At 73.5% G+C, this 47023-nt stretch carries 35 protein-coding genes; 20 read left to right on the top strand and 15 right to left on the bottom strand.

The window, feature by feature from the left end; all coding sequences use genetic code 11:
• Positions 1-65: 65 nt before the first annotated feature.
• Complete coding sequence (locus AB0E83_RS20145; protein ID WP_362113261.1) at positions 66-260, bottom strand: hypothetical protein; 195 nt, start codon at positions 258-260, stop codon at positions 66-68.
• A 269-nt stretch (positions 261-529) separates the two neighbouring features.
• Here AB0E83_RS20145 and AB0E83_RS20150 point away from each other — a divergent pair, with 269 nt between their 5' ends.
• The 3 genes from AB0E83_RS20150 to AB0E83_RS20160 all read left to right on the top strand — a co-directional run bounded on the left by AB0E83_RS20150 (position 530) and on the right by AB0E83_RS20160 (position 4869).
• On the top strand, positions 530-1447 hold the full coding sequence (locus AB0E83_RS20150) for a pirin family protein (RefSeq protein WP_362113264.1): 918 nt from the start codon (positions 530-532) through the stop codon (positions 1445-1447).
• A 201-nt stretch (positions 1448-1648) separates the two neighbouring features.
• Positions 1649-3889 carry a glycoside hydrolase family 9 protein gene (locus tag AB0E83_RS20155; protein WP_362113267.1) on the top strand — a complete coding sequence of 747 codons (2241 nt, stop codon included), beginning with the start codon at positions 1649-1651 and terminating at the stop codon, positions 3887-3889.
• Between the two features lie 77 nt (positions 3890-3966).
• Complete coding sequence (locus AB0E83_RS20160; protein ID WP_362113270.1) at positions 3967-4869, top strand: Rieske (2Fe-2S) protein; 903 nt, start codon at positions 3967-3969, stop codon at positions 4867-4869.
• Positions 4870-4881: 12 nt separating this feature from the next.
• On the opposite strand, the gene AB0E83_RS20165 is transcribed toward AB0E83_RS20160, so the two are convergent.
• From AB0E83_RS20165 to AB0E83_RS20175, 3 genes are all read right to left on the bottom strand, one after another.
• Positions 4882-5259, bottom strand: coding sequence for a BlaI/MecI/CopY family transcriptional regulator (locus AB0E83_RS20165; protein ID WP_362113273.1), 378 nt, complete (start codon positions 5257-5259; stop codon positions 4882-4884).
• A gap of 89 nt (positions 5260-5348) precedes the next feature.
• Positions 5349-5567, bottom strand: coding sequence for a heavy-metal-associated domain-containing protein (locus AB0E83_RS20170; protein ID WP_362113276.1), 219 nt, complete (start codon positions 5565-5567; stop codon positions 5349-5351).
• 234 nt (positions 5568-5801) lie between these two features.
• Complete coding sequence (locus AB0E83_RS20175; protein WP_362113279.1) at positions 5802-6740, bottom strand: cytosine permease; 939 nt, start codon at positions 6738-6740, stop codon at positions 5802-5804.
• Positions 6741-7315: 575 nt separating this feature from the next.
• On the opposite strand from AB0E83_RS20175, the gene AB0E83_RS20180 reads away from it, so the two are divergent.
• Genes AB0E83_RS20180 through AB0E83_RS20190 form a run of 3 tightly spaced genes read left to right on the top strand, consistent with a single transcriptional unit; the run spans position 7316 to position 10919 of the window.
• Entirely contained in the window at positions 7316-8725 is a 1410-nt protein-coding gene (locus AB0E83_RS20180; protein ID WP_362113282.1) for a family 2B encapsulin nanocompartment shell protein, read from the top strand.
• A 56-nt stretch (positions 8726-8781) separates the two neighbouring features.
• Positions 8782-10014, top strand: a complete 1233-nt coding sequence (locus AB0E83_RS20185) for a family 2 encapsulin nanocompartment cargo protein terpene cyclase (protein WP_362113285.1) — start codon at positions 8782-8784, stop codon at positions 10012-10014.
• 26 nt (positions 10015-10040) lie between these two features.
• Positions 10041-10919 (top strand): geranyl diphosphate 2-C-methyltransferase, encoded by an 879-nt coding sequence (locus AB0E83_RS20190; RefSeq protein WP_362113288.1) that lies wholly within the window; start codon positions 10041-10043, stop codon positions 10917-10919.
• Positions 10920-10974: 55 nt separating this feature from the next.
• On the opposite strand, the gene AB0E83_RS20195 is transcribed toward AB0E83_RS20190, so the two are convergent.
• Positions 10975-11880: a glycerophosphodiester phosphodiesterase family protein gene (locus AB0E83_RS20195; RefSeq protein ID WP_362113291.1), complete on the bottom strand. Its 906-nt coding sequence runs from the start codon at positions 11878-11880 to the stop codon at positions 10975-10977.
• 237 nt (positions 11881-12117) lie between these two features.
• Between AB0E83_RS20195 and AB0E83_RS20200 the strand changes: the two genes are divergently transcribed.
• Both AB0E83_RS20200 and AB0E83_RS20205 read left to right on the top strand, forming a co-directional pair.
• The gene (locus tag AB0E83_RS20200) at positions 12118-12768 is read left to right on the top strand and encodes a helix-turn-helix domain-containing protein (RefSeq protein WP_362113294.1); all 651 of its coding nucleotides are present in this window, start codon (positions 12118-12120) and stop codon (positions 12766-12768) included.
• 118 nt (positions 12769-12886) lie between these two features.
• Positions 12887-13357 (top strand): hypothetical protein, encoded by a 471-nt coding sequence (locus AB0E83_RS20205; RefSeq protein ID WP_362113297.1) that lies wholly within the window; start codon positions 12887-12889, stop codon positions 13355-13357.
• A gap of 63 nt (positions 13358-13420) precedes the next feature.
• On the opposite strand, the gene AB0E83_RS20210 is transcribed toward AB0E83_RS20205, so the two are convergent.
• From AB0E83_RS20210 to AB0E83_RS20225, 4 genes are all read right to left on the bottom strand, one after another.
• A complete protein-coding gene (locus AB0E83_RS20210; protein WP_362113300.1) occupies positions 13421-14863 on the bottom strand; it encodes a GH1 family beta-glucosidase in 1443 nt (480 codons plus the stop codon).
• A gap of 130 nt (positions 14864-14993) precedes the next feature.
• Positions 14994-15908 carry a carbohydrate ABC transporter permease gene (locus AB0E83_RS20215; protein ID WP_362113303.1) on the bottom strand — a complete coding sequence of 305 codons (915 nt, stop codon included), beginning with the start codon at positions 15906-15908 and terminating at the stop codon, positions 14994-14996.
• Between the two features lie 3 nt (positions 15909-15911).
• The gene (locus AB0E83_RS20220) at positions 15912-16922 is read right to left on the bottom strand and encodes a sugar ABC transporter permease (protein WP_362113306.1); all 1011 of its coding nucleotides are present in this window, start codon (positions 16920-16922) and stop codon (positions 15912-15914) included.
• A gap of 91 nt (positions 16923-17013) precedes the next feature.
• Positions 17014-18351, bottom strand: coding sequence for an extracellular solute-binding protein (locus AB0E83_RS20225; protein WP_362113309.1), 1338 nt, complete (start codon positions 18349-18351; stop codon positions 17014-17016).
• A 394-nt stretch (positions 18352-18745) separates the two neighbouring features.
• On the opposite strand from AB0E83_RS20225, the gene AB0E83_RS20230 reads away from it, so the two are divergent.
• Complete coding sequence (locus AB0E83_RS20230; RefSeq protein ID WP_362113312.1) at positions 18746-19792, top strand: LacI family DNA-binding transcriptional regulator; 1047 nt, start codon at positions 18746-18748, stop codon at positions 19790-19792.
• Between the two features lie 174 nt (positions 19793-19966).
• Here the strand turns inward: AB0E83_RS20230 and AB0E83_RS20235 are convergent, their stop codons facing one another.
• From AB0E83_RS20235 to AB0E83_RS20245, 3 genes are all read right to left on the bottom strand, one after another.
• On the bottom strand, positions 19967-21703 hold the full coding sequence (locus tag AB0E83_RS20235) for a glycoside hydrolase family 6 protein (protein WP_362113315.1): 1737 nt from the start codon (positions 21701-21703) through the stop codon (positions 19967-19969).
• Between the two features lie 17 nt (positions 21704-21720).
• The gene (locus AB0E83_RS20240) at positions 21721-23259 is read right to left on the bottom strand and encodes a cellulase family glycosylhydrolase (protein ID WP_362113318.1); all 1539 of its coding nucleotides are present in this window, start codon (positions 23257-23259) and stop codon (positions 21721-21723) included.
• Between the two features lie 200 nt (positions 23260-23459).
• Positions 23460-23597 carry a hypothetical protein gene (locus tag AB0E83_RS20245; protein ID WP_362113321.1) on the bottom strand — a complete coding sequence of 46 codons (138 nt, stop codon included), beginning with the start codon at positions 23595-23597 and terminating at the stop codon, positions 23460-23462.
• Between the two features lie 61 nt (positions 23598-23658).
• Here AB0E83_RS20245 and AB0E83_RS20250 point away from each other — a divergent pair, with 61 nt between their 5' ends.
• From AB0E83_RS20250 to AB0E83_RS20280, 7 genes are all read left to right on the top strand, one after another.
• Positions 23659-26574, top strand: coding sequence for a glycoside hydrolase family 48 protein (locus tag AB0E83_RS20250; protein WP_362113324.1), 2916 nt, complete (start codon positions 23659-23661; stop codon positions 26572-26574).
• Between the two features lie 496 nt (positions 26575-27070).
• Positions 27071-28360 carry an extracellular solute-binding protein gene (locus AB0E83_RS20255; RefSeq protein ID WP_362113327.1) on the top strand — a complete coding sequence of 430 codons (1290 nt, stop codon included), beginning with the start codon at positions 27071-27073 and terminating at the stop codon, positions 28358-28360.
• 11 nt (positions 28361-28371) lie between these two features.
• On the top strand, positions 28372-29364 hold the full coding sequence (locus tag AB0E83_RS20260; protein ID WP_362113330.1) for a sugar ABC transporter permease: 993 nt from the start codon (positions 28372-28374) through the stop codon (positions 29362-29364).
• Positions 29361-30218 carry a carbohydrate ABC transporter permease gene (locus AB0E83_RS20265; protein ID WP_362113333.1) on the top strand — a complete coding sequence of 286 codons (858 nt, stop codon included), beginning with the start codon at positions 29361-29363 and terminating at the stop codon, positions 30216-30218. Before AB0E83_RS20260 ends, AB0E83_RS20265 begins: the two co-directional genes overlap by 4 nt.
• Positions 30215-30823, top strand: coding sequence for a hypothetical protein (locus AB0E83_RS20270; RefSeq protein ID WP_362113336.1), 609 nt, complete (start codon positions 30215-30217; stop codon positions 30821-30823). The genes AB0E83_RS20265 and AB0E83_RS20270 overlap by 4 nt, the downstream gene beginning before the upstream one ends.
• 246 nt (positions 30824-31069) lie before the next feature.
• Complete coding sequence (locus AB0E83_RS20275) at positions 31070-33802, top strand: Tat pathway signal sequence domain protein (RefSeq protein ID WP_362113339.1); 2733 nt, start codon at positions 31070-31072, stop codon at positions 33800-33802.
• A 17-nt stretch (positions 33803-33819) separates the two neighbouring features.
• Positions 33820-34863 carry a rhamnogalacturonan acetylesterase gene (locus AB0E83_RS20280; RefSeq protein WP_362113342.1) on the top strand — a complete coding sequence of 348 codons (1044 nt, stop codon included), beginning with the start codon at positions 33820-33822 and terminating at the stop codon, positions 34861-34863.
• Between the two features lie 254 nt (positions 34864-35117).
• Here the strand turns inward: AB0E83_RS20280 and AB0E83_RS20285 are convergent, their stop codons facing one another.
• Positions 35118-37991 carry a glycoside hydrolase family 2 TIM barrel-domain containing protein gene (locus AB0E83_RS20285; protein ID WP_362113345.1) on the bottom strand — a complete coding sequence of 958 codons (2874 nt, stop codon included), beginning with the start codon at positions 37989-37991 and terminating at the stop codon, positions 35118-35120.
• Between the two features lie 313 nt (positions 37992-38304).
• On the opposite strand from AB0E83_RS20285, the gene AB0E83_RS20290 reads away from it, so the two are divergent.
• The 3 genes from AB0E83_RS20290 to AB0E83_RS20300 are packed head-to-tail and all read left to right on the top strand — an operon-like array spanning position 38305 to position 40614.
• On the top strand, positions 38305-39339 hold the full coding sequence (locus tag AB0E83_RS20290; protein ID WP_362113348.1) for a LacI family DNA-binding transcriptional regulator: 1035 nt from the start codon (positions 38305-38307) through the stop codon (positions 39337-39339).
• Positions 39326-39955, top strand: coding sequence for a SigE family RNA polymerase sigma factor (locus AB0E83_RS20295; protein WP_362113351.1), 630 nt, complete (start codon positions 39326-39328; stop codon positions 39953-39955). The genes AB0E83_RS20290 and AB0E83_RS20295 overlap by 14 nt, the downstream gene beginning before the upstream one ends.
• Positions 39955-40614 (top strand): hypothetical protein, encoded by a 660-nt coding sequence (locus tag AB0E83_RS20300; protein WP_362113354.1) that lies wholly within the window; start codon positions 39955-39957, stop codon positions 40612-40614. The genes AB0E83_RS20295 and AB0E83_RS20300 overlap by 1 nt, the downstream gene beginning before the upstream one ends.
• Before the next feature lie 62 nt (positions 40615-40676).
• On the opposite strand, the gene AB0E83_RS20305 is transcribed toward AB0E83_RS20300, so the two are convergent.
• The gene (locus AB0E83_RS20305; RefSeq protein ID WP_362113357.1) at positions 40677-43694 is read right to left on the bottom strand and encodes a pectinesterase family protein; all 3018 of its coding nucleotides are present in this window, start codon (positions 43692-43694) and stop codon (positions 40677-40679) included.
• A 30-nt stretch (positions 43695-43724) separates the two neighbouring features.
• Positions 43725-45062 carry a polysaccharide lyase family 1 protein gene (locus AB0E83_RS20310; protein ID WP_362113360.1) on the bottom strand — a complete coding sequence of 446 codons (1338 nt, stop codon included), beginning with the start codon at positions 45060-45062 and terminating at the stop codon, positions 43725-43727.
• 226 nt (positions 45063-45288) lie between these two features.
• On the opposite strand from AB0E83_RS20310, the gene AB0E83_RS20315 reads away from it, so the two are divergent.
• Positions 45289-46950, top strand: coding sequence for a rhamnogalacturonan lyase B N-terminal domain-containing protein (locus tag AB0E83_RS20315; protein WP_362113363.1), 1662 nt, complete (start codon positions 45289-45291; stop codon positions 46948-46950).
• Positions 46951-47023: the final 73 nt, after the last annotated feature.

The following is a 47023-nucleotide window of genomic DNA, read 5'->3' on the forward strand; positions in this document are numbered from 1 at the left end:
GCCCCGAGACGCGGGGCCGCGCGGCGTACCGGCTTCACCCGATCGCGCTCCGCCCGCCCGGCCGCTCAGTGGGCCGCCGCGCCGAACTCGGCGTGCTGCGTGCGGAGCGCGAAATCGTTCTCGTCCGGCGGTCTGCCGAGGAAGAGGCGGCGCGCCTCGGACCTGGCCTCCCGCATCAGCGTCCTGAACTCCTCGTCCGTGAGCCCGCGTCGGCGGCCGGCACCCGGGTCGTCCGTCCCGCGCTGGAGGTGTCCGCGCATCGTCCTCACCGTCCTTCCGTCCCGGTGACGGGTGTTCCTCTCTTCCGCGCCTACCCGCCGTCCGCCGGAACAGCCGTCGTCCGGCGGCGGAACGCCCGCGCCGCCCGCCCGGACCGGCGTCGGGCGCCCCGGCCGCCGCGAGGGCGGGGAGGCCGCTTCCTCCCGGCCTCCCGTCGGGGATCATGGACTTGCGGCGCGGCTCCCCGTCCCCCACAATGGTTGAATCTGAAACTAAAAGTTTCGCCGCCGAACCAGGGGAGGGGTCGCAGATGGACGACACGAAGGTCGAGGTCCTCACGCCGCGGGACGTCCCGCTGGGCGGCCCGCGCGCCATGACCGTGCGCCGCACGCTGCCGCAGCGGTCCCGCACCCTCATCGGCGCCTGGTGCTTCGCCGACCACTACGGCCCCGACCCGGTCGCCGAGTCCGGCGGCATGGACGTCGCGCCCCACCCCCACATCGGGCTCCAGACCGTGAGCTGGCTCTTCAGCGGGGAGATCGAGCACCGCGACAGCCTCGGCAGCCACGCCCTCGTGCGCCCCGGCGAGATCAACCTCATGACCGGCGGCCACGGCATCGCCCACTCCGAGGTCTCCACCCCCGGCACCACCGTCCTGCACGGCGTCCAGCTCTGGGTCGCGCTCCCCGGGGCCCACCGCGACACCCCGCGCGACTTCACCCACCACGCCCCCCGCCCCGTCCGCGTCGACGGCGCCGAACTCCGCGTCTTCCTCGGCACCCTGGCCGGCGACACCTCCCCGGTCCCCACCTTCACCCCCCTCCTCGGCGCCGAGGTCCTCCTCGACCCCGGCGCCGCCGTCACCCTCGCCGTGGACCCGGAGTTCGAGCACGGCCTCCTCGTCGACGAGGGCGACGTGACCCTCGACGGCATCCTCCTCCGCCCCGCCGAACTCGGCTACGCCGCCCCCGGCCGCGCCGCGCTCACCCTCGCCAACACCTCGGACCGGCGGGCCCGCGCGGTCCTCCTCGGCGGCCCGCCCTTCGAGGAGGAGATCATCATGTGGTGGAACTTCATCGCCCGCACCGACGACGAGATCCGGCGGGCGCGCGAGGAGTGGGCCGCGGCCTCCGACCGCTTCGGCGAGGTGGCGGGGTACCCCGGCGACCGCCTCCCGGCCCCCGAACTCCCCACCACCCCCCTCAAGCCCCGCCGCAACCCCCGTTGAACCGCCCCGACCCGCGCTGAACCGTCCCGGCCTGCGCCGAACCGCCCCGACCCGCGCCGCACCGGCCCCGGCCCCCCGCCGGGCCGGCGGAACCCGGCGCGGTCCGGGGCGTTGACGTCACCGCGCTCCGGCCACAAGGATGTGCACCGCCCCTTTGGGAGCGCTCCCACTCATGGCCCGTCCCTCACCGAGGAGCCAGACGTGAACAGACGCAGAACCGCCCTGTTGTCCCTGACGGCCCTGCTGGCGGCGGGGCTGACCGCGGTGCCCGCCGGTCCGGCGGGGGCGGACGAGGTCGAACGGATCAGGAACGGCGGCTTCGACGCCGGCACCGCGTCCTGGTGGACGAGCGGCGTCACCGCCGGCCCGGCCGACGGCGGGCTCTGCGCCGACGTGCCCGGCGGCACCGAGAACCGCTGGGACGCCGCGGTCGGCCAGAACGACCTGACGCTCGTGAAGGGCGAGTCGTACCGCATCGCCTTCCGCGCCACCGGCACCCCCGCCGGCCACTCCGTCCGCGCCGTCGTCGGCCTCCAGGTCGCCCCCTACGACGCCTACCACGAGGTCGTCCCGCAGCTGAGCGTCTCCGGCGACACCTACACGTACACCTTCGCCTCCCCGGTCGACACCGCCCAGGGCCAGGTCGCCTTCCAGCTCGGCGGGTCCGCCGAGCCCTGGCGGTTCTGCCTCGACGACGTCTCCCTCCTCGGCGGGGTGCCGCCGGAGAAGTACGAGCCCGACACCGGGCCCCGCGTCCGCGTCAACCAGGTCGCCTACCTGCCCCGGGGCCCCAAGAACGCCACCCTCGTCACCGACGCCACCGAGCCCCTGCCCTGGCAGCTGAAGGACGCGAAGGGCACCGTCGTCGCCCGGGGGCGGAGCCTCCCGAGGGGGCTGGACGCCTCCTCCGGCCAGAACGTCCACTCGATCGACTTCGGCGCCCACCGCGGGACCGGCACCGGCCTCACCCTCACCGCCGACGGCGAGACCAGCCGCCCCTTCGACATCGGCACCGCGGCCTACGAGCGGCTCGGCCTGGACGCGGTGAAGTTCTACTACACCCAGCGCAGCGGCACGCCGATCCGCGACGACCTGCGCCCCGGCTACGGCCGCCCGGCCGGGCACGCCGGCGCCGCCCCCAACCAGGGCGACGGCGACGTCCCCTGCCAGCCCGGCGTCTGCGACTACGCCCTCGACGTCACCGGCGGCTGGTACGACGCCGGCGACCACGGCAAGTACGTCGTCAACGGCGGCATCTCCGTCTGGCAGCTCCTCGCCACCCACGAGCGCGCGCGGAACGCCCGCACCGGGCACCCCGGGCGGCTGGGCGACGGCACGCTGGACCTCCCCGAGAGCGGCAACGGCGTCCCCGACGTCCTCGACGAGGCCCGCTGGGAGCTGGAGTTCCTGCTCAAGATGCAGGTCCCGGACGGGAAGCCGCTCGCCGGCATGGCCCACCACAAGATCCACGACGAGCAGTGGACCGGCCTTCCGCTGCTGCCCTCCGACGACCCGCAGAAGCGCGAACTGCACCCGCCGACCACCGCCGCGACCCTCAACCTCGCCGCGACCGCGGCCCAGGCCGCCCGTCTCTACCGGCCCCACGACCGGGAGTTCGCCGCCACCGCGCTCGCCGCGGCCCGCAGGGCCTGGGCCGCCGCCCTCGCCCATCCCGACGTCCTCGCCTCCGAGAGCGACGGCGTCGGCGGCGGCGCATACGCCGACCGGGACCTCAGTGACGAGTTCTACTGGGCGGCCGCCGAGCTCTACCTCACCACGGGCGAACGGCGGTTCCGCGACCACGTCCTGAACTCCCCGGTGCACACCGCCGACATCTTCGGCCCCGTCGCCTTCGACTGGGCCCGCACGGCCGTCCCCGCCCGCCTCGACCTCGCCACCGTCCCCAGCCGGCTCCCCGGCCGCGACGGGGTCCGCGCCTCCGTCCGCGCCGGCGCCGACCGCTACCTGGCCACCCTGAAGGCCCACCCCTACGGCATGCCGTACGCCCCCGAGGGCCAGCGGTACGACTGGGGCTCCACCCACCAGATCCTGAACAACGCCGTCGTCCTGGCCACCGCCCACGACCTCACCGGCGCCGCGAAGTACCGCGACGGCGCCGTCCAGGCCATGGACTACGTCCTGGGCCGCAACGCCCTGAACATCTCCTACGTCACCGGCTACGGCGAGGTCAGCGCGCAGAACCAGCACAGCCGCTGGTACGCCCGCCAGCTCGACCCGAACCTTCCGCACCCGCCCGCCGGCTCGCTCTCCGGCGGCCCGAACTCCTCCCTTCAGGACCCCCTCGCCCAGGCCAAGCTCCAGGGCTGCACCGGCCAGTTCTGCTACATCGACGACATCCAGTCCTGGTCCACCAACGAGCTCACCATCAACTGGAACTCCGCCCTGGCCTGGATGGCCTCCTTCGTGGCCGACCAGGAGTGAGGGGGCGGCCCCGGGGCACCGGGAGGCCGGACCGGCTCCGTCCGTTTCGGCCGCCGCCGACCGGTTAGACGCGCGGCATGAAGACCTTCCCGCGTGTCCTGGGGCCGGCCCTCCCCTCCGCCGAGGGCCCCGGCCTCGTCCTGAGGGCGATGGACCGGCTGGAGAACTCCCCGCGGGCCGACGGCCTCGCCGACGCCCTGCGGGGGACCGTGCGGAGCCTGCCGCTCGGCGCCGCGCGCGACGTGCTGCACGGACGGTGGCTGGGGCACCCCCTGCACCCCGTGCTCGTGCAGTTCCCGATCGGCGCGTGGCTGTCGGCGGCCGTGCTCGACCTCGTCCCCGGCGGGCAGCGCGCGGCCCGGCTGCTCGTCGGCGCCGGGCTCGCGGGGGCGGGGCCGGCGGCCGTCGCCGGCTGGGTCGACTGGGCCGAGACCCGGCGGCCGCAGCAGCGGGTGGGGCTGGTGCACGCCGCCGCCAACATCACGGGCGTGGTCTGTTACGCCGCCTCCCTCACGGCCCGGTGCCGCGGCCGCCACGCGCGCGGCCGGCTCTGGGGCTTCGGCGGCCTCACCGCCGTCGCGGCGGGCGGCGCCCTCGGCGGGCACCTCGCCTACCGGCAGGCCGCCGGGGCCAACCACGCCGAGCAGGTCCCCGCCCTCGTCCCGCCCGGCTGGTACCCGGTGGCGACCCTGGCCGAGCTCCCGCCCGGCCGGCCGCGCCGCGGACACGTCGGCGAGGTGCCCGTGGTGATCGTCCGCACGGACGGGGACGCGGTCCGGGTCCTCGCGGAGCGGTGCAGCCACCTGGCCGGCCCGCTGGCCGACGGCGAGGTCGTCGACGGCTGCCTCGTCTGCCCCTGGCACGGCAGCACCTTCCGCCTCGACGACGGCTGGAACGTCACCGGCCCGGCCACCGCCCCGCAGCCCGCCTTCGACACCCGCACCGTCGACGGCCGCGTGGAGGCCCGCCTCCGCGCCTAGAGGGCCCGGTCGTCAGGTGGTCGGCCGGCCGGCCCGCCGTTCCGCCTCGTGCAGCGCGGTGCGCAGCGCGGCGAGCCCGGCGGCGTCGAGCCGCTCCACGAAGCGGGCCAGGGTGGCCGCGCGGTCCTCGCCGGCGCCGAGGGCGTCCTCCATGAGGGCGGCGGCGTACGCCTCGCGGGTGGCGGCGGCCCGGTAGAGCCAGATCCGCCCCTCGCGGGTGCGGGTGAGGTGGCCCTTGTGGAAGAGGATGCCGGTCACCGTGGTGACGGTGGTGTAGGCGAGGGCGCGGTGGCGGTTGAGGTCGTCGACGACCTCGCGGACGGTGGCGGGGCGCCGCCACCGCCAGAAGCGGTCCATGATCTCCGCTTCCAGCTCCCCGAGCCGACGCATGCGTCCCCGCCCTCTTCGTCCCGTCCCGGTCCCGGCCCCGCCGCCGGCCTCATGCTAGTCGGGCCGGTCGCGGCGGCGGGGCGGGCGGTTCAGGCGCGGCCGAGGTAGTCGTAGCCGGCGTCCTCGACGGTCTCGGCGACCACCGCGTCGTCGAGCGGCGCGGAGCTGTTGACCGTGACGAGGCCGGTGGAGATCTCGACGTGGACGGTGTCGACCGCGTCGAGCTCCCGCAGGGCGCCGCTCACGATCGCCTTGCAGTGGCCGCTCGCGACGCCGGCGACCCGGTAGGTGGTGGAGTGCGCGGACATGGGAACCTCCGTGGGCGACCGTGAACCCGAACCGAAGACCTGTGATACCCCAGGGGGGTATCTGGTCCGGCTTCTTGTATACCCCGGCCCGCAGGATGTCCGCAAGGGATCACCCGCCCGGATCTCCTACCCCATGGGGGTATGCCCACCTGGGGTGACGGCCCGGTTCCTGCCGGGCCGCGGGACCGCCGGGCCCGCCCGGCGCGCCGCCGGCCGGGCCGCGGCCCGCCGTCTTCAGTCGTCCGCCGCCGCGGCCCCCGCCCGCAGGGTCAGCACCGCGTGCAGCCCGCCGGCGACCACCAGCCCCACGAGCCATCCGAAGTCGTCGAGCGGCGCGAGGAAGGGGGGCGGCGGATCGTCCGGGCCCGCCGACAGGGCGTCCCCCGACGAGCCGCCCACGGCCGGCACCCCGCCCACCAGGAAGGCGGTGACGGCCCGCCAGTTCCAGCCGCCCGCGTACCAGTACGGCCCGCCGGCCCGGTACAGCGCGGCCGGACGCAGCCGGCCCCGGCGCACCACCCGGTACTCCACGACGAGGATGCCGGCCACGGTGCCGAAGAAGCCCTCGGCCATGTCCGCCCAGACCAGCACCTCGTAGTCGCCGTTGCTCCGCGCCCACCACACCACCGCCGACCCCGTCAGCGCCGCGAGCACCGCCGCGCCCCGGAACCGGAGCAGGGACGGGAGGGTGCTCGACAGGTCGTACGCGGCCGACACCAGGTTCAGGCCGAGGTTGCCGCAGAGCGTGGCGACGATCAGCATCGCCGCGGCGAGGACGGTGCCGCCCGGCAGGCCGTCCGGGGCGTGCCGGGTGAGCGTGCCGGAGGTGCCGTCCGTCCCGTACGAGGACCGCGACATCAGCGACATCGTGTACAGCAGGGTCCCGGTCGGCAGGAACGGGAGCAGCAGCCCGACGCCCCGGTGCGGCCCGGAGCGCCCTCCGGCGGCGGTCCGGCGGGAGCCGCCCAGGTGCACCAGGTCGGGCACGCTCAGCCCGACCGCGGCGAACAGGGCCGTCGCGGAGGCCAGGGCCGGTCCGGCCCCCCCGCCCGCGTACGGGCCCGGCCCTCCCTCCGCGCGCGGGCCCGGTGATCCGCCCGCGCGCGGATCGGGTGCCCCGCCCGCGTGCGGATCCGGCGTCCCGGCCGCGTGCGGGTTCGGCGGCGCGCTCACCGCGCGCCCCGCCCAGCGCCCCCGGCGCCCTCGTGCCCGCGGGCATGCCGTCCCACCACGCGTCCCCCCGTATCCCTGTGACCGCCCCGATCGAGCGCCCTCCATCGTTCCGCAACTCCCTTGATGTAAAAGGAAGTTGTGGAAGCGGGCGGGGATCCGGCCGAGGTCCTCCGGAGGCCCCCGGTCCTCGGACGGGCCCCCGTTGACGCCGCCGGTTGACTTGTGTGACGGCAGGGGCGTGCTGTCAAGAAGGGGTGACCGGGCACAACGTGGCCGGAATGCGTGCCGTCCGATCGGGGCGCCGTCCCGTCCCGGAGCCCCCACCGGCCCGTATGCCGCCGCACCCCCGGAGGCCGTGGCGGAAAGCCGCTGGGGGGGACGGCAAACCAGGGCCGAAACAAGATCACTGAATCGAGGTAATGGCCCTCGTCTCCCAGGGCACGCCGTGCTGACGGACCGTTACTGTTCCCCGGGTCTGGACGGATGGCCAGACCGCCTCCCTCCATTCCCCTCCTCGACGGGTCCGGCGTGCCGCCGTGCCCGGTCACCACCCTCGCTAAGGAGAGCCCGGTCCGATGACCGTCGACACCAGCCCGGAAGCCCAGGCGGCGCCCCCGCAGCAGTCCCTCAGCACCGACGCCGCGCGGAACCTCGCCTCGACCACCAAGTCCGCCCCGCAGATGCAGGAGATCACCTCCCGCTGGCTGCTGCGGATGCTCCCCTGGGTGGAGACCAAGGGCGGCGCCTACCGGGTCAACCGCCGGCTCAGCTACACCGTCGGCGACGGGCGCGTGGAGTTCGTCCAGGACGGCGCCACCGTCCGCGTCATCCCCCGCGAGCTCGGCGAACTCGCCCTGCTGCGCGGCTTCGAGGACGAGGACGTGCTCACCGCGCTCGCCGGCCGCTGCGTCCAGCGCGACTTCTCCGCCGGCGACGTCATCGTCAGCCGCGGCAACGCCGCCGGAGAGATCCACCTCCTCGCCCACGGCCGCATCGCCCAGACCTCCGAGGGCCCCTACGGCGACGACATCACCATCGCCGTCCTCGGCGACGGCGACCGCTTCGGCGAGAACGCCCTCCTCGACGCCGACGCCACCTGGGACTACACGGCCACCGCCGAGACCTCCGGCACCCTGCTCACCCTCTCCCGCGCCGACTTCGCCGCGGTGATGGCCGGCTCCCCGGCCCTCCAGGCCCACATCGACACGTTCAGCAGCCTCCCCGAGCAGGCGCAGAACAAGCACGGCGAGGCCGAGATCGCCATGTCCGCCGGCCACGTCGGCGAGGCCGTCCTCCCCGGCGCCTTCGTGGACTACGAGCTCAAGCCGCGCGAGTACGAGCTCTCCGTCGCGCAGACCGTCCTCAAGATCCACACCCGCGTCGCCGACCTCTACAACGGCCCGCACAACCAGACGGAGGAGCAGCTCCGCCTGACCATCGAGGCCCTGCGCGAGCGCCAGGAGCACGAGCTCGTCAACAACCGCGAGTTCGGCCTCCTGCACAACGCCGACTTCAAGCAGCGCATCCAGACCCACTCCGGCCCGCCCACCCCGGACGACATGGACGAGCTGCTCTCCCGCCGCCGGGGCACCAAGCTCTTCCTCGCCCACCCGCGCACCATCGCCGCCATCGGACGCGAGTTCAACGCCCGCGGCCTCTACCCGGACCACGTCGACCTCGGCGGCCAGTCCGTCCCCGCCTGGCGCGGCGTCCCGATCCTGCCCTGCAACAAGATCCCGATCACCAAGGAGCAGACCAGCTCCATCATCGCCATGCGCACCGGCGAGGAGAACCAGGGCGTCATCGGCCTGCGCCAGACCGGCATCCCGGAGGAGTACGAGCCCGGCCTGTCCGTCCGCTTCATGGGCATCAGCGAGCAGGCGATCATGTCGTACCTCGTCACCACCTACTACTCCGCCGCCGTCCTCGTCCCCGACGCCCTCGGCGTGATGGAGAACGTGCAGATCGCCCGCCGCCGCGACTGACCTCCCCGCCCGTCCCGGACCCGGGACACCCCACCCCACGCAGCAAGGAGCCACGGATGCCCGACCCCGGGTCCTCCCCCCTGCCGGCGAGCCTCCCCGCCGCGGCGGCCCGCCTCGGGGCCGACGTCCTCGACCGGGCCCGCACCGGCCCGGCCGCCGAGGCCCCGGCCCCCGAGGCCGCACCGCGCTGGATCCCCGGCGGACCCAGCGGGCTCGGCACGGCCAGCGTCTCGTTCGCCCGTCCGGCACCGGTCCCGGTGCCGGACGCGGCACCCGCCCCGGAGCCGCCCGCCGCCGCCCCGGCGGCGGAGGGCCGGCCCATCCCGGGCCTCTACTTCCACCCCGTCCCCGACCCCGACCCCGCCCGGGTGGACGAGGTCAGCCGCCGGATCAAGGACTGGGCCGTCGACGAGGTCCAGCTCTACCCGGAGGAATGGGAAGGCCAGTTCGACGGCTTCTCCGTCGGGCGCTACATGGTGGCCTGTCACCCCGACGCCCCGACCGTCGACCACGTCATGCTCGCCACCCGGCTCATGGTCGCGGAGAACGCCGTCGACGACTGCTACTGCGAGGACCACGGCGGCTCGCCGATCGGCCTCGGCGGCCGCCTCCTCATGGCGCACACCGCCCTCGACCACCTCCACACCACCCCGGAGTACGCCCCGGCGTGGGCGGAATCGCTCGGCTCGGACGCCCCGCGCCGCGCCTACCGCTCCGCCATGGACTACTTCGTCCGCGCCGCCTCCCCCTCCCAGGCCGACCGCTACCGGCACGACATGGCCCGGCTCCACATGGGCTACCTCGCCGAGGCCGCCTGGGCCGAGACCGGCCACATGCCCGAGGTGTGGGAGTACCTGGCCATGCGCCAGTTCAACAACTTCCGCCCCTGCCCCACCATCACCGACACCGTCGGCGGCTACGAACTCCCGGCGGACCTCCACGCCCGGCCGGAGACGCAGCGGGTCATCGCCCTCGCGGGCAACGCGACCACCATCGTCAACGACCTGTACTCCTACACCAAGGAGCTCTCCAGCCCCGGCGTCCACCTCAACCTGCCGGTGGTGCTCGCGGAGCGCGAGAAGCTCTCCGAACGCGACGCCTACCTCAAGGCGATCGAGGTCCACAACGACCTCATGCACGCCTTCGAGGCCGCCGCCGCCGAACTGGCCGCCGCCTTCCCCGTCCCCACCGTGCTGCGCTTCCTCAAGGGCGTCGCCACCTGGGTCGACGGCAACCACTACTGGCACCAGACCAACACGTTCCGCTACAGCCTGCCCGACTTCTGGTAGGCCCGACTTCCGAAATGGATTCCTCTGTGACCACCGAGCTGACCCCCACCGACGCCGCCACGATCATCCCCGGCCCCGCCACCCCGTACCAGGGCGACATCGCCCGCTACTGGAACGCCGAGGCCCGGCCCGTGAACCTGCGCCTCGGTGATGTGGACGGCCTCTACCACCACCACTACGGCATCGGCGCCGTCGACCACGCCTCCCTCGGCACCCCCGAGGACAGCGAGTACGAGAAGAAGCTGATCGCCGAGCTGCACCGGCTGGAGTCCGCCCAGACCGAGGTCCTCCTCGACCACCTCGGCCCGATCACCGCCGCCGACACCCTCGTCGACGCCGGCTGCGGCCGCGGCGGATCGAGCGTCATGGCCCACCAGCGCTTCGGCTGCAAGGTCGAGGGCGTCACCCTCTCCTCCACCCAGGCCGACTTCGGCAACAAGCGCGCCCGCGAGCTGGGCATCGACAGCCACGTCCGCGCCCAGGTCTGCAACATGCTCGACACCCCGTTCGAGAAGGGGTCCATCGCGGCCTCCTGGAACAACGAGTCCAGCATGTACGTCGACCTCGACGACCTGATGGCCGAGCACTCCCGCTTCCTCAAGGTCGGCGGCCGCTACGTCACCATCACCGGCTGCTGGAACCCCAAGTACGGCCAGCCCTCCAAGTGGGTCTCCCAGATCAACGCCCACTTCGAGTGCAACATCCACTCCCGCCGCGAGTACCTCAAGGCGATGGCCGACAACCGCCTGGTGCCCCAGGCCGTGATCGACCTGACCCCCGACACGCTGCCCTACTGGGAGCTGCGCGCCACCTCGTCGCTGGTCACCGGCATCGAGGAGGCGTTCATCGAGTCGTACAAGGACGGCTCGTTCCAGTACGTGCTGATCGCCGCCGACCGCGTCTGATCCCCTGCGCGGCCGGTCCACGGGCCGGGTCCGTCCTCCGGGACGGGCCCGGCCCTCAGCGCGCCCCGGCCCGGGCCGCGTTCCACCCCACCAGCTCCGCCGGACGGTCGGTGATCACCCCGTCCACGCCGAGCCCGGCCAGCGCCCGCCAGCGCGCCGGATCGTCCACGATCCACACGTTCACCGCCACGCCCGCCGCGCGCAGCTCCGCCACCGCCCCCGGCCGGGCCGACAGCGCCGCGTCCGAGACGTTGTACGCGGCCAGCCCCAGCTCCCGGGCCACCGCCACCGGATCCGCGTCGAGCCGGTCCCGCAGCAGCGCCCGCGGCAGCTCCGGCGCCAGCTCCCGCACGTACCGCAGCGACGCCGGGTCGAAGCTCTGCACCACCACCCGGTCCGTCATCCGCTGCTCCCGCACGTCCCGGACGATCCGCGCCACCTCCGCCCGGGAGTGCGGCCCCTTGACCTCCAGGAGCAGCCGCCCGCCCCGCGTCCGCAGGTCCGCCAGCTGCGCCGCCAGCGTCGGCACCCGGGCGCCCGCGAAGGCCGGGGCGAACCAGGAACCGGCGTCCAGCGCGTCCAGCCGCGCCGAGGTCAGCGACCGCACCGCGCCCGAACCGTCGGTCGTCCGGTCCACCGTCGCGTCGTGCACCACGTACGGCACCCCGTCCCGGCTCGGCCGGACGTCGTTCTCGATCCACTCCACTCCGGCCCGGCGCGCCACCTCGCCCGCGACCAGCGTGTTCTCCGGCGCCGCCGCCGACGCGCCGCGATGGGCGATCACCGTCAGGGTCCTCGCGGCGGGGGCCGGGGCGGGGGCCGCGGACGGGGCGGCGGGCGCGGCGGTCGCGGCCGGGGCGGTGGCGGGCGGAGCGGCGGGAGCGGGGGCCGCGACGAGCAGGGCCGCGGCCAGCGCCGCGCCGGAGACCGCGGCGCGCCGGCGGAGTCGTACGGAAGTCACGGCGGGACAGCCTACCTCCGCCCCCGGAGGCCCGGCCGCGACGCACCGGCGCCGAACCATTCGGCGATGTGTCCGGGTCTGCGGCATCGTGGGAGGGCGCCCGGGAGCCGCGCCATCGGGGGACGACGGCCGGGCGGAGAGGACAGGGGGACTCGACCCATGGACCACGGGACAAGCCCGAGAACCGGCGCCCTTCCGGAAGCGGCGGGAGCGGACCGGCCGGGACGCGGCCGGGGCGTGCTCGAAGGGGCCTTCGCCCTGCTCGACGCGCTGCGCCGGTGCGGCGACGAGGCGGGCGTCACCGAACTCGCCCTCGCCTGCGGGGTGCCCAAGGGCAGCGCCCACCGGCTGCTCGACCAGCTCGTCACCGTCGGCGCGGTGGAGCGGCGCGGCTCGCGCTACCGCGTCGGCCCGCAGCTCTACCGGCTCGGCCAGGCATGGGAGCCGCACCCCGGACTGCGGCTCGCCGCCCGGCTGCCGGTGCAGCGGCTGCGGGCCGCGACCGGCGCCAGCGTCGTCCTCGCCGTCCTGCGCGAGGACCAGGCCCTCGTCGTCGCCTCCGCCCCGGGCGAGCTGGAGCCGCTGGTGCCGGTGCGCGACGGCACCGCCTTCCGGCTCGACACCGCCGCCGGGTACGCGCTGCGCGGGCCCCTGAGGGGCGGGCCCGTCCTCGACCGCGAGGACGTGATGGACGGCGTCTGCTGCGCCGCCTTCCCGGTACGCGGCCGGGACGGGCGCGCGGTGGCCGCGCTCGCCGCCATGGTGCCGGCCGGGCGGCGGCTCGACGCGCTCGCCGGGGCCGTCGCCGAGGCCGGGGCCGCGCTCGGCCGCGCCCTGGCCCGGGGCGTCCCGCCCCGCGCCGTCCCGCCCGCCGCGCTCGCCCCCTGAGGGCGTTCCGTTCAGCGGAACGCGCGTAGAACGGGACGGGGGAGCGGCGGCACAGTAGGGGACGTGCCGGGGGAACGGCACGGAAGAGAACGAGACACACCTTCGGGGGAGACACACCATGCGCAAGAACCGGGTCGCACGCATCGCCGCCACCGCCCTCCTCGGCCTCGGCAGCCTCGGCGCCTTCGCCGGCACCGCCCACGCCGAGCCGATCGACTACGTGAAGATCGAGCTGTTCGAGCTGCACTGCCAGAAGCACAGCGAGGGCGACCACGACGAGGCCTACCTCAAGATCACCGACGCCAACGGCAACGCCGTCAAGGTCTGGCCGGGCAACGGCATCAGCTACCAGACGATGGGCGCCGGCTACGTCCGCTCCATGGCGGACGGCAACAGCAACGCCGCGCTCATCCTCGGCCGGGAGCAGGCCCGCACCCTGACCCTCTGGGACAAGGACACCTTCGGCGGCGACGACAAGCTCGGCTCCACCCTCGTCACCGGCAGCGAGGTCGGCGCCGAGACCCAGTGGCGCACCGTCGAGGGCTCCGGCGGCATCTACGTCATCGGCTACCGCGTCGTCGACATCTGACAGGTGCTCAAGAACCGCTGAGGGCCGTGCCGGTGATCCGGCACGGCCCTCGGCCGCGTCCGCTCAGACCGCGTCGGGCGCGTGCAGCTCGCCCGAGCGCGCCACCCGCGCGTACCAGCGGGCGCTGGTCTTCGGGGTGCGCCGCAGGGTGTCGTAGTCGACGTGGACCATGCCGAAGCGCTTCGCGTAGCCGTACGCCCACTCGAAGTTGTCCAGCAGGGACCACAGGAAGTAGCCGCGGACGTCGATGCCGTCGGCGATCGCCCGGTGCACCTCCGCCAGGTGGGCGTGCACGTAGGCGGTGCGCTCCGGGTCGTGCACCCCGCCGTCCTCGCCGACCACGTCCTCGTACGCGGCGCCGTTCTCGCTGATCACCAGCGGCAGGCCCGGGTACGCCTCCGAGGTCCGGCGCAGCAGGTCGTACAGGCCGGTCGGGTCGACCGGCCAGCCCATCGCCGTCCGCTCGCCGGGCGCGCGGTGGAAGGCGACCGAGTCGGCGCCCGGCCACGGCGAGTGGGCGCTGTCGCCGTGCCCGTCGTCCTGCGGCTTCTCCTCGCCCTCCGCGACGTGCGCCACCAGGGTGGGCGCGTAGTAGTTGATGGCGAGGAAGTCCAGCGGCTGGTGCGCCGCCGCCGTGTCGCCGTCGTGGACGAAGGACCAGTCGGTGAGGTGCCGGGTGTCGGCGATCAGGTCCTCGGGGTAGGCGCCCTCCAGCATCGGGCCGAGCCAGACCCGGTTGCCGACGGCGTCGATCCGGCGGGCCGCCTCCAGGTCCTCGGCGGAGGTGCTGCGCGCCCGCACCTCGTGCAGGTTGAGCGAGACCGCGATCTGACGGTCCGCCGGCAGGGCGGCGCGCAGCGCCTGGACGGCGAGGCCGTGGCCGAGGTTGAGGTGGTGGGCGGCGCGCAGCGAGGCGACCGGATCGGTCCGGCCGGGGGCGTGGACGCCGGAGCCGTAGCCGAGGAAGGCGCTGCACCAGGGCTCGTTGAGGGTCGTCCACCGCTTGACGCGGTCGCCGACGGCGTCGGCGACGATCCCCGCGTACTCGGCGAACCGCTCGGCCGTGGCGCGCTCGGGCCAGCCGCCCGCGTCCTCCAGCTCCTGCGGCAGGTCCCAGTGGTAGAGGGTGAGGGCCGGCTCGATGCCGGCGGCGAGCAGCTCGTCCACGAGGGCCCGGTAGAAGTCCAGGCCCTTCTGGACGGCCGGGCCCCGGCCGGTGGGCTGGACCCGGGACCAGGAGACGGAGAACCGGTAGGCGTTCAGGCCGAGTTCGGCCATCAGCGCGACGTCCTCGCGGAACCGGTGGTAGTGGTCGACGGCCACGTCCCCGGTGTGGCCCTCGAAGACCTTGCCGGGGGTGTGCGAGAAGGTGTCCCAGATGGAGGGGGTGCGGCCGTCCTCGCGGGCCGCCCCCTCGATCTGGTAGGCGGCGGTGGCCGCGCCCCAGAGGAAGTCGGAGGGGAACTGGCGGGCGGCGGTGAGCGGCCGGGTTTCGGACGCGGTCATAGGAGAGCGCTCCCAACGCGGGGTACGGGCCGGTCCGTTCGGGTCCGGCGACTGCGGCGGACCCGAACGGCCGGCGGGAAGGCGGTACGGAGAGAGGGGGAGGGGGCGGGCGGGCGGCCCGCCCGGCGGGTCAGCTCTTGACCGCGCCGGCGGTGATGCCGCCCACGATGTGCTTGCCCAGGAAGGCGAAGACCAGCAGCAGCGGCACGGTCGATATCAGCGCGCCGGTCAGCACGATCGCGTGGTCCACGGTGTGGTTGCCCGCGCCGAGTCCGGCGAGCGCGACCTGGAGGGTGGGGTTGCCGTCCGGGGTGAGCGCGATGAACGGCCAGAAGAAGTCGTTCCACGCCTGGACGAAGACGAGCATGCCGAGCACGGCCATCGCCGGGCGGGCGACCGGGAAGACGACGTGCCAGATGATCCGCAGGCTGTGCGCCCCGTCCATGCGGGCCGCCTCGACCAGCTCGACGGGGAGCGCCTCCAGCAGGAACTGGCGCATGAAGAAGACGCCGAAGGCCGCGACGAGCGAGGGGAGGACCACCGACTGGAGCTGGTCGAACCAGCCGAGGTCGGTGATGATCTGGTAGAGCGGGATGACGCTGAGCTGCGGCGGGATCGTCATGGTGGCGACCACCAGCGAGAGCAGCATGCCGCGTCCCTTGAAGGGCAGCTTGGCGAAGGCGAAGCCGGCGAGGGTGGAGAAGAGGACGGTGGAGGCGGCCACCAGGCCCGCCACGACCGTCGTGTTGATCAGGGCCTCGCCCATGTCGACCTGGTCCCAGGCGAAGCTGAGGTTGTCCAGGAGCCGGGAGCCCGGCAGCAGCGGGGCGGGGGCCTGGACCACGCGCTCGCCGGTGTGCGAGGCGGCGACCACGTTCCAGTACAGCGGGAAGAGCGAGACCACCGTGGCGATGACCAGCAGGACGTAGGTGAGCGGCCCGGCGTGGTGCTGCCGGCCGGCGGTCTGGCGGAAGCGGCGGCCCGCCGGGCGGGCGCCGGCCGTCTTCGGCTCGACGGGGGCGGTGGTGTCGAGGGTGCGGGCCATGGGTCAGTCCCCCAGCTTCTTGCGGTTGCGGCGGGAGAGCAGCGCCTGGATGCCGCCGATGAGCAGCAGGAGCGCCAGCATGACCCAGGCGATCGCCGAGGCGGAGCCCAGCGCGCCGGTGATCCATCCCTTTTCGTACATCAGGAGGCTCAGCGTCTGGAACTGGTGGCCGCTGCCGCCGCTGATGCCGACGCTGCCGCCGAAGAGCATGGGCTCGCCGAAGAGCTGGGTGGCGCCGATGGTGGAGACGATGATCGTGAAGAAGATCGTCGGCCGGATGGACGGGATGGTGACGCTGAGGAACTGGCGCCAGCGGGAGGCCCCGTCGAGGGAGGCGGCCTCGTAGAGGTCCTGCGGCACGGCCTGCATGGCGGCCAGGTAGATCAGCGCGTTGTAGCCGGTCCAGCGCCAGGTGACGATGACGGAGATGGCGATCTGCGCCGGCCACTTGTCGGTGTTCCAGTCGACCGGGTCGATGCCGACCCACCCCAGGATGCTGTTGATCATCCCGTAGTCGGTGTTGAACAGCTGGGCGAAGACCAGGGTCGCCGCCGCGATCGAGGTGGCGTACGGGGCGAGGACGGCGACCCGGAAGAAGCCGCGGCCGCGGAGCTTGTAGTTCAGCAGGTGGGCCAGGCCGAGGGCCATCAGCAGCTGCGGGACGGTGGAGATGACGCCGATGGTGAAGGTGTTGAGGAGCGCGTTCCAGAAGAACTCGCTGGTGGCGAGGTCGGTGTAGTTCTCCAGGCCCTTCCACTCGGGGGTGCCGCCGAGCTCGACCCGGTTGAGCGAGAGCCAGCCCGTGTAGAGCAGCGGGAAGAGGCCGAAGGCGGCGAAGGTGAGGAAGAAGGGGGCGATGAAGACGTACGGGATCGCCTTGACGTCCCAGCGGTAGAGGGTGCTGCGCCAGCCGCCCGGGCCGGAGCGGCGGCGCCGGCCGCGGGGGGCGGGCGGGGAGGGCGGTGCGGGGGGCGGCGGGGTGCCGTCCTGCGTCGCCCATACGGAGGTGGCCACGAGGGGCGTCCTTCCAGGTCGATGCGTGCGGTGGTGCGGACGGTGCCGGCCCGCCGCCGGCAGGGGGCGGCGGGCCGGCGCGCGGTCCCCGCTACTGGTCGATCTTGTCGGCGACCAGCTTCTTGACGTTCTCCCAGGCCTTGGCCGGGTCGGTGCCCCGCTGTTCGATGTCGAGGATGCCGTTGTCGGTGAGGAAGGTCTTCACCTGGCCGTCCCAGCGGCTGATCACGGCGGGCTTGATGCCGGCCGCCGCCGAGGAGAAGATCTTGCCGACCGGGGTGTCGCCGAAGTACGGCAGCTTGGCGTTCTGCACGGCGGGGGAGAGCAGGGTGTCCTTGGTGGACGGGATGTTGCCGTTCACCGCGAAGACCTTGGCGTGCTGCTCGGGGGCGGTCAGCCAGGCGGCGAGCTCGGCGGCCTCCTTGGCGTGCTTGCTCGCCTTGGGCACGGCGAGGAAGGAGCCGCCCCAGTTGCCGGCGACGGGCGGCGCGGCGATGTCCCACTTGCCCTGGTTGGCGGGGCCGGCCTGGTCCTTGATGATGCCGGTCATCCAGGACGGGCAGGCGACGGTGGCGAACTTGGAGTTCTTGAAGGCCGCGTTCCAGGTGCCCTTCTCGTCGAACTGGCGGAGCTTGGCGGTGAGTCCGCCCTGGGCCGCCTTGACGCCGAGCTCCCACGCCTTCCTCACGCCGGGGCTGTTCTCCCAGTCGAGCTTGCCGGAGGAGTCGGCGTACTGGACGGGGTCGCTGGAGAGCACCGCGTTGAAGAGGCCGCTCGCGGAGTCGTGGAAGGCGGTGCCGGCGGGGGCGTTCTTCTTGTACGTCTCGCCGACGGTGAGGAACTTGCCCCAGTCGCCGCTCCACAGCTTGGCGACCTCCTCGCGGGCGGTGGGCAGCTTGGCCTTGGCGAAGAGGTCCTTGTTGTAGCAGACGGCCATGGGGCCGATGTCGGTGCCGAGGGCGATGACCTTGCCGTCGCCGGTGGTGGCCTGCTTGACCTTCCAGTCCAGGTACTTGGAGGTGTCGGCGCCGCCCTCCTTGCTCAGGTCGACCCACTTGGAGGCCATGCTCTCGCCGGTGGCCTCGGCGATGTAGCCGACCTCGATCGCCTGGATGTCGGCGACGCCGCTGTTCTGGGCGAGGCGCAGCTTCAGGGTGTCCCAGTACTTCTGACCGTCGGAGACGTTCGACTCCTCGATCTTGATGTTCGGGTGGAGCCGCTCGTACTCGGCGTAGAGCTTCGCGCCGGTCTTGTTGTCGTAGCCGAAGGACCCGAAGGTGCCGACGCGCAGGGTGATCTTGCCGCCGTCCTTCCCCGCCTCGTCGTCCTTGTCGCTTCCGCAACCGGTGAGCAGGACCGTGCCGGTGACCACTGCGGCGACCGCCGCGGCGGCCGTACGGCGTCCGCGTCTGCTGCTGGAAGTGCGCATTCCACTCTCCTCGTCCAAGGTGGTGCTCGTTGTGCGCCAAGAGGTCCGGCCGGCTGCTCGCGGCTCGGCGGGTCCTGCCGTGACCTGATGCAGGCTGTTCCGCGTCCCCTGATGGGAGCGCTCCCACGTCGTTGCCGGAAGGTTGCCGCCGGGCGGGTGGGGGTGTCAAGACATGAACGCGGATTCGTTACCGGAAGGTGTTCGACGGGTTTCCGACCGCCGGGGGCCGGGTCTTCACGTCATCTCCTGAACGCGCGCGTGGCGCCGGGGGAGGGCGGTGCTCTAATGTGGGAGCGCTCCCATCCCGGTGTGGCCCCCCGAGGGCCCCTTCCTCCGGCGCGGCCGTTCCGCCTGCCGGAGGGCCCGTCCCGCCGCGGCCCTGGTGAGCGGCACGATGTCCGACGAGGGGAGCACGGCGAGCGTGAACGGACGGCAGAACAGCAGACCCACCCTGGAGCAGGTCGCGGCCCGCGCCGGGGTCGGCCGGGGCACGGTCTCCCGGGTCATCAACGGCTCCCCGCGGGTGAGCGAGCAGACCCGCGCCGCCGTGGCCCGGGCCGTCGCCGAACTCGGCTACGTGCCGAACCAGGCCGCCCGCGCGCTGGCCGGCAGCCGCACCGACGCCGTCGCCCTCGTCATCCCCGAGGCCGAGGGCCGGCTCTTCGCCGAGCCCTACTTCCTCGACCTCATCCGCGGCGTCAGCGCCGAACTCGCCGAGGCTGACAAGCAGTTGCTGCTCACCCTGGTCCGCACCGAACAGGAGCGCCAGCGCTTCGAGCAGTACCTCGCCGCGCAGCGCGTCGACGGCGTGCTGCTCTCCTCCGTCCACGGCGACGACCCGCTCCCCGACCGCATCCGCGAGCTCGGCATCCCGCTCGTCATGAACGGCCGCCGTTCCGAGGCCGAACCCGTCCCGTACGTCGACTCCGACAACGTCGGCGCCGGCCGCGCCGCCGTCGCCCACCTCGTGGGCCGCGGCAGGCGGCGCATCGCCACCGTCACCGGCCCGCTCGACATGTACGTGGCCAGGGCCCGGCTCGGCGGCTACCGCGCCGGCCTCGCGGAGGCGGGCCACGACCCCGACGAGGGCCTGGTCGCGGCCGGCGACTTCACCGAGGCCGGCGGCCGCGCGGCCATGCGCGAACTGCTGGAACGGCGGCCCGGACTGGACGCGGTCTTCGTCGCCTCGGACGTCATGGCCGCCGGCGCCCGGGCGGCACTGCGCGAGGCCGGCCGCCGGATCCCCGAGGACGTCGCGCTCGTGGGCGTCGACGACTCGCCGGTGGCCCGGCTGATGGACCCCCCGCTCACCAGCGTGCGCCAGCCCACGGAGGAGATGGGCCGCACGATGGCCCGCATGCTCCTCCGGGACATCGCGGGCTCCCCCGAGGACCCGCGCCGCGTCTTCCCGACCGAGCTGGTGGTCCGGGGCTCCTGCTGACCTCCGGGCCCCCTCACCGGCGCCCGTGCGCCGAGAAGGGCCCCTCCCCGCCGGCGGGGAGGGGAAAGGCGGAGGCCGGACGGGGTCTCCGGGCCCGTCCGGCCTCGTGCGCGTCCTCGTCGGGGGTGCCGTTCCGGTCCCGCCGAACCGGCGACGGCACCCCCTCGCGGGGTCCTACAGCGCGGGGTGCGCGTTCTTCATGAGCTCCTGGAACTGGGCCGAGAACCACTGGCCCGAGATCGGGGCGTCCGGGAGGGCGCCCGACATGCTGTTGCCGTTACGGGCGTTGCCCGTGTAGGTCGGGTCGCACATGCGGTCGAAGCCCTTGCCCTCGGTGTTCGGGATCTCCTTCGACGCGCCGTCGGACTCGCCCGGGGGCTTCATCCAGACGTACGCGTCGATGCCGGCGGCCGGGGCCGCCTGGGGACGCTCGCCGAGGCCCGCGCCGGCCTGGTTGCACCAGTTGCCGAGGTGGATGCGGCGGTCGTAGCGGCCGCCGTCGACGTAGGTGTTCACGTCGGTCGGCGCGCCCGGGCCGGTGGGCCGCTGGGTGCCGCCCCAGCCGTTGCGGGAGGTGTCGATCAGCATGCCGAGGTTGCTGTCGAAGCCGAGCGAGACCAGCTTGGCGCGCATGGCCTGCGCGTAGGACAGCTCGTCGGCGTACTGGTTCCAGTCGATCCACTTCGAGGTGCGCACGGAGGTGCCGTTCACACTGTCGGTGATCTTGAAGTTGTCCTCCTTCAGGGCGCTGTAGTTCGCCGTGTTCACGATGAAGCCGTGGACGTTGGCGACCGTGGAGCCCTCGGCGGTCGCGGCCGTCTTGAACAGCTCCGCGGACGGGCCGAAGTTGGAGTCCCAGCCGAGCCAGCCGTGGTGGCCGGCGTCGACGTAGTTGTAGACGTTGGGGATCGCGCCGAGCTTGTTGAGCGCGTAGCCGACGCCCTTGATGTAGTTGCCGTTCTCCTTCATGACGTTGCAGTTGGCGGTCTCGGTCGGACGGCCGGCCACGTTCGTCACGAGGTTGGGGAGGGAGTCGATCTCGACCGTGGTGACGATCCGCAGGCTCGCGTACTTCGGGTCGGCGAGGATCGCGGCGATCGGGTCGATGTACTGCGTCTTGTACTTGTCGATCTCCGTCGGGCCCAGCTCGCCGTTGGAGGCGAGCGCGGCACAGTCGCGGCCGGGCAGGTTGTAGATGACCAGCTGGACGACCAGCTCGCCGGAGCCCTTCTGCGTCAGGGCCTCGTCGAGGTGGGCGCGCAGGCCCCGGGCGCCGGGCGTGCCGTTGATGGCGGCGATGCGGTCCAGCCAGACGCCGGTGGGCTGCTGGGAGATCCGGCTGCCGCCCGGCTCGGCGGCGGCCTTGGCGCTCCAGTCGGGGTTGACGTACACCTTGGCCCCGGCGTACGGGTTGTCCGCCTTCGTGCCCGGGGTCGTCGGCGGGGTCGTCGGCGGCGTCGTGGGCGGCGTGGTCGGCGGGTCCGTCGGCTGCGTGGCGGTGTTGCAGGTGACGCCGTTCAGCTTGAACGTGGCCGGCACGGCGTTGGTGCCGCTGTAGGAGCCGTTGAAGCCGAAGGAGGTCGAACCTCCGGTCGCGAGCGCGCCGTTGTAGGACAGGCTCTTGGCGGTGACGGCGGCGCCGGACTGGGTGAGGGTGGCGTTCCAGCCCTGGGTGACCTGCTGGTTGCCCGCGTAGGTCCACTCCAGGGTCCACGAGGACACCGGGTCGCCGGTGTTGGTGACGACGACGTTGGCGCCGAAGCCGGTGTTCCACTGGTTGGTGATGCTGTAGTCGACCTTGCAGCCCGGGGTGGCTGCGCCGGCGGTGGCGCCGAAGACCGTGGCGGTGGCTCCGGTCGCGGTGATGAGGCCGAGGGCCGCCAGGAGGGCGGTACGGCTGGTGCGGCTCATGGGGGTGGGGGTTCCTTTCACGGGGTGAGGGCGCGCAGGTGGTCGCGCAGCCCGATGCCGAATGCGGTGGGCGTGCCGTCGTACGAACTGATCAGCGCGGGACCGGAGTCGCAGTTCCAGGTGTTCCAGGTCCAGCCCAGGTACGACAGGCCGCGGTCGTCGAACCACTTCATGACGCGGTCGATGAACGCGTGTCCGCAGGTGTTCTCGCCGATCTCGCCGGCCAGCAGGGGTACCTGGGCGGCTACCGGGGCGAGGGTGTCGTTCCAGCACGTCTCGGTGGAGCAGGTGTTGAAGTTGTAGACGTGCCAGGCGGCGGCCAGATTCGCCGCCGGGTCCGTGGGGCGGTACGTGAGCCACTGGCTCAGGTCGTTGGAGTACGCGAGGCCCGGGACGAGGACCAGGTTCTTCGCCCCCGTGGCGCGGACCGCGTCCACCAGGTCCTGCATGCCGGCGACCTCGTACCCGATGCCGGGACAGGTGCCGCCGTCGCGCCAGCAGGTCCACGCCTGGGTCGCGGTGGCGGTCGCCCGGTCCGGATAGGGCTCGTTGAAGAGGTCGAAGACGACCCGCTTGTCGTGCTTGAAGGTGTCGGCGACCGAGGTCCAGAACGCCGGGGTGTACCGGGCGTTCGGCATCGGCTTCTGACAGGAGGCGTGCACGTCGGCGCAGCCCGAGGAGTTCCCGGTGTACTGGCCGTGGCTCCAGTGCAGTTCGAGGACCGGCGTCATGCCGTGGGCGAGGACCTTGGTCACCAGGTCCTCGACGGCGCCGACGTAGTTCGCGCCCCGGTACTCGGGCTTGATGTTGTCCAGGCCGAGCCAGCACTCCTCGTTGAGGGGGATGCGGACCGTGTTGGCCTTCCAGCCGGCGATCGCCTCGACGGAGGCGTCGTCGACCGGACCGTCCCAGATGCCGTGGCCCTGGACGCACATGAACTCGCCGCCGGAACGGTTGACGCCGAGGAGCCGGCGGACCGCGCCGTTCTGGTCGGTGAACGCGTTCCCGGTGACGGAGAGTTCGGGCGCGCCGGAGACGGGGGCCGGCGGCGGAGAGGTGGGCGGGGTGGTGGGCGGTGTGGTCGGGGGAGTCGTGGGCGGGGTGGTCGGGGGAGTGGTGGGCGGAGTGGTCGGTCCGTCCGCGGCGCAGGGCACGCCGCCGAGCGTGAACGCGGTCGGGGCCGTGTTGGTCCCCGTCCACGAGGCGATGAAGCCCGTCGTCACCTTCGCGCCGGCGTCGAGCCGGGCGTTCCAGCTCTCGGCGGTCACGGTGACGGCGGCGCCGGACTGGGACCACGTGCCGCCCCAGCCCTGGCTGACCCGCTGGCCGTCGGGGAAGGAGAAGCCGAGGCTCCAGCCGTTCAGCGCGGTGCTGTTGTTCGTGACGGTGACGGCACCCTGGAAGCCTCCGGTCCACTGGTTGGTGACCGAGTACTCCACGGTGCAGACGGGTGCGGCCGCGGCTCCTGAGGCCGTACCCACGACGGCGAGCGCGGTGCTCGCCGCCATGACCGCCGCTCCTGCGAGCAGCGCGATGGGACGTGGGGGATGTCGCATGAGCGAGTCCTCACAGCGAGGGCACGCCTCCCGCGGCGCGCCGACTGGATGGAATCGCTCCCACTGGTCGGGCAGACCGTAGCGGCAACGGAGGCCAAGCAAAAGAGGAGTTGGGTAAATTCCTCGTCGCTTGCCTTCGACTCTTCACGCATCTTGACGTGGTTGCGTCACGCTTGCACAGTGGGAGCGCTCCCACTGGTTCAGGGCTTGTTCCCCATGCCCGCCCCCGCACCATCGAGCACCGCCTCCGCACCGCCGAGCACCGCCTCCGCACCGCCGAGCACCGCCTCCGCGCCGCCGAGCACCGCCTCCCGCGCCATCGAGCTCCGCCCCCGCACCGCCCGAACGGTCCGCTCTTCGCACCACCCGACCTCCCGAGCCGCGAGGAGATCCACCCGTATGCCACCGCTGAGAAGACGACGCCCCCACAGGCGCCTGACCGCCCTGACCGCCGTGCTCTCCCTCCCCCTCGGCCTGCTGGCCGCCGGGGCCGGCGCCGGCCCCGCGCAGGCCGCCGCCCTCCAGTGCAGCGTCGACTACAAGACGAACGACTGGGGTTCGGGCTTCACCGCCGAACTCACCCTGACCAACCGGGGCACCGCCGCCCTGAACGGCTGGACGCTCACCTACTCCTACGCCGGTGACCAGAAGCTCACCAACGGCTGGAGCGGCGTCTGGTCGCAGTCCGGCAAGAACGTGACCGTCACCAACGCCGGCTGGAACGGCACCGTCGCCGCCGGCGCCGCCGTCACGACCGGTGGCCAGTTCACGTACACCGGCACCAACGCCGCGCCCACGGACTTCGCCGTCAACGGCACCTCGTGCACCGGCGCCCACCAGCCGCCGGTCGCCGTCCTCACCAGCCCCGCCGCCGGCGCGGTCTACGCCCAGGGCGACGCCGTCCCGCTGGCCGCCACCGCCGCCGCGGCCGACGGCGCCACCGTCGACAAGGTCGAGTTCTACAGCGACACGACCCTCCTGGGCACCGACACCACCGCGCCGTTCACGTACAGCGCCGCCGGCCTCGCCACCGGCGCCCACTCGCTCTACGCCAAGGCGTACGACAGCCAGGGCGCCTCCGGCGAGTCCGCCCCGGTCGGCATCACGGTGGCCGCCGGGCCCGCGCTCGTCGCCACCCCCGGCCAGCTGGCCGTCCGCCAGGGCGCCACCGGCACCTTCGACCTCAAGCTGTCGAAGGCCCCGTCGGCGAACGTCACCGTCACCGTGGCCCGCGCCTCCGGCAACACCGACCTGACGGCCTCCCCGGCCACCCTCACCTTCACCCCGGCGAACTGGAACACCGCCCAGAAGGTGACCGTCACCGCCGGCTCCACCGGCACCGGCGTCGCCGTCTTCACCGCGACCGCCCCCGGCCACGCCAAGGCCGAGGTCCAGGTCACCCAGCTCGCCGCGGACTCCACGTACGACGCCCGCTTCCTCGACCTGTACGGGAAGATCACCAACCCGGCCAACGGCTACTTCTCGCCCGAGGGCATCCCGTACCACTCCGTCGAGACCCTGATCGTCGAGGCCCCCGACCACGGCCACGAGACGACCTCGGAGGCGTACAGCTACCTCATCTGGCTCCAGGCCATGTACGGCAAGATCACCGGCGACTGGACCAAGTTCAACGGCGCGTGGGACACCATGGAGAAGTACATGATCCCGACCCACGCGGATCAGCCGACGAACTCCTCCTACAACGCCTCGAAGCCGGCCACCTACGCCCCCGAGTGGGACCTCCCCTCGCAGTACCCGGCCCGCCTCGACTCCGGCGTCACCTCCGGCTCCGACCCGATCGCGGCCGAGCTGAAGAGCGCCTACGGCACCGACGACATCTACGGCATGCACTGGATCCAGGACGTCGACAACGTCTACGGCTTCGGCAACGAGCCCGGGAAGTGCTCCGCCGGACCGACGGCGACCGGCCCCTCGTACATCAACACCTTCCAGCGCGGCCCGCAGGAGTCCGTCTGGGAGACCGTCACCCACCCGACCTGCGACAACTTCTCCTACGGCGGGAAGAACGGCTACCTCGACATCTTCACCGGGGACGCCTCCTACGCCAAGCAGTGGAAGTACACCAACGCCCCCGACGCCGACGCCCGCGCCGTCCAGGCCGCCTACTGGGCCGACCTGTGGGCCAAGGAGCAGGGCAAGGGCTCCCAGGTCGCCGCGACCGTCGGCAAGGCCGCCAAGATGGGCGACTACCTGCGGTACGCCATGTTCGACAAGTACTTCAAGAAGATCGGGAACTGCGTCGGCCCGACCGCCTGCCCGGCCGGCACCGGCAAGGACAGCGCCCACTACCTGATGTCCTGGTACTACGCCTGGGGCGGCGCCGTCGACACCTCGGCCGGCTGGTCGTGGCGGATCGGCTCCAGCCACAACCACAGCGGCTACCAGAACCCCCTCGCCGCCTACGCCCTGAGCGAGTACGCCCCGCTCAAGCCCAAGTCGGCCACGGGACAGGCGGACTGGGCCACCAGCCTCGACCGGCAGCTGGAGTTCTACCGCTGGCTCCAGTCGAGCGAGGGCGCCATCGCGGGCGGCGCGACCAACAGCTGGCAGGGCCGCTACGCCATCCCGCCGGCCGGCACCCCGACCTTCTACGGCATGTACTACGACGAGAAGCCCGTCTACCACGACCCGGCGTCGAACCAGTGGTTCGGCTTCCAGGCCTGGTCGATGGAGCGGGTCGCCGAGTACTACCAGCAGACCGGGAACGCCGAGGCGAAGACCGTCCTCGACAAGTGGGTCTCCTGGGCGCTGTCCAAGACCACCGTCAACCCCGACGGCACCTTCCGCATCCCGTCCACCCTCCAGTGGTCCGGCGCGCCCGACACCTGGAACGCGGCGAACCCCGGCGCCAACAACGGCCTGCACGTCACCGTCGCCGACTACACGAACGACGTCGGCGTCGCCGCCGCCTACGCCAAGACCCTGACCTACTACGCGGCCAAGTCCGGCCACGCGGAGGCCAAGCGGGTCGCCAAGGCCCTCCTCGACGGCATGTGGGAGCACCACCAGGACCCGCTGGGCATCGCCGTGGAGGAGACCCGCGCCGACTACAACCGCTTCGACGACCCGGTGTACGTGCCGTCCGGCTGGACCGGCGTGATGCCGAACGGCGACGCGGTGAACAACGCCTCCACCTTCGCCTCGATCCGCTCCTTCTACCAGGACGACCCGGCCTGGCCGAAGATCGAGGCCTACCTGGCGGGCGGCGCCGCCCCCGTCTTCACCTACCACCGGTTCTGGGCCCAGGCGGACATCGCCCTGGCCATGGGCTCGTACGCGGAGCTGCTCGAATAACAGCCCGCCCCGCGAGAGCGCGCTCCGCGTACGACGAGGCCGGGCGGACCCCCCTGGGGGCCCGCCCGGCCTCCGGGCTTTCCGGGACGGTGATCCGTTGACGCCCCGGGGCTCCGCTCCTACGTTCTCGTTCGGGCATGCGGCTGTTGGTCGAAATGTCGAACGAGAGGGACCCGCGTGTCACTTCCCGAGCGCACCGCCCGCTTCGCCCGCGACCCCGACCTCACCGTCGGACCCGGTGGAGCGCCGGGCGGCGTCGAGCCGGCGCGCGGCTCGCGAACGGGGTGCCGAGGGCCGCCCCGGAGCCGGTGCCGTGGAACGTCATCGGGCTCGCCTGACCCCCTCTTTGAATCCTTTCATCGCCGTGGGCCGCGCCTGCGGTTCGAAGCGCTTCGAAAGATCCTGTCCGAAGCGTTGACGTGGCTGACGGGCGACCCTACGGTGACCCAGCAAGCGCTTTCCTGAAACGTTCTAATCACGCGCGGGAGGACGAACTGTGCGTACTCATGGCACTGTCGACCGTCGGAGTCTGCTGAAGATCACGGGTGGCTCGGCGGCGGCGCTCGGCCTGACCGCGGCGGGCTGCGGAAGCGGTTCCGGCTCGGGAGGCGGCGACGGCACCGTCACCATCCGGTACACCTGGTGGGGCTCCGACGACCGCGCCAAGCGGATCAACCGGTCGATCGCCCTCTTCGAGAAGAAGTTCCCGAAGATCAAGGTGAAGACCGACTTCCAGCCGTACGCCGACTTCTGGAAGAAGTTCAACACCCAGGCCTCCGGCGGCAACACGCCCGACGTCTTCCAGAACGCCATCGGATTCCTGCGCAAGTACGACGCCAAGAACGTCCTCCTCGACCTGCGCGGGCAGGTCGAGGCCGGGAACCTCCGCCTGGAGGGCTTCCGGGCCGGCCTGGAGAAGTTCGGCGAGGTCGACGGCAAGCTGCTCGGCGTCCCCGTCGGCTCCAACTCGATGGCCCTCGTCGTCGACGAGGCCGTCTTCGAGAAGGCCAAGGTCACGCCGAAGCCCGGCTGGACCTGGGACGAGTACCACGACGCCCTGGCGAAGATCCAGGAGACGGCCGGCCGGGCCGGCGACGCCGGACCGTACGGGATCATGTACCTGTACGACATGTACCTGCGCCAGCAGGGCAAGGCCTTCTTCACCGCCTCCGGACTCGGCTTCACCGAGGCCGATCTGACGGACTGGTGGACCAAGGCCGCCGCCCGGGTGAGGTCCGGCGTCTACGCCGACCCGAAGAAGACCATCCAGGCCAAGCCGAAGTCGGCGGTCACCGCCGGACTCGCCGGCTGCGAGTTCACCTGGGACAACTTCGCCGTCCGCTACACCTCCGAGGGCAAGAGCCGGTACGGTCTCGCCCCCATCCCCACCACCGACGGCAAGCGCACCGGCCAGTACCTCGGCTCCCTCATGCTCAGCGCCTCCAGGCGCACCAAGCACCCCAAGGAAGTGGCCCAGTTCATCGACTTCATGGTCCACGACCCCGAGGTCGGCAGGATCATGGGCTACGACCGGGGCGTCCCCGCCACCGAGGCCCAGAACGCCGCCTACGTGCCCGCCGACGAGGTCGGCAAGCAGATCGCCGCCTACGAGAAGCGGCTCGTCGAGTCCCGCGTCCTGGAGCCGATCACCCCGCACCCGGCCGGCGCCGACGTCTGCGAGGCGGCCTTCCTGCGCCTGTCCGAGGAGATGTCCCTGGGCACCCGGACCGTCGAGGACGCGGTGAAGCAGTACTTCACCGAGGCGAAGACGGCCCTCTCCGCCTGATGGACGCCGCCGTGACCACCGCACCGACCCCCGCCGCGCCGGAGGCGGCCCGCTCGGGACCCGGGGCCCCCGCCCCGGCCCCCGGCTCCGCCCGCCCGCGCGGGCGGAGCCGCCCCGCCCGCCGGGAGAACCTCGCCGGCTACCTCTTCCTCTCCCCGTGGATCGCCGGCTTCCTGCTGCTGACCGCCGGCCCCATGGCCGTCTCGCTCTACTTCGCCTTCACCGACTACAACCTCTTCGACGCCCCCCGGTGGATCGGCCTCGACAACTTCACCGAGATGTTCGGCGACCCCCGCTGGCGCACCTCCGTCGAGGTCACCGGCTGGTACGTGGTCCTCGGCACCCCGCTGAAGCTCGCCGCCGCCCTCGGCGTCGCCGTCCTGCTCAACCAGAGCCGGCGCGGACAGGGCTTCTACCGGGCCGCGTTCTACGCCCCCTCGCTCATCGGCGCCAGCGTCTCCATCGCCATCGTCTGGCGCGCCCTCTTCGCCGACGACGCCCCCGTCGACCGGGCCCAGCGCCTGCTCGGCTTCGACCCGGGCGGCTGGATCGGCGACCCCGACAAGATCATCTACGCGCTGATCGCCCTGACCGTCTGGCAGTTCGGCGCCCCCATGGTCATCTTCCTCGCCGGGCTCAAGCAGGTGCCCCGCGAGCTGTACGAGGCGGCGCAGATGGACGGCGCCGGACCCTGGCGCCGGTTCTGGTCCATCACCCTGCCGATGATCTCCCCGGTGCTCTTCTTCAACGTGCTCCTGGAGACCATCCACTCCTTCCAGATCTTCGGCTCCGCCTACATCATCGGCAGCCAGGGCAACGCCTGCGGCCCGGCCGACGGCACCCTCGTCTACACCTGCTACCTCTACGTCCAGGGCTTCGAGAACAGCCGGATGGGCCTGGCCTCCGCGATGGCCTGGATGCTGCTGCTCGCCGTCGGCCTGGTCACGGCGGTCCTGTTCTGGTCCCAGCGGCGCTGGGTGCACTACGAGGAGGGAGGCCGATGAGCCTCGTCCGCACCGGAGCGCGGCGGTTCGACGCCGGCTCCCTCGTCTGGCACCTCGGCTCCCTCGCCGTCCTCGCCGTGGTCCTCTACCCGGTCTTCTGGGTGATCGGCGGCTCGTTCAAGCCCAACGACGAGATCGTCGGCAGCCTGAACGTCATCCCGACCGACCCCATCACCGACAACTACCGGCGGCTCGCCGACGGCATCGCCGACATCCCCGTCTCCACCTTCTTCTCCAACTCGCTCTTCCTGGCCGTCGCCTCGGTCGTCGGCGTGCTGGCCTCCAGCTCGCTCGCCGCCTACGCCTTCGCCAAGATCGGCTTCGCGGGCCGCAACCTGCTCTTCACCCTGATGATCGGCACCCTGCTGCTGCCCTACCACGTACTGCTCATCCCGCAGTACGTGCTGTTCCAGAAGCTCGAACTCGTCAACACCTACACGCCGTTGCTCCTCGGCAAGTACCTCGCCACCGACGCCTTCTTCGTCTTCCTCATGGTGCAGTTCATGCGCGGACTGCCCAGGGAACTGGACGAGGCGGCGCGCCTGGACGGCTGCGGGCACCTGCGGACCTACTGGTCGATCGTGCTGCCGCTGTGCCGGCCGGCGCTCATCACCAGCGCCATCTTCACCTTCATCAACGCGTGGAACGACTTCATGGGGCCGCTGATCTACCTCAACGAACCCGAGAAGTACACCGTCTCGCTCGGCCTGAAGATGTTCGTCGACCAGGACGGCGTCGCCAACTACGGCGGCATGATCGCGATGTCGCTGGTGGCGCTGCTGCCGGTGGTGGCGTTCTTCCTCGCCTTCCAGCGGTACCTGATCGACGGCATGGCCACCTCGGGGCTCAAGTGACCGGGGGCGGCGGGAGGGGGGACCGCTTCCGGGCCCGGTTCGCGGTCTTCGCCGAGTGCCTCCTGACCGGGGTGTGGATCGCCGTCGCCGCGCTGCCGCTCGTCACGCTCCCCGCCGCGCTCGCCGCCGGCGCGGGGCACCTGCGGCGCACGGTCGAGGGGGAGGGGACCGGCGCGCGGTCCTTCGCGGCCGAGCTCCGCGCCGCCCTGCGGGGCGGCGGCTGGGCCGTGGGGCTCGCCTTCTGGGCGGCGCTCGCCCTGGTCCTGGCCGACCTCGCGCTCGTACGGGCGCTGCCGGTGCCCGGCGGCCGTCCGGCCGGGGCCCTCGCGATCCTCGCCGCGCTGTGGCTGACCGTCACCGTGCTCCGGGCGGCCACCGCCTGGCGGCCGGGCGCCTCCTGGCGGGCGCTGCTCCCCGACGCCGCCCGCCGGGCCCTGCGCGACCCGGCCGGTTCCCTGCTCGTCGTCTGCGGCCTGGCGGTCGTCGTTGCCTCGGGCTGGTTCTCCGCCCCGCTCGCCCCGCCGGCCCTGGGGTTCCTGGTCGCGGGCGCGCTGGCGGCGGAGCGCCGCACGGCCGCCGCCCACGCGGCCGCCCGCCCCTCCTGACCCCGGGCCCCCGGCCCCGCCGTGCCCGGGGCGCCGCCACCGCCGCCCCGCCGGGCGGCCGCCCCGGGGCCGTACGCGGCCCCCACCGCCCTCGGAGCCGTACGCGGTCTCCACCGCCCCCGGGCCCGTACGCGGTCCCCGCCGGTCCGGACCCGTACGAGGTCCCCGCCGGTCCCGCTCCTTCCCCACCTCGCCCCCAGCCCTCCCTCCGCGCATGTCACCGGCATGCCCTCGAAAGGAGTCCCCGTGTCCTCGATACCCCGTCGCTCCCTCCTCAAGGCGGCCGCCGTCGCCGGTGCCGCCGCCCAGTTCAGCTGGGCGCTCGGCCGGAGCGAGGCCCGGGCCGCGCCGGTCGCCGAGGCGGCCGCCGAGGAGCGGCCCGCGAGCATCACCTGGCTGGAGCCGGGGGGCCTCGGCGCCGCCGGCGGGTCCACCTTCGGCGTCGCCTGGCCCAAGGGCGCGCACGCCGGCGACACGGCGTTCGCGCTCACCACCGCCGACGGCGTCCCCGTCCCCGTCCAGACCTGGACCACCGCCCGCTGGCCCGACGGCTCCCTCAAGTGGACCGCCCACGCCGTCGGCCCCGAGGCCGCCGGCGCCGAACGCTTCTCGCTCGCCCCCGGCACCCCCGCGACCGGCGCGAAGACGGTCACCGTCACCGAGACCGACCGCGGGATCACCGTCGACACCGGCGTCGTGAAGGCGGTGCTGCGGAAGGACGGCGGCAAGCTCGTCGAGTCCCTCACCCGCGACGGCGTGAAGGTCGCGACCGACGGTCGGCTGGTGCTGCTGCGCCAGGGCGACCTCGACGACGGCGACCAGGGGAACGCCAAGTGGGAGCGGTTCGACGGCGAGATCTCCGGCGCCGTCGTCGAACAGACCGGGCCCGTCCGGGCCGTGGTCCGCGTCGACGGCAAGCACCGCAAGGGCAGCCGCAGTTGGCTGCCGTTCTCGGTCCGCCTCTACTTCCACGCCGGCTCCGAGGCCCTCCGCATGGTCCACACGATCACCTACGACGGCGACCAGAACGAGGACTTCGTCCGCGGCCTCGGCGTCCGCTTCACCGTCCCGATGCGCGACGCCCCCTACGACCGGCACGTCCGCCTCGCCGGAGAGGGCTCCGGCTTCCTCACCGAGGCCGTCCAGGGCATCACCGGCCTGCGCCGCGACCCTGGCGCCGCCGTCCGCAAGGCCCAGGTCGAGGGCCGCCGGCTGCCCGACCCGGCCACCTGGGACCAGCGCGTCACCAGCCGCCTCGCGTACGTCCCCACCTGGGGCGACTACACCCTCTCCCAGCTCACCGCCGACGGCTTCGCGATCCGCAAGCGCACCGAGGCCGGCCACGGCTGGATCCCGGCCGGCGGCGGCCGCCGCGCGAGCGGCTTCGGCTACGTCGGCGGCGTGAGCGGCGGACTCTCCTTCGGGCTGCGGGACTTCTGGCAGAAGCACCCCGCCCAGCTCGACGTCCGGGGCGCCGCCGGCGACGAGGCCGAGGTCACCCTCTGGCTCTGGTCGCCCGAGGCCCAGCCCATGGACCTGCGCTTCTACCACGACGGCATGGGCCAGGACACCTTCCCCGAGCAGCTGGAGGGCCTCAACATCACCTATGAGGACTACGAGCCCGGCTTCGGCACCCCCTACGGCATCGCCCGCACCAGCGAGCTGATGTTCTGGGCCGAGGCCGCCACCCCGACCGCCGCCGCCCTCGTCGCCCGGGCCGCCGCCGTCCGCGTCCCGCCGCAGCTCGCCGCGAGCCCCGAGGACCTCGTCCGCGCCCGCGTCTTCGGCGGCCTCTTCTCGCCCGTCGACCGCTCCACCCCGGCGAAGGCGAGGATCGAGGACCGCCTCGACTACCTCTTCACCTACTACAAGGACCAGGTCGAGCAGCGCCGCTGGTACGGCTTCTGGGACTACGGCGACATCATGCACACCTACGACGAGGACCGGCACCAGTGGCGGTACGACGTCGGCGGCTACGCCTGGGACAACTCCGAACTCTCGCCCGACCTGTGGCTCTGGTACGCCTACCTGCGCTCCGGCCGCGCCGACGTCTTCCGCTTCGCCGAGGCCATGACCCGCCACACCGGCGAGGTCGACGTCTACCACCTCGGCCGGTGGGCCGGTCTCGGCACCCGCCACGGCGTCCAGCACTTCGCGTGCAGCGCCAAGCAGCAGCGGATCTCCACCGCCGTCTACCGCCGCCCCTACTACTTCCTCACCGCCGACGAACGCGTCGGCGACCTCATGCGCGACCTGGTCGACTCCGACGAGACCTTCCTCGTCCTCGACCCCATCCGCAAGATCCGCACCGAGCCCTACACCCCCGACCGCCACGCCCTCTCCATCGGCTTCGGCACCGACTGGAGCGGTCTCGCCGCCGCCTGGCTCACCGAGTGGGAACGCGGCGGACCCAAGGCCGCCAAGGCCGAGGCGCGGCTGCGCTCCACCATGGAGACGATCGCCGCCCAGCCCAACGGCTTCGTCCAGGGCACCGGCCTGTACGACCTCGACACCGGCCGCTTCGCGATCGCCGACAAGCCCGCCGTCGGCGTCTCCCACCTCTCCGCCATGTTCGGCCTCGTCGAGATGTGCGCCGAACTCGTCGACCTGATCGACATGCCCGCGTTCAAGGAGGCGTGGCTCGACTACTGCCGCTACTTCAACGCCTCCAAGACCGAGCAGGCCGCCCGCTACGGACAGAACTTCGGCACCCTCCTCCTCTTCCAGGGCCACTCCCGCCAGGACGCCTACGCCGCCGCCCAGTTGAACGACGCCAAGCTCGCCCAGCGCGCCTGGGCCAAGTTCGACAGGAGCGACGGCTACACCTCCGCCATGGTCTGGGACAAGACGCCCGTCCAGGGCCCGGCCGCCCTCGAACCCGGCTACGAGCACCTCTGGATCAGCACCAACACCACCGCCCTCTACGGCCTCGCCGCCATCCAGAACCTCGCCCTCGTCGGCGACCACCTCCCCGAGTGACCTTCCGGAGAACCCCGATGAAGAGGACCGCCACCCTCGCGGCGAGCCTGCTCACGCTGCTCGCCGCCACGGCCCCCGCCCACGCCGAAACCCCCTACGGTCAGGGCCTCGACCACTGCGCCGGCACCGAAGCCGGCGGCCTCGCCTGCCACTTCGACCTCCCTCCCGGCACGTACGACGTCACCGTCACCCTCGGCGGCGACACCGCCGGCGCGACCGCGGTCACCGGCGAGACCCGCCGGGCCCTGCTCGCCGAGACGCCGACCGCGGCCGGCGAACGGGTCCGCCGTTCCTTCACCGTCGACGTCCGCGACCCCGAGGGCGAACCCACCGGCCCCACCGGCACCCCCGGCCTCGACCTGCTGCTCACCGGCCCCGCCCCGCGCGTCGCCGCCCTCCGCGTCACCCCCGCCCCCGCCGCCGACCGCCTCTTCCTGGTCGGCGACTCCACCGTCTGCGACCAGCCCGGCGACCCGTACACCGGCTGGGGCCAGCGGCTCCCCGCCCACCTGGGGCGCGGCACCGCCGTCGCCAACCACGCCGACTCCGGCGAGTCCACCGTCACCTTCCTCGCGAACCCGGCCCTCTTCGACCGCGTCGAGGCGGAACTCCGCCCCGGCGACCCGGTCCTGATCCAGCTCGCCCACAACGACAAGCAGACCGACGCCGCCACCTACCGCGCCAACCTCACCACCCTGGTCGAGCGGGTACGGGCCCGCGGCGGCGAACCCGTCCTCGTCACCCCGATCGTCCGCCGCTGGTTCAACGCCGACGGCACCCTGGACAACGGCACCGCCCTGCTCGTCAACGGCCTCGGCGTCGACCACCCCGCCGAGATCCGCGCCCTCGCCACCACCCTCTCCACCCCGCTGATCGACCTCACCGCCCTCACCAGGGCCCGCGTCGAAGAACTCGGCCCCGAGGCGTCCAAGGCGCTCTACCTGACGGCCGAGAAGCGGGACAACACCCACACCTCGGTCCGCGGCGCCACCGAGTACGCGGCGCTCGTAGCCGCCGAACTGAAGGCCCGGGGCCTGCTGCCCGAGCGGGCCTTCCGCTAGCAGATGGGCCGGCTCGGACGTCGCGGTGGTGAACCGCCGCCACCGCGACGTCTGAGCCGGCCCGGCGGCTCCCCGGACGCCGAGCACGGTCCACGCCTCCGCGACCGTCGCCGGGTACTTCCGGGTCACCGGCGACGCCGGGCCGTGGACGAGCGTCGTCCAGGGCCTCGACATCCTGGGCGCGGTCCTCGCGCGCGCGGTGGTCAGGCGGGTGACGGCCGGTCAGCCCGCCGGATCACCGCCCTGCTTCAACGTCACCCGAGCGGCGCGAAGGAGAGCGAGAAGGACGCCGGGGCCGCTTCCAGGCGGTGCTCCGGCAGCACGCCCGGGCCGCAGGACTGGGACCCGATGCCGTGCAGCGCGTGGTCCAGGTTCAGCCACAGGACCTCGCCCGGCACCAGGTCCGGGCGGTGCACGGCGGCGTCGAGCTCCGCGTGGGTCCAGCGACGGGCGGTGAACCAGAACTCCGGCTCGCCCGCGATCCGCAGGCCCGCCTCCCCGTCCGACAGCTCCAGCCACCGGGTGCCGGTCCGGGCCCCGTTCTCCTGCGGGCGCACGTACGGCGTCTGCAGGCCGGCCACCGTGGACCCCCAGCGTCCGAGGCGGGCCGCCGCCCGCGTGTCCGGGTACGCCTCGCCGGGACCGCCGCCGTACCACTCGACCCGGTCGAGCGCGGCCGGCAGGCCGAGCCGGACGCCGAGCCGGGGGAGCGGCACCGGCCACGCGCCTTCCGGCACGACGTCCACGGCGAGCCGGACCGCCGTCCCGTCGGACGTCCAGCGGTACGTGACGGCCAGGCCGAAGTCCCGGGCGGCGGGCGCCACCCGGGTGCGGACCGTCAGGCCCCCGCCGGCCGCCTCCACCGCGTCGGTGCGGTGCCGCATCCGGTGCAGGCCCAGCTCCCGCCAGAGCGGGCCGTACCGCACGTCCGGCTGCCAGGGCGCGCCCTCGTCGTTGTCGGTCGGCGCCCGCCACACGTCGAGCCCGAAACCGGTCACCGGAAGCTCCCCGAGCGAGAGCGGCGCGCCCGTGCGGGGGTCGAGGACGGCGGGGCCGAGGAGGATCCGGTCCCCGGCCGCGACCGGCCCGGCGCCGGTCCCGCCCGGCAGCGGCCGGGCCGGGGACACCGGAAGCTGGCCCCAGGCCACCTCGTGCCCGGCGGGCGCCCACGCCGTGCCGGCCGCCAGCACCGCCCGCACCGTCCACACCGTCTCCGCGCCCGCCGGACGCGCGGGCGCGGCCGGCAGCGGCACCTCCGCGCTCTCCCCGGCCGCCAGCGACGGCACGTCCAGGACGCCGTCCGCGACCGGGACGCCGTCCGCCAGGAACTCCCAGCGGAAGGCGAGCGCCGACAGGTCCGCCACGTCGTGGAGGTTGGTCACCCGGGCCGTGCCCGGCCGCCCGCCCGGCGCGATCCGCACCGGCTCGATCACCTTCTTGTACTCGACCAGCCCCGGCGACGGCGTGCGGTCGGGGAAGAGCAGCCCGTCGCAGACGAAGTTCCCGTCGTGCAGCTCCTCGCCGAAGTCGCCGCCGTACCCGTACCCGTGGACCGGGTGGGCCAGGCCGTGGTCGATCCACTCCCACACGAAACCGCCCTGGCAGCGCTCGTACGTCTCGAAGAGGCGCTGGTACTCGCTGAGCCCGCCCGGCCCGTTGCCCATCGCGTGCGCGTACTCGCAGAGGACGAAGGGGAGTTCGCGGCGGTGCTCCGGCCCCCCGTCCGCGCGCCGGCCGATCTCCTCGACCTCCGCGTGCGGCGGGTACATCCGGGAGTAGACGTCCACGTCGGGGCAGGACCGGTCGCCCTCGTAGTGCACCGGCCGGGAGGGGTCGCGGTCCCGGATCCAGCGGGCCATCGCCCGCAGCCCCGCGCCCGTCCCGCACTCGTTGCCCAGCGACCACAGCACCACCGACGGGTGGTTCTTGTCCCGCTCGACCAGCCGGGCCGCCCGGTCGAGCAGCGCCGGCGTCCACCGCTCGTCGTCCACCGGATTGCCCCGCCAGCCCAGCTCCTCGAAGCCGTGCGTCTCCAGGTCGCCCTCGTCGATCACCCACAGCCCGTAGGCGTCGCACAGGTCGAGGAAGGCCGGGTGCGGCGGATAGTGCGAGGTCCGCACGGCGTTGATGTTGTGACGCTTCATCAGCTCGACGTCCGCGCGCATGGTTTCCGGGTCCAGGGCGCGGCCCCGCTCCGGGTGGAACTCGTGCCGGTTCACGCCCCGGAAGAGGATCCGCTGCCCGTTCGCCTTCAGGACGCCGTCCTCCACGTACACCGAGCGGAAGCCGATCCGCAGCCCGATCCGCTCCCCGCCGGCCGTCAGCACGCCCTCGTACAGCCGCGGCACCTCGGCGCTCCACGGCTCCACCGGCACCGTGACGGACTCCCCGGTCGCCAGGTCGAGCCCCAGCTCCGGCACCCGCACCCGGCCCGGCGCGTCGCAGTCGACCCGCAGCTCGCCGGCGCCCGTGACGTGGTCGTACGAGGCGTGCACGAAGAAGTCGCCGGGCGCGCCCGGCGGGCGGTGCAGCAGCGTCACGCCCCGGAAGATCCCCGGCAGCCACCACTGGTCCTGGTCCTCCAGGTACGAGCCCGAGGACCACTGGTGGACGCGGACCGCCAGCACGTTGTCCCGCTCCCGCAGCAGCGGGCCGACCGCGAACTCGTGCGCCAGCCGGGACCCCTTGAACCAGCCCAGCTCCGTGCCGTTCAGCCACACCCGGGCGCAGGACTCGACCCCGTCGAAGCGGAGCACCGCGCCGCCGTCCGCGGGCCAGCCGTCCGGCAGGTCGAACCGGCGCAGGTGGTCGCCGGTCGGGTTCTCGTCGGGCACGTGCGGCGGGTCCACCGGGAAGGGGTAGACGACGTTGGTGTACGCGGGCCCGCCGAACTCCCCGTCCTTGCCCTGGAGCACCCAGTGCCCCGGCACGGCGACGGTGCGCCAGCCGCCGGCGTCGAACCCGGGCTCGGCGAAGGAGGCGTCCGCCGCGTCGGCGGCGGGGGAGAGGCGGAACGCCCAGTCGCCGTCCAGCGGCAGCCGGGCGGCGTCGGACTCCGCGGTCCAGGCGCGCGGCGGCAGGGTCCCCCGCTCGGGCGCGAACGAGGTGTACCAGGGCAGATCGGTCATGGTGCTCCCGTCGGAAGGAACTCCCCGGAGGGAGAAAAGGGAAAGAAAGGGAAAGAAAGGGAAAGGGAGGGAGGGGGAGGAAGAAAGGGGGAAGGGCGGGGTGCGGGGCGCGGCCCTCGCACCCGCCGGAAAGCGCTTGCGCGACGGGTTCCATCCCATCGCGCCGCGCGCCCCCGCACAACCCCGCGCGGCCCGCCGGTCCTTGGACTCTTCGCGCCCCGCCTGGACAGTCCGACGAGCGGACGCTTAGGGTCGGGGGTCCCTGTCGCCGACGGGCACCCCCACCACCCCGGACCAGCCGAGGAGCGCGCACGTGGTCACCCTCGCCGACGTCGCCCGCCACGCCGGCGTGTCGGCCAGCACCGTCAGCTACGTCCTGAGCGGCAAGCGGTCCATCTCCGCCGCCACCCGCGAGCGCATCCAGCACTCCATCGACGAGCTCGGCTACCGCCCGCACGCCGGCGCCCGCGCCCTGGCCAGCAGTCAGACCAGCATCCTCGCCCTGATGATGCCGCTGCGCACCGGCCTCTACGTGCCGGTGATGATGGAGATCGCCATGGCCGTCACCACCACGGCCCGCGCCCACGGCTACGACGTGCTGCTGCTCACCGGCGAGGAGGGGCCCGAGGCCGTCCGCCGGGTCGAGGGCAGCGCCATCGCCGACGGCATGATCCTCATGGACGTCGAGCTCGACGACCCCAGGCTGCCCTGCCTGCGGGAGGCCGAGCGGCCCTCCGTCCTCATCGGCCTGCCCGCCGACCCCGACGGCCTCGACTGCGTCGACCTCGACTTCGCCGCCGCCGGGGCCCGCTGCGTCGACCACCTCGCCGGCCTCGGCCACCGGCGCCTCGCCGTCCTCGGCGAACCCCCCGCCGTCCACGCCCGCGGCACGGGCTACGCCGCGCGCACCCTCGCCGGGATCCGCGCCGCCGCGGCCGCGCACGGCGTCGACCTGCTCCACCGGCCCGTCGACGGCACCTACGCGGCCGTCTCCGCCGCCGTCGCCCGGATCTTCGAGGAACGCCCCGGCACCACCGCCCTCCTGGTGCAGAACGAGGCCGCCGTCGAACCGCTCCTCGCCGTCCTGCGCCACCAGGGCCGGGCGGTCCCCGAGGACGTCTCCGTCGCCGCGCTCTGCCCCGACCAGGTCGCCGCCCACGCCTCCGTACCGCTCACCGCCGTCGCCGTGCCCGCCCAGGACATGGGACGCGTCGCCGTCGAACGGCTCGTCGCCCGGCTGCGCGGCGAGGGCCCCCGCGGCACCGAGCTCCTCGCCCCCCGCCTCACCGTCCGCGCTGGCACCGGGCCCGCCCCCGACCAGCCGGAGGCCGGCCGTGTCCGGCCCTGATCCGTCCGGCGAACCCCGGGACGAACAGGGCGGATACGGCGTCCCTCCCGGCGAACCCCGGGGCGCACGGGGCGACTTCGGCGTCCGTGCCGGCGAACCGCGGGACGACGCCGCCGAGTTCCGGGAGTTCTTCGACCGGCACTACGCGGAGCTCGCCCGCCTCGCCCACCTCCTCACCGGCGAGACCGACGCCGCCGACGACCTCGCCGCCGACGCCATGCTCGCCCTCTGGCACCGCTGGGACCGGGTCCGCGCCGCCGACCACCCCGCCGCCTACGCCCGGGGCGTCGTCGCCAACCTCGTCCGCACCCGCATCCGCGGCACCGTCCGCGAGCGGCGCCGGATCGCCGCCTTCTGGGACCGGCGGCCCGAGCACACCGAGGACCCGGACGTGCCCGCCGTCGTCGACGTCCGGACCGCGCTGCGCGCCCTGCCCTTCCGCAAGCGCGCCTGCGTCGTCCTCCGGCACGCCTTCGACCTCTCCGAACGGGACACCGCCCTGGCCCTGGGCGTCTCCGTCGGCACGGTCAAGAGCCAGACGGCCAAGGGCATGGCCGAACTGCAGAAGCTGCTCGGCGGACGGGCCGCCACCGAACTCGCCGCGGGGAGACGCTGATGGACGAGACACGCCTGCGCGGCGAGCTGCGCGAGGCGGCGCTCGCGCACCGGCCCGACCGCGCCCGGATGCTCGCCCGCGTCGAGCGCGGCATGGCCGCCCCGCCGCCGCGCCGGGACCGGACGCCCGGCCGCGCCCCGTGGGCCGGCCGCCGCTGGGCGGCGACCGCGGCCGTCGCCGCCACCGTCGCGGGCGTCGCCGTCCTCGGCGGGCTCGCCGTCACCACCCTCCAGGGCCGGCCCCCGGCCCCGGCCGCGACCGGGCTCGCCGCGCCCGGTCCGGCGGCCCGCGCGGCCGGCACCGTCGACGCCGGCAGCAACCGCTGGTGGGCGCAGAGCGACCTGGCCCTCACCACGGACGGCGAGGTCACCGGCCTCACCGTCGAACTGCGGGTCGCGCTCACCGGCGGGATCGTCACCACCGGTCACTGGCAGACCCGCCCCGCCGACGACTTCACGGTCACGGTCGGGGAGGAGCCCGGCGCCCTCGTCTACCGCTGGACCCTCAAGGCGGGCCGCACGGTCCCGGCGGGCCCGCACACCTTCGCCGCCCAGTACAACCACGCCGAGGGCGTCCGGGACGCCTCGGCCGACGCGTACACCGTCGTCCTCACCGGCCGCGACGGCGGCCGGACCACCCTCCGGGGCGGCTTCGCCTGACGGCACGGCGCGGCACGGGACCGGACCCCCGCCGCGGGGGCCCGGTCCCGTGCCGCGCGCGGTCAGCCGGACGTCGTCCAGTCGCCCAGCCAGTCCGCGACCTCGTGGTCGGCGGCCCGCTCGTCGGTCAGGTGCGGCCGGTCGGCGGAGGCCGGACCGGAGCCCGGGCCGAGGTTGCGGTACTCGGCGAAGCGGTCGTCCCGCCAGGAGAAGCCGCCCATGTCGGTCCAGGGCGCCGGGTGGACCGCCGCGCCGAGGCGGCTGTCGCGGACCACGGTCTGCGGGTCGAGGGCGGCGTCGCCGCCCGCGTGCCAGGGCCGCCCGAGGTGGAAGCTGCCCGCCGCGACGTCCCCGTCGATCACCGACCGGGTGATCAGCAGGCCCCGCGCGCCGGCGGCGGTCGACGGGGCGGTCACGTACCCGGCGGAGGAGCCGTCCCACCGCTTGCGCAGGGTGAGGACCGAGCCGTCGAGGACGACGGTGCCCCGGCCGAAGACGAAGTCGACGTTCCCGGCGACGTACGAGTTGGTCAGCCGGACCCGCCCGACGGCGTCCCGGGCGGCCGAGTCCGTCTGGAGGGTGTCCTGGTCGCCCTCGACGATCAGGCCGTACAGGTCGATCCGGTCGGCGGCGGTGCGCAGGGCGACCGCCTGGTGGCCGGGCCGCGCCTGGTGGGCGGCCTCGTCGAAGGCGTTCACGACGGTGAGGTTCCGCAGCCGGGTGTCGTCCGCCTCGACGGCGAAGGTCGCGCTGCCGCTGGTGCCGTACGTCCCCGAGCCGTCCGGCTTCGGCGTGCCGGCGGAGTTGTCGTAGGTGATCCGGGTGTCGCGCCGGCTCGGTCCGGTGCCCTGGACGGTGACGAACCGCTTGGCGCGCGGGATCCTCACGGTCTCCCGGTAGACCCCCGGCGCCACGGCGATGGTGACGGGCAGCGCGTTCCCGGTGGGGACGGCGTCGACGGCGGCCCGGACCGTGGTGTGGTCGCCGGAGCCGTCCTGCGCGACGGTGATCACCGCCGGCGCGAGGACGCCGATCGCGGCCCGCGGCCCGGCGCCCGCGGTGACGAGCGCGGGCACGTCCGCCGCCGGGTCGAGGGCGTACGGGTAGGAGGCCCGGGGGTCGAAGGCGCCCGCCCCGGAGGAGTCGGGCCCGGACTCGTTGCGGCCGCTGGTGCCGTCGAAGACGCTGCCGCGCTGGACGAGGGCGGCGGTCGCGTCCTTGGTGACGGGGTTCCGCACGCCCTTGAAGTAGCTGTTCTCCAGGACCATCCGGGTCGCGCCCCGCGCGTGGTTGCCGTAGGCGACGGCGACGGGGCCCGCCGGGTCGTCCTGGAGGTAGTTGTTGTAGAGGTGCGCGCGGGCCGCGTTGTCGGCGGAGGGGTTGCGCTGCTGGGTCTCGTACAGCCAGTTGTGGTGGAGGGTGAGCGCGGCGGTGGTGTTCTCCGTCCAGCCGATGCCGAGGGTCTTGTTGTTGTCGCTCAGCCGGTTCCAGGAGATCGTCACGTAGGTGGTGTCCTTGCGGCTGTCGATCAGGCCGTCGGCCTGGTTCCGCAGGGAGTTGTGGTCGATCCAGACGTGGTGGGCGCCGTCCATCTGGATGGCGTCGAAGTCGTGCGCGTCGTCGTTCCAGATCCCCTCCGACGAGTCACGGATCGTCAGGTTGCGGATGATGACGTTGTGGACGCCGGCGCCGAGGAAGAAGCCGCCGCCGACGAGGTGCCCGGAGGTGCCGGCGCCGACGATGGTCTTGTCCGAGGCCACCTTGATCTCGCGGCCCTTGGGGACCATGGTGATCGTGCCCTGGACGACGATGGTGTACGGCTCCGCCGCCGTCGCGTACTTCTCCAGGTCGGTGAGGGTGGTGGCGAGCACGGTCCGCCCGTCCCGGCCGCCGTAGGTCCCGTTCTGGCCCAGGGCGTTTACCGAGGCGAAGCCGTCGGCGGTGTCGTCGGTCCAGTCGGCGGCGAGCGCGGCGGCGCGGGCGCCGGCCCCCGCGAGCGGCGTCCCGATCTTCTTCTGCGGCCCGGAGAAGCGGCCGACGAGGGCGGGCACGGCGGAGGCGGGGTCGAGCGCGTACGGGTAGAAGGCGCGCGGGTCGAAGGCGTCGCCGCGGGTCTCGTGCCGGCCGCTGGTGTTCCTCAGGACCGAGCCCCGCTGCACGAGTTCGGCGGTCGCGTCGGCCTGGTAGGGGTGCTGGACGTCCTCGTAGTAGCTGTTCTCGATGACCATCTTCGTGCGGCCCCGGGACCAGTTGCCGTACGTCCACACCGGGTCTGCCGGGTCGTTCTGCGCGGTCAGGTGGTTGTTGTACAGGTGCGCGTAGGCGACGTTGTCGGCCGACGGGTTGCGCTGCTTGGTGTGGGCGAACAGGTTGTGGTCGATGGTGATCTGGGTGCGGACGTTCGGCGTCCAGCCGATCCCGAAGGTCTTGTTGTTGTCCTCGAAGCGGTTGTAGGAGACGGTGATGTACTCGCTGTCCTTGCGGATGTCGAGCTGGCCGTCGCAGATCCGCGAGAAGCGGTTGTGGTCGATCCAGACGTGGTGGACGGAGTCCATCTGGATGCCGTCGTGGTCGGTGCTCTTGCAGTCCCAGTCGCCCTCGACGGCCGTGTCGCGGATCGTCAGGTTGCGGATGATCACGTTGTGGGTGCCGGGGTTCAGGCGCAGCCCGCCGTGGACGAGCGCGGCGGTGTCGCCGAGGCCGAGGATCGTCTTGTCGGAGGCGACGGCGATCTCGGTGCCGAAGGGCTGGAGGGTCAGCGCGCCGGAGACCTGGATGACGTACGGCTCCGGGGCCGCCGCGTACCGGGCGAGCTCCAGGGCGTCCGTCACGGTGACGGTCTCGCCGCCGGCGCCGCCGGTGGTGCCGCCGGCGAGCGAGGCGAAGCCGTGCGCGGTGCCTGACCAGCGGCCGGCCTCCGCGCCGGCGACCGAGGTGCCGGCGGCGGACGCGGACGCGGGCGCGGCGTCCGGGGCGGCGGCGTGGACGGGCAGGACGGGGGCGAGGGCGGCCAGCAGGACGCCGGCGAGGAGGGCGCGGACACCGGCTCGGCCGGTGCGCCGCGGGGAGGAGGGGAACACGGCTCAGCTCCTGGGAAGGGGGGGAGGGGGTCAGCGGCCGGCGCGGCCGGCGCCGGCGTGCCGGGCCACCGCGCGGTCGGCCGCGGCGGCGGACTCGACCGGCCCGTGCAGCACGGGGGTCCAGCCGACCTGGTCCGTCAGGTCGCGCTCGCTGCCGGAGTTGTAGGCGTTGTAGAGGGTCAGCAGGTCGACCGGGTAGCCGTTGAAGACGTTGCCGCGCGCCTGGAACGCGGTGCCGTTCCAGCTCTTCACCAGGTCGGCGGCCTCCACGTGGGCCGGGGTGGTGAAGGAGTTGTGCTCGGCGACGACCGCGGACTCCGTGGAGACGCCGAGCGAGTAGCGGTAGTCGTGGGCGTCCTCGGGGACCACGTACCGGTTGTTGTAGACGTGCACCTGGCCGAAGCGGACGCGCGGCGCCCGCTGTACGACGCCGGTGAACTCGTTGTGGTGCAGGGTGACCCGGAGCTTCCCCCGGTCGGTGACGACGCCGTCGCCGTTGCCGATCAGCATCGCCTTGTCGTGGCCGGCGAAGCGGCTCCAGCTCACCGTCACCAGGTCCGAGCCGTTGGTGATGTCGAGGAGCCCGTCGTGACGGAGGAAGTTCCGCCCGAAGTACGTCGGTTCGGCGGCGTCCGGGTGGCCCTTGTCGCTGAAGGTGACGTGGTCGACCCAGACGTTCCGGGCGCCGCGCAGCCACAGCGTGTCGTACGCGGACTTCCAGTCGCCCAGGCCGCCGGAGTTGGGCTGCCAGACGGGGAAGCAGTCGTAGGCGTCGGCGAGTTCGAGGTCGCGGACGATGACGTTCTCGGCGTTCTCGATCTGGAGGGCGGCGCCGCGCAGTCCGGCGCCCGGGCCGGCGCCGATCAGGGTGGTGTTCGAGCCGACGGCGAGCACGACCCGCTCGGCCTGGCGGGCGGCGGAGGCCCGCCGGGCGTCCTCCTGCGGCCCGGACGGCTTCGCCGCGCCCCACACCCGGGGGTCGTAGGCGGCGAGGTACTCCTCGATCCGGTAGCCGTCGGTGGCGTGGTCGGCGCAGGAGAGCCGGCGGCCCGCGTCGTCGGTGTCGGCGTCGATCGTCCCGGCGATCCGGATGATCTTCGGGGTGGCGCTGCCGCCGTCGAGGGCGCGGACCAGCTCGGCGCGGGTGCGGACGGTGTACACGTGGGCGGGGTCGGCGGCGGCGCCGCCGGTGGTGCCGCTCCCGGCGGCCGCCCAGCCGTCACCGGCCGGCAGCACCTCGCGGCTCAGGTCCGGGTACCGCTCCGCCCCCGGCTGCGCCGACGCCGGTACGGCGGTGAGGGCGGCCGCCAGCGCGGCGGCGAGGGCGAGCCGGACGGGGACCCGGCTCCGTCCCGGGGCACTTCTCATGGACTCTCCTTCTCCCCGTCCCGGGGCGGGACGCGGATAGTAAGCGCTTTCTCCATGGAACTGCGACGACCGTAGGGACCCCCTCCTCATTAGTCAACATCGATAACAAATCGCGGGGGAACCGGCCCGGAATGTCCTTGAAACGTTTCGAACGGAGGGGCAACCCTTTCCCGTCCGGCGGCGACCTACGGCTGCCATCCCCCACCGCCACCGAAGGAGCCGCCCCGTGCACACCCACCCCGTCCGCCGCCGGACCGTCCTCGGCGCGGCCGCCGCCACCACCGCCACCGCCCTCGCCGCCGGCGCGGGACCCGCCGCCGCGGCCGGCTTCGGCTGGAGCGACGACGGCGCGCACTACGTCGTCGCCACCGGCGCCGGCCTCGTCGTCAAGGTCTCCAAGACCACCGGCGACCTCACCTCCCTGCTCTACAAGGGCAAGGAGTACGAGGGGTACGGCGGCAAGCACTCCCACGTGGAGTCGGGCCTCGGCGCCTCCACCGTCACCCTCCGGCAGGTCGGCGCCACCGTCCTGATCGGCGTCGTCCACGGCACCCTGCGCCACTACTACGCGGTCCGCTCCGGCCTCGACAACGTCTACCTCTGGACCGACAAGGCCGACGCCTCCGTCACCGCCACCCGCTTCATCGCCCGCCTCAGGCCCGGCGTCTTCCCCAACGAGGGCCCGGACTCCTGGGTCGAGGGCGCCGACACCGTCATCGAGGCCGGCGACGTCTGGCGGCGCGCCGACGGACAGACCCGCTCCAAGCACTACTCCGGCGTCCGCGTCATGGACTACGACCACATCGGCCACACCACCGGCACGGTCGGACTCTGGATGATCCGCTCCAACCACGAGAAGGCCTCCGGCGGCCCCTTCTACCGCTCGCTGCTGCGCCACTCCAACGAACTGGGCGCCGGCCTCTACGAGATCCTCCACTACGAGCAGTCCCAGACCGAGCCCATGCGCCTCGGCCTCCAGGGCCCCTACCTGCTCGCCTTCACCGACGGCGGCGCCCCCGACCCCGCCCTCTTCCCCGCGCACCACGACACGAGTTGGGTCGACCCGCTCGGCATCCCCGGCTGGGTCGGCGCCGCCGGGCGGGGCCGGGTCGCCGGCGTCGGCCTCAAGGGCATGGACCCGGCCCACCCGTACACCATCGGCTTCGCCAACGCCGACGCCCAGTACTGGACCCGCGCCGCCGCCGGCACCGGTGCCTTCTCCTGCCGGGGCATGCTGCCCGGCACGTACACCCTCACCGTCTACAAGGGCGAACTCGGCGTGCACACCGCCACGGTGACCGTCACCGCCGGCACCGCCACCGCCCTCCACACGATCACGATCACCGGCGACCCCGCCACCGCCCCCGCCGTCTGGCGCCTCGGCGACTGGGACGGCACCCCCGCCGGCTTCAAGAACGCCGCCCTGATGACGTACGCCCACCCCGCCGACGTCCGGGCCGCCGCCTGGACCGGGAACGTCGTCGTCGACGGCACCGACGTCTCCGGCTCCGTCCCCTGCTACCTGTGGAAGGACGTCAACGACGGCCTCCTGGTGTACTTCCGGCTGACCGCCGCCCAGGCCGCCGCCGCGCACACCCTGCGGATCGGCGTCACCACCGCCTTCCTCAACGGGCGTCCGCGGGTCACCGTCAACGACACCTGGGTCTCCGCGATCCCGTCACCGCCCGCCCAGCCGTCGACCCGCTCCCTCACCACCGGCTCGTACCGGGGCAACAACCACACCTTCACCTACAGCGTCCCCGCGAGCGCGTGGCGGACGGATCCGTCCCGGTACAACGTCCTCAGGGTGAACGTCGTCAGCGGCTCGACCGGGACGGGCTTCCTGAGCCCGGGCACCGCCCTCGACTGCGTGGACCTCCTCGTCTGACGCGCGCCTCCCCGCCGCGCGGGCACGCCGTAGGTGAAGGTGTGGTTGTTGCCCCGGTACGAGCCGGTGGTGA

The sequence above is a fragment of the Streptomyces sp. NPDC035033 genome, from assembly GCF_040636735.1.
Taxonomy (GTDB): Bacteria; Actinomycetota; Actinomycetes; order Streptomycetales; family Streptomycetaceae; genus Streptomyces.

Coding starts and splice junctions, on each gene's coding strand:
- AB0E83_RS20145 (WP_362113261.1), bottom strand. CDS start 260: ATGCGCGGACACCTCCAGCGCGGGACGGACGACCCGGGTGCCGGCCGC.
- AB0E83_RS20150 (WP_362113264.1), top strand. CDS start 530: ATGGACGACACGAAGGTCGAGGTCCTCACGCCGCGGGACGTCCCGCTG.
- AB0E83_RS20160 (WP_362113270.1), top strand. CDS start 3,967: ATGAAGACCTTCCCGCGTGTCCTGGGGCCGGCCCTCCCCTCCGCCGAG.
- AB0E83_RS20165 (WP_362113273.1), bottom strand. CDS start 5,259: ATGCGTCGGCTCGGGGAGCTGGAAGCGGAGATCATGGACCGCTTCTGG.
- AB0E83_RS20170 (WP_362113276.1), bottom strand. CDS start 5,567: ATGTCCGCGCACTCCACCACCTACCGGGTCGCCGGCGTCGCGAGCGGC.
- AB0E83_RS20180 (WP_362113282.1), top strand. CDS start 7,316: ATGACCGTCGACACCAGCCCGGAAGCCCAGGCGGCGCCCCCGCAGCAG.
- AB0E83_RS20185 (WP_362113285.1), top strand. CDS start 8,782: ATGCCCGACCCCGGGTCCTCCCCCCTGCCGGCGAGCCTCCCCGCCGCG.
- AB0E83_RS20205 (WP_362113297.1), top strand. CDS start 12,887: ATGCGCAAGAACCGGGTCGCACGCATCGCCGCCACCGCCCTCCTCGGC.
- AB0E83_RS20210 (WP_362113300.1), bottom strand. CDS start 14,863: ATGACCGCGTCCGAAACCCGGCCGCTCACCGCCGCCCGCCAGTTCCCC.
- AB0E83_RS20215 (WP_362113303.1), bottom strand. CDS start 15,908: ATGGCCCGCACCCTCGACACCACCGCCCCCGTCGAGCCGAAGACGGCC.
- AB0E83_RS20225 (WP_362113309.1), bottom strand. CDS start 18,351: ATGCGCACTTCCAGCAGCAGACGCGGACGCCGTACGGCCGCCGCGGCG.
- AB0E83_RS20230 (WP_362113312.1), top strand. CDS start 18,746: ATGTCCGACGAGGGGAGCACGGCGAGCGTGAACGGACGGCAGAACAGC.
- AB0E83_RS20235 (WP_362113315.1), bottom strand. CDS start 21,703: ATGAGCCGCACCAGCCGTACCGCCCTCCTGGCGGCCCTCGGCCTCATC.
- AB0E83_RS20240 (WP_362113318.1), bottom strand. CDS start 23,259: ATGCGACATCCCCCACGTCCCATCGCGCTGCTCGCAGGAGCGGCGGTC.
- AB0E83_RS20250 (WP_362113324.1), top strand. CDS start 23,659: ATGCCACCGCTGAGAAGACGACGCCCCCACAGGCGCCTGACCGCCCTG.
- AB0E83_RS20265 (WP_362113333.1), top strand. CDS start 29,361: ATGAGCCTCGTCCGCACCGGAGCGCGGCGGTTCGACGCCGGCTCCCTC.
- AB0E83_RS20280 (WP_362113342.1), top strand. CDS start 33,820: ATGAAGAGGACCGCCACCCTCGCGGCGAGCCTGCTCACGCTGCTCGCC.
- AB0E83_RS20285 (WP_362113345.1), bottom strand. CDS start 37,991: ATGACCGATCTGCCCTGGTACACCTCGTTCGCGCCCGAGCGGGGGACC.
- AB0E83_RS20300 (WP_362113354.1), top strand. CDS start 39,955: ATGGACGAGACACGCCTGCGCGGCGAGCTGCGCGAGGCGGCGCTCGCG.
- AB0E83_RS20310 (WP_362113360.1), bottom strand. CDS start 45,062: ATGAGAAGTGCCCCGGGACGGAGCCGGGTCCCCGTCCGGCTCGCCCTC.